General features: G+C 34.4%; 52 protein-coding genes (1 of these 52 only partly in view). 17 read left to right on the top strand and 35 right to left on the bottom strand.

The features are described from left to right. The 7 genes from CD041_RS12310 to CD041_RS08355 form a co-directional block, all read right to left on the bottom strand. On the bottom strand, window positions 1-141 hold a 141-nt coding region (locus CD041_RS12310; RefSeq protein ID WP_308446737.1), incomplete at its 3' end, for a DUF443 family protein. A 54-nt stretch (window positions 142-195) separates the two neighbouring features. After that, a complete protein-coding gene (locus CD041_RS08330) occupies window positions 196-822 on the bottom strand; it encodes a DUF443 family protein (RefSeq protein WP_070873930.1) in 627 nt (208 codons plus the stop codon). A gap of 76 nt (window positions 823-898) precedes the next feature. Beyond that, a complete protein-coding gene (locus CD041_RS08335) occupies window positions 899-1,447 on the bottom strand; it encodes a DUF443 family protein (protein WP_002492549.1) in 549 nt (182 codons plus the stop codon). A 507-nt stretch (window positions 1,448-1,954) separates the two neighbouring features. After that, window positions 1,955-2,635 (bottom strand): ABC transporter permease, encoded by a 681-nt coding sequence (locus tag CD041_RS08340; RefSeq protein ID WP_002460346.1) that lies wholly within the window; start codon window positions 2,633-2,635, stop codon window positions 1,955-1,957. Further along, window positions 2,635-3,576, bottom strand: a complete 942-nt coding sequence (locus tag CD041_RS08345) for an osmoprotectant ABC transporter substrate-binding protein (RefSeq protein WP_070648234.1) — start codon at window positions 3,574-3,576, stop codon at window positions 2,635-2,637. The genes CD041_RS08340 and CD041_RS08345 overlap by 1 nt, the downstream gene beginning before the upstream one ends. Window positions 3,577-3,598: 22 nt before the next feature. Then, window positions 3,599-4,234 (bottom strand): ABC transporter permease, encoded by a 636-nt coding sequence (locus CD041_RS08350; RefSeq protein WP_002460349.1) that lies wholly within the window; start codon window positions 4,232-4,234, stop codon window positions 3,599-3,601. Next, window positions 4,234-5,484 (bottom strand): betaine/proline/choline family ABC transporter ATP-binding protein, encoded by a 1,251-nt coding sequence (locus CD041_RS08355; protein WP_070648233.1) that lies wholly within the window; start codon window positions 5,482-5,484, stop codon window positions 4,234-4,236. The genes CD041_RS08350 and CD041_RS08355 overlap by 1 nt, the downstream gene beginning before the upstream one ends. Before the next feature lie 386 nt (window positions 5,485-5,870). Here CD041_RS08355 and CD041_RS08360 point away from each other — a divergent pair, with 386 nt between their 5' ends. Further along, the gene (locus CD041_RS08360; RefSeq protein ID WP_002492437.1) at window positions 5,871-6,923 is read left to right on the top strand and encodes a 2,3-butanediol dehydrogenase; all 1,053 of its coding nucleotides are present in this window, start codon (window positions 5,871-5,873) and stop codon (window positions 6,921-6,923) included. Window positions 6,924-7,086: 163 nt separating this feature from the next. Here CD041_RS08360 and CD041_RS08365 read toward each other — a convergent pair whose 3' ends face one another. After that, window positions 7,087-7,683, bottom strand: a complete 597-nt coding sequence (locus tag CD041_RS08365; protein ID WP_070648231.1) for a YdeI/OmpD-associated family protein — start codon at window positions 7,681-7,683, stop codon at window positions 7,087-7,089. Window positions 7,684-7,803: 120 nt separating this feature from the next. Here CD041_RS08365 and CD041_RS08370 point away from each other — a divergent pair, with 120 nt between their 5' ends. Continuing rightward, entirely contained in the window at window positions 7,804-9,153 is a 1,350-nt protein-coding gene (locus CD041_RS08370) for a carboxylesterase family protein (protein ID WP_070648230.1), read from the top strand. A 156-nt stretch (window positions 9,154-9,309) separates the two neighbouring features. On the opposite strand, the gene CD041_RS08375 is transcribed toward CD041_RS08370, so the two are convergent. Next, complete coding sequence (locus CD041_RS08375; protein WP_002492478.1) at window positions 9,310-10,485, bottom strand: MFS transporter; 1,176 nt, start codon at window positions 10,483-10,485, stop codon at window positions 9,310-9,312. 126 nt (window positions 10,486-10,611) lie between these two features. Continuing rightward, window positions 10,612-10,839: a hypothetical protein gene (locus tag CD041_RS08380; RefSeq protein WP_002460355.1), complete on the bottom strand. Its 228-nt coding sequence runs from the start codon at window positions 10,837-10,839 to the stop codon at window positions 10,612-10,614. Between the two features lie 157 nt (window positions 10,840-10,996). On the opposite strand from CD041_RS08380, the gene CD041_RS08385 reads away from it, so the two are divergent. Together CD041_RS08385 and CD041_RS08390 are read left to right on the top strand one after the other, a co-directional pair. Next, window positions 10,997-11,674: a response regulator transcription factor gene (locus CD041_RS08385; RefSeq protein WP_002478666.1), complete on the top strand. Its 678-nt coding sequence runs from the start codon at window positions 10,997-10,999 to the stop codon at window positions 11,672-11,674. Beyond that, window positions 11,667-13,130 (top strand): HAMP domain-containing histidine kinase, encoded by a 1,464-nt coding sequence (locus CD041_RS08390; RefSeq protein WP_070648229.1) that lies wholly within the window; start codon window positions 11,667-11,669, stop codon window positions 13,128-13,130. The genes CD041_RS08385 and CD041_RS08390 overlap by 8 nt, the downstream gene beginning before the upstream one ends. Window positions 13,131-13,619: 489 nt before the next feature. Here CD041_RS08390 and CD041_RS08395 read toward each other — a convergent pair whose 3' ends face one another. The 4 genes from CD041_RS08395 to CD041_RS08410 form a co-directional block, all read right to left on the bottom strand. After that, complete coding sequence (locus tag CD041_RS08395; protein ID WP_070648228.1) at window positions 13,620-14,396, bottom strand: ABC transporter permease; 777 nt, start codon at window positions 14,394-14,396, stop codon at window positions 13,620-13,622. Then, a complete protein-coding gene (locus tag CD041_RS08400; protein ID WP_002460359.1) occupies window positions 14,389-15,051 on the bottom strand; it encodes an ABC transporter ATP-binding protein in 663 nt (220 codons plus the stop codon). The genes CD041_RS08395 and CD041_RS08400 overlap by 8 nt, the downstream gene beginning before the upstream one ends. 126 nt (window positions 15,052-15,177) lie before the next feature. After that, complete coding sequence (locus CD041_RS08405; protein ID WP_002460360.1) at window positions 15,178-15,957, bottom strand: CPBP family intramembrane glutamic endopeptidase; 780 nt, start codon at window positions 15,955-15,957, stop codon at window positions 15,178-15,180. Window positions 15,958-15,979: 22 nt separating this feature from the next. Further along, on the bottom strand, window positions 15,980-16,744 hold the full coding sequence (locus CD041_RS08410; protein ID WP_002478662.1) for a CPBP family intramembrane glutamic endopeptidase: 765 nt from the start codon (window positions 16,742-16,744) through the stop codon (window positions 15,980-15,982). Between the two features lie 315 nt (window positions 16,745-17,059). Here CD041_RS08410 and CD041_RS08415 point away from each other — a divergent pair, with 315 nt between their 5' ends. Continuing rightward, complete coding sequence (locus tag CD041_RS08415) at window positions 17,060-18,637, top strand: FMN-binding glutamate synthase family protein (RefSeq protein WP_002460363.1); 1,578 nt, start codon at window positions 17,060-17,062, stop codon at window positions 18,635-18,637. Between the two features lie 251 nt (window positions 18,638-18,888). On the opposite strand, the gene CD041_RS08420 is transcribed toward CD041_RS08415, so the two are convergent. Beyond that, complete coding sequence (locus CD041_RS08420) at window positions 18,889-20,427, bottom strand: bifunctional metallophosphatase/5'-nucleotidase (RefSeq protein WP_070648227.1); 1,539 nt, start codon at window positions 20,425-20,427, stop codon at window positions 18,889-18,891. 16 nt (window positions 20,428-20,443) lie between these two features. Further along, a complete protein-coding gene (locus CD041_RS08425; RefSeq protein ID WP_070648226.1) occupies window positions 20,444-21,967 on the bottom strand; it encodes a DNA-binding protein in 1,524 nt (507 codons plus the stop codon). A 246-nt stretch (window positions 21,968-22,213) separates the two neighbouring features. On the opposite strand from CD041_RS08425, the gene CD041_RS08430 reads away from it, so the two are divergent. The 5 genes from CD041_RS08430 (at window position 22,214) to CD041_RS08450 (ending at window position 27,517) form a co-directional block, all read left to right on the top strand. Then, window positions 22,214-23,167 carry a phosphate/phosphite/phosphonate ABC transporter substrate-binding protein gene (locus CD041_RS08430; RefSeq protein ID WP_002460367.1) on the top strand — a complete coding sequence of 318 codons (954 nt, stop codon included), beginning with the start codon at window positions 22,214-22,216 and terminating at the stop codon, window positions 23,165-23,167. Between the two features lie 125 nt (window positions 23,168-23,292). Then, on the top strand, window positions 23,293-24,066 hold the full coding sequence (gene phnC / locus CD041_RS08435; RefSeq protein ID WP_002460368.1) for a phosphonate ABC transporter ATP-binding protein: 774 nt from the start codon (window positions 23,293-23,295) through the stop codon (window positions 24,064-24,066). Window position 24,067: 1 nt separating this feature from the next. After that, window positions 24,068-24,874: a phosphonate ABC transporter, permease protein PhnE gene (gene phnE / locus CD041_RS08440; protein WP_002460370.1), complete on the top strand. Its 807-nt coding sequence runs from the start codon at window positions 24,068-24,070 to the stop codon at window positions 24,872-24,874. After that, window positions 24,871-25,701, top strand: a complete 831-nt coding sequence (phnE, locus tag CD041_RS08445; RefSeq protein ID WP_002478658.1) for a phosphonate ABC transporter, permease protein PhnE — start codon at window positions 24,871-24,873, stop codon at window positions 25,699-25,701. The genes phnE (CD041_RS08440) and phnE (CD041_RS08445) overlap by 4 nt, the downstream gene beginning before the upstream one ends. 535 nt (window positions 25,702-26,236) lie before the next feature. Continuing rightward, the gene (locus CD041_RS08450; RefSeq protein WP_002492429.1) at window positions 26,237-27,517 is read left to right on the top strand and encodes an O-acetylhomoserine aminocarboxypropyltransferase/cysteine synthase family protein; all 1,281 of its coding nucleotides are present in this window, start codon (window positions 26,237-26,239) and stop codon (window positions 27,515-27,517) included. Window positions 27,518-27,886: 369 nt separating this feature from the next. Here the strand turns inward: CD041_RS08450 and CD041_RS08455 are convergent, their stop codons facing one another. Continuing rightward, window positions 27,887-28,342 (bottom strand): DUF1307 domain-containing protein, encoded by a 456-nt coding sequence (locus CD041_RS08455; RefSeq protein ID WP_002478656.1) that lies wholly within the window; start codon window positions 28,340-28,342, stop codon window positions 27,887-27,889. A 165-nt stretch (window positions 28,343-28,507) separates the two neighbouring features. On the opposite strand from CD041_RS08455, the gene CD041_RS08460 reads away from it, so the two are divergent. From CD041_RS08460 to CD041_RS08475, 4 genes are all read left to right on the top strand, one after another. Further along, on the top strand, window positions 28,508-29,584 hold the full coding sequence (locus CD041_RS08460) for a M42 family metallopeptidase (protein WP_002478655.1): 1,077 nt from the start codon (window positions 28,508-28,510) through the stop codon (window positions 29,582-29,584). 235 nt (window positions 29,585-29,819) lie between these two features. After that, window positions 29,820-31,367: an AbgT family transporter gene (locus CD041_RS08465; protein WP_062078080.1), complete on the top strand. Its 1,548-nt coding sequence runs from the start codon at window positions 29,820-29,822 to the stop codon at window positions 31,365-31,367. A gap of 309 nt (window positions 31,368-31,676) precedes the next feature. Then, complete coding sequence (gene ppx / locus CD041_RS08470; protein ID WP_002460378.1) at window positions 31,677-33,215, top strand: exopolyphosphatase; 1,539 nt, start codon at window positions 31,677-31,679, stop codon at window positions 33,213-33,215. A gap of 92 nt (window positions 33,216-33,307) precedes the next feature. Continuing rightward, entirely contained in the window at window positions 33,308-35,473 is a 2,166-nt protein-coding gene (locus CD041_RS08475; RefSeq protein ID WP_002478653.1) for an RNA degradosome polyphosphate kinase, read from the top strand. 325 nt (window positions 35,474-35,798) lie between these two features. Here CD041_RS08475 and CD041_RS08480 read toward each other — a convergent pair whose 3' ends face one another. Next, window positions 35,799-37,043, bottom strand: coding sequence for an acetylornithine deacetylase (locus CD041_RS08480; protein WP_371092321.1), 1,245 nt, complete (start codon window positions 37,041-37,043; stop codon window positions 35,799-35,801). Between the two features lie 188 nt (window positions 37,044-37,231). Further along, window positions 37,232-37,927 carry an SDR family oxidoreductase gene (locus CD041_RS08485; RefSeq protein ID WP_002460381.1) on the bottom strand — a complete coding sequence of 232 codons (696 nt, stop codon included), beginning with the start codon at window positions 37,925-37,927 and terminating at the stop codon, window positions 37,232-37,234. Window positions 37,928-38,081: 154 nt separating this feature from the next. On the opposite strand from CD041_RS08485, the gene CD041_RS08490 reads away from it, so the two are divergent. After that, window positions 38,082-38,348: a DUF1413 domain-containing protein gene (locus CD041_RS08490; protein ID WP_002478650.1), complete on the top strand. Its 267-nt coding sequence runs from the start codon at window positions 38,082-38,084 to the stop codon at window positions 38,346-38,348. 154 nt (window positions 38,349-38,502) lie between these two features. On the opposite strand, the gene CD041_RS08495 is transcribed toward CD041_RS08490, so the two are convergent. The 6 genes from CD041_RS08495 to CD041_RS08520 all read right to left on the bottom strand — a co-directional run bounded on the left by CD041_RS08495 (window position 38,503) and on the right by CD041_RS08520 (window position 45,528). Then, entirely contained in the window at window positions 38,503-38,694 is a 192-nt protein-coding gene (locus CD041_RS08495) for a hypothetical protein (RefSeq protein ID WP_002460385.1), read from the bottom strand. Between the two features lie 183 nt (window positions 38,695-38,877). After that, window positions 38,878-40,230 (bottom strand): dihydrolipoyl dehydrogenase, encoded by a 1,353-nt coding sequence (gene lpdA / locus CD041_RS08500; RefSeq protein WP_170121704.1) that lies wholly within the window; start codon window positions 40,228-40,230, stop codon window positions 38,878-38,880. A 105-nt stretch (window positions 40,231-40,335) separates the two neighbouring features. Then, the gene (locus CD041_RS08505) at window positions 40,336-41,034 is read right to left on the bottom strand and encodes a hypothetical protein (RefSeq protein ID WP_070648222.1); all 699 of its coding nucleotides are present in this window, start codon (window positions 41,032-41,034) and stop codon (window positions 40,336-40,338) included. Between the two features lie 107 nt (window positions 41,035-41,141). Next, window positions 41,142-42,380, bottom strand: a complete 1,239-nt coding sequence (dcm, locus tag CD041_RS08510) for a DNA (cytosine-5-)-methyltransferase (protein WP_037545295.1) — start codon at window positions 42,378-42,380, stop codon at window positions 41,142-41,144. Window positions 42,381-42,455: 75 nt separating this feature from the next. Then, window positions 42,456-43,925 (bottom strand): Sau3AI family type II restriction endonuclease, encoded by a 1,470-nt coding sequence (locus CD041_RS08515; protein WP_070648221.1) that lies wholly within the window; start codon window positions 43,923-43,925, stop codon window positions 42,456-42,458. 109 nt (window positions 43,926-44,034) lie between these two features. Continuing rightward, window positions 44,035-45,528, bottom strand: a complete 1,494-nt coding sequence (locus CD041_RS08520) for a glycosyltransferase (RefSeq protein ID WP_062078087.1) — start codon at window positions 45,526-45,528, stop codon at window positions 44,035-44,037. A gap of 240 nt (window positions 45,529-45,768) precedes the next feature. Here CD041_RS08520 and CD041_RS08525 point away from each other — a divergent pair, with 240 nt between their 5' ends. Together CD041_RS08525 and CD041_RS12205 are read left to right on the top strand one after the other, a co-directional pair. Further along, window positions 45,769-47,409 (top strand): phospho-sugar mutase, encoded by a 1,641-nt coding sequence (locus CD041_RS08525; protein WP_070648220.1) that lies wholly within the window; start codon window positions 45,769-45,771, stop codon window positions 47,407-47,409. Between the two features lie 168 nt (window positions 47,410-47,577). After that, window positions 47,578-47,778, top strand: coding sequence for a DUF6007 family protein (locus tag CD041_RS12205; RefSeq protein ID WP_002478646.1), 201 nt, complete (start codon window positions 47,578-47,580; stop codon window positions 47,776-47,778). Between the two features lie 69 nt (window positions 47,779-47,847). Here the strand turns inward: CD041_RS12205 and CD041_RS08535 are convergent, their stop codons facing one another. The 10 genes from CD041_RS08535 to CD041_RS08580 all read right to left on the bottom strand — a co-directional run. After that, entirely contained in the window at window positions 47,848-48,156 is a 309-nt protein-coding gene (locus CD041_RS08535) for a DUF1433 domain-containing protein (protein ID WP_080606510.1), read from the bottom strand. A gap of 410 nt (window positions 48,157-48,566) precedes the next feature. Continuing rightward, window positions 48,567-49,433, bottom strand: coding sequence for a UTP--glucose-1-phosphate uridylyltransferase GalU (gene galU, locus CD041_RS08540; RefSeq protein ID WP_080606509.1), 867 nt, complete (start codon window positions 49,431-49,433; stop codon window positions 48,567-48,569). Window positions 49,434-49,550: 117 nt separating this feature from the next. Beyond that, on the bottom strand, window positions 49,551-50,909 hold the full coding sequence (locus tag CD041_RS08545) for a gluconate:H+ symporter (RefSeq protein WP_070648219.1): 1,359 nt from the start codon (window positions 50,907-50,909) through the stop codon (window positions 49,551-49,553). Between the two features lie 26 nt (window positions 50,910-50,935). Next, complete coding sequence (gene gntK, locus CD041_RS08550) at window positions 50,936-52,474, bottom strand: gluconokinase (protein ID WP_070648218.1); 1,539 nt, start codon at window positions 52,472-52,474, stop codon at window positions 50,936-50,938. 24 nt (window positions 52,475-52,498) lie between these two features. Beyond that, window positions 52,499-53,179 carry a GntR family transcriptional regulator gene (locus tag CD041_RS08555; RefSeq protein ID WP_070648217.1) on the bottom strand — a complete coding sequence of 227 codons (681 nt, stop codon included), beginning with the start codon at window positions 53,177-53,179 and terminating at the stop codon, window positions 52,499-52,501. 210 nt (window positions 53,180-53,389) lie between these two features. Then, complete coding sequence (locus tag CD041_RS08560; protein WP_002460401.1) at window positions 53,390-54,100, bottom strand: MerR family transcriptional regulator; 711 nt, start codon at window positions 54,098-54,100, stop codon at window positions 53,390-53,392. Between the two features lie 104 nt (window positions 54,101-54,204). Next, window positions 54,205-55,077 (bottom strand): alpha/beta fold hydrolase, encoded by an 873-nt coding sequence (locus tag CD041_RS08565; RefSeq protein ID WP_002460402.1) that lies wholly within the window; start codon window positions 55,075-55,077, stop codon window positions 54,205-54,207. 113 nt (window positions 55,078-55,190) lie between these two features. Next, on the bottom strand, window positions 55,191-55,886 hold the full coding sequence (locus CD041_RS08570; RefSeq protein ID WP_002460404.1) for a GTP pyrophosphokinase: 696 nt from the start codon (window positions 55,884-55,886) through the stop codon (window positions 55,191-55,193). Window positions 55,887-56,144: 258 nt separating this feature from the next. After that, entirely contained in the window at window positions 56,145-56,561 is a 417-nt protein-coding gene (locus tag CD041_RS08575; RefSeq protein WP_002478641.1) for a DUF2188 domain-containing protein, read from the bottom strand. Between the two features lie 66 nt (window positions 56,562-56,627). Next, window positions 56,628-57,671: the 3' portion of an FUSC family protein gene (locus CD041_RS08580; protein WP_080606508.1), read on the bottom strand. 897 nt of this gene lie beyond the right edge of the window; only the last 1,044 of its 1,941 coding nucleotides appear in the window; its start codon lies beyond the right edge, outside the window; it ends in the stop codon at window positions 56,628-56,630.

Here is a 57,671-nt window from a genome sequence, read left to right on the forward strand (position 1 = left end):
ACAATTAATCATTGGAAATAGAAATGTAATCCAGTGACTGATGGTATCAACCATGAGATAGTCATCATTGTATTTTATAATTCGATATTTTGGATTCATATTTATAATTTTTGATTCACATAGCACGTTTACCACTTCCATTTCATTGGAATGATACTATCTCTCAGAAACTATTAACTATTTTGATGTGACTTTCTATACTTTATTTTTTAAAATGATATGTACTTTTTTATCCATAATCGCAAACATATTGAAAAAAAAGAAACCCGATATCATGCCTATCCATACAATAAAAATAAATATATTATATAAGTTTTCTATTACTAGACCATAGAAAGTCATCCATGAAAACCCACCGAATAAAATATAAAAAAATATTGTGAACCCAAAATTTTTAAATGTTGGTATGAGTATAATTTTTGAATGAGTTTTATTTCTCTTATATATATCTAGCGTTACTTTTTTATTGATGTATAAGAAAAAGATAAATACACCTAAAAATCCAATAACACAACTCAATACAGCAACACTTTTTTGTATTTGAATATTAAAAATATTGACGTAATTACGCAAAAGTGCACTAATCAAAATTGCTAGTCCAGCACCTATACTTGCCCCACTATTTTTAACAGGTTTCACGATATCTAAATTGTTATATTCTTCTTCACTCAATTTGGCGTATCTTTTTGGGATAAACCAATTAATCATTGGAAATAAAAACGTGATCCAATGACTAATCGTATCAACCATGAAATAGTCATTATTGTATTTTATAATTCGATATTTAGGATTCATCCTTATAATTTTTGATTCACATAGCATAATTACCACTTCCATTTCATTGGAATGATACTATCTCTCAGAAACTATTAACTATTTAGATGTGACATTCTATACTTTATCTTTTTAATATGATATGTACTTTTTTATCTATAATCGCAAACATATTGAAAAAAAAGAACGCTGCAATCCATATCACCCATAAAATAAATATAAATACATTATATAAGTTTTCTACGGCTAACCCGTAAAAAATCACAAATGCAAAACCACCATATAAAATATAGGAAGCTAATGTATAACCAATACTTTTTAATGTGGGTATGAGTATAATTTTTGAATGAGTTTTATTTCTCTTATATATATCTAGCGTTACTTTTTTATTGATATATAAGAAAAAGATAAATACACCTAAAAATGCAATGACGCAACTTATAACAGCTATACTTTGTTGCACCTGAACATCAAATATAAAGACATACTTCCTTAATAGGACACTGATTAAAATTGCTAGTCCAACGCCTATACTTGCCCCGCTATTTTTAACTGGTTTCACGATATTTAAATTGTTATATTCTTCTTCACTCAATTTGGCATATCTTTTTGGGATAAACCAATTAATCATTGGAAATAGAAATGTAAACCAGTGACTAACTATATCAACCATGAGATAATCATCTTTGTATTTTATAATTCGATATTTGGGATTTTTATTTATAATTTTTGATTCACATAGCACGTTAATCACTTCCATTTTATTGAAACAATAGTGTCTAATAACCGACATCTTTATTTTTATCTTTTGGTTAAAAATAGCTAATGAAAATTAATATGTTTTACTCATATCGCTTTTAATTTCACTCATTAATATTCCACCTTTCAACAATTAAAGTTATATTAATCATTGCTATGTCTTATTCTTAAAAGTTTCACTCTATTTGAATAAAAGTTCGTAAGATGACTAAACAATTGTTAAATTAGAATTATTATAGAATAATAATAGATTATTTACATATGTTTATTCTATCTAAATATTGTGAAAATGTATATATCAATATTTGTTTTTAAACCTTATTTTCCTTTTTTTAATTTTTGACTCCTTTGTAAAATTTATCAGTCACAGCTATACAAAAAACCAGCCAACAAATTGATATATTTGCTGGCTGGTGTATTTTTAATTAATTGTTTGAGGTTGTGGACCTTTTTTCTTTTGTGTTGGATCAAGCTTGCGTTCTAACATTCTCAGTCCAATATCGATTAAAATGGCAATGAGCGCAATTGGTATCGCTCCGGCAAGAATAAAGGCTGTACCGTCTGTTGAGTTTGTACCACGTATGATAATATCACCCAATGTTGGTGCTCCAATAAACGAACCAATAGCTACGATACCAACCGCAACAACAAGTGCAATCCGTATCCCACCGATAATCACGGATAAGGATAATGGTAGTTCAATCATACGTAATACTTGGTTACTTGTCATTCCCATTCCTTTACCTGCATCTTTAATATTGGCATCAACTTCGACAATTCCCGTATACGTATTTTTTATAATTGGTAATAGCCCATACAAAAATACGGTCACTACAACGGTGGTTGGTCCAAGACCTAATGCTAACATTAAAATGGCTAACATAGCGATAGCTGGAACCGTTTGAATCACGTTGGCAATCGTAATCACAGGCCAAGCTAATTTTTTAAATCTAGCAATAAAAATACCAATAGGGATACCCACAATACTTGCAAATAGCACGCCATACACAGACATTAGTAAATGTTTAAAGAATAATCCCATTAAATAGCCGAAATTGGTCGAATAGTAGTGTGCTAATTGTTGTAATAAATTACCATCCATTATTTACTACCTTCTTTCTTATCATCAAAGAAATGATGTTTTTCTAGAAATTCTTTGGCTATGACTGCTGGTTCTTTACCTTGACCATCCGCTTTGTAATTTAATTTCTGCATCTCTTTAGTAGTGACGGTACCTTCTAATTTTTTCAATGCTTTATCTATCTCTGGATGATCTTTAATTAATTTTTCGGTTGCTAATGGACTACCATCATACGGTGGGAAAAATTTGCGATCATCTTTTAAAACTTTTAAGTTATATGCGGCAATACGTCCATCTGTTGAATAACCTACGGCAACATCTAATTTTTTGTTCTTTAAAGCATCATATACTAAACCAATCTGCATTGGTCGTGCACTATCAAATTTGAAGCCGTAGTCTTTTTGGAATGCTGGATAACCATCACCTTGGCGATTCATCCATTGGGTATCCATCCCTAAACGCAGCTCATCTTTGTATTTCTTTAAGTCCGATACTTTCTTTAAATGGTATTTGTCGGCAACTTCTTTGGTCACCATAAATGCATAGGTATTTTCAAAGCCAAATGAATTATAATATTTCTGATTAAATTTCTTTTTAAATAAGCGTTGTGATTCAGACATTGCTTTGTCTGTATCTTTCGTTGGTGGTGCAGCAAGGACACTTGTTAATTCTGTCCCTGTATATCGCACGGCTGACATATTGACATCCCCACGTTGTAAGGCGTTATGTTGAATAATACTTGAACCAAGATTACCAATAATTGTTGGTTTGATTTTACCTTTGGTCTCATGTTCAATCATATATTTTTCAATGTAGCCCATAATTTTTGTTTCACTTGTTTCGGTTGTTGTAATTTTGACATCATCTTTTGAATTGCCATCACCAAGGCCTGGTAAACTACATCCAGATAACACGAGTAGAGATAGGACCATGATGATTAAGCTTGTTTTCACTTTATTCATTATAATGTTCTTCCTCCCTCTATTATCTAGATACTTTTAAGCCTTTTGGGACGACCCATTTTTCAACTAATGATAATAAGAAATCAACAATAAGTGCTATTGCTGTAACAAGTATCGCAGCAGTAATAATCATTGGTGGTTGGTATAAATTTAACCCATTAAATACTAAATCACCTAAACCACCAGCGCCGACATAACTTGCTAATGTTGCCCAACTAATTACATACACGCTTGATAAGCGTATGCCACTAATAATCATTGGCAATGCAAGCGGGAGTTGAACGTCTTTCATAAGTTGAAGTCTAGTCATTCCCATGCTTGTACCGGCTTGAATAACATTTTTATCAATATTTTTCACACCGAGAATGGTATTGTTTAATATAGGTAGTAATACATATACGAATAATGCCACAATGGCAGGCGTTTTACCCACACCAAAAATAGGAATCATTAACGCCAAAATCGCAAGTGTTGGAATGGTTTGAAGCACCCCTGCAATCGTTAATACGATATTTGCTGTTTTTTTAGTTTTAGATAATAAAATTCCAAGCGGAACTGCTATCACAATGGCTAATAGTAATGCAATAATTGATATTTGGAAGTGTTCAATTGTCTTTGATACGAGTTGACTTCCATATTCTTGGAGAAATTCACGCATTAACGATCATCTCCCATTTCGTTTGTTTTATGGTCTAAACCATTCATTACATCTTGTTCTCGAGGTGGTGCATCTTGTTGTGATGTTGACTGTTTATCTTTGTTATCACTGTCCAATGGGGCGGCGTCATCATTTTCGTCTCCCCATAATGAATCATAAACAATGTCTACAAGGTTTGCGCGTGTGATAAGTCCTATTAAAGTATTATCATCATCGACAACTGGCACATTACGTACATTTCGCTTTAAAATGGTACGCACAGAATCTTGTAATTTCGTATTGATATGTACTTTATAAACATCACGCTGCATCATATCAATTAATTCTTCACCTCTACGTAAACCTTGATTAATATCTTCAATATCTAAAAAGCCCAATAGTCGATTTTGATTATTCACAACAAATATGGTATCAACACGACGTTCTCTCATAATATTAACTGCATCATTAAGCGAATCATCTGCGTGCACCGTCACAGGTGTAATCATTGCACCTTCTACAGTTTTCATATTTGGTCTATCTTGGATCAATCTATTTTGACCAATAAAATCAACAACAAAATCATTAGCAGGATGTCTTAAAATATTATCTGGCGTATCAAATTGAACAATCTTTCCTTTTGACATAATACAAATGCGGTCTGCTAATTTAATCGCTTCATCCATATCATGCGTTACAAAAATAAAGGTTTTACCTAATTTTTGTTGTAACGTTTTTACTAAATCTTGCAATGTATCACGTGTAATTGGATCTAGTGCACCAAATGGTTCATCCATTAAGATAACATCTTGATCTGCTGCTAATGCACGTACCACCCCAATACGTTGCTGTTGACCACCTGAGAGTTCTGCTGGATAACGATTTAAATAATCCTCTGGCAAGTCAACCAACTTAATCAATTCTTTCGCTCTAGCATCCTTTTTCTCTTTTGACCATTTTAATAGTTTAGGTACTAATACAATATTTTCTCGAATTGTCATATGTGGCATTAATCCAATTTGTTGGATGACATAACCAATACTTCGTCGCAATTCAACCGGATTCATATCCCCAATATTTTTACCATTAATAGTAATTTGTCCTTCTGTTGGTTCAATCATACGATTAATCATTCTTAACGCTGTCGTCTTACCACTTCCACTGGTACCAATAAATGCAATAAATTCCCCTGACTCTATATCCAAAGATATGCGATCTACTGCCTTTTTGTTACCTGAGTATATCTTTGTTAAATTTTTAATACTTAACATCTATGTACTCCCTTTCTTCAATACATATCAGAAAATGATTAACATTATAAAAACCGTCATTCCCTTGGTTTAACAAATATAGTAATAAGTTAACAAGCGCATGACGGCTTTTACTTTAAATCTCATTTAATTGTGATTGTTAATCCATTTTCTTCGCATATATTTTTATGGTTACTTCATACATATACCCTAATTATTAAAAATAAACATATTAAACTTGCGAAAAATTAAATTTTTATAGAGTTTGCCCACTTTGTGAAAAAAATTTGCTCCAGCTTAGATAAAATATAAATTTATTATTATTCGCCAAAATAGTTTGAATATTTCATAAATTAGTATTACTCTATATGTATACTAAGGATTCAAAATTGAGGAGATGTCTAATTATGAAAGCAGCAGTATGGTATGGTCAAAAAGATGTTCGCGTGGAAGATCGTGAACCAAAAGTATTAAAAGATAATGAAGTGAAGGTTAAAGTATCATGGACGGGGATTTGTGGTACGGACTTACACGAGTATTTAGAAGGTCCTGTCTTTATTTCTACAGAACAACCTGACCCTTTATTAGGTCAAACTGCACCAGTGACGTTAGGCCATGAATTTTCAGGCGTAGTTGAAGAAGTAGGTAAAGACGTAACTAAATACAAAAAAGGGGATCGTGTTGTTGTGAACCCTACCGTGTCTCGACATGAAAAAGAAGAAAATATCGATCTTTATGATGGTTATTCATTTATTGGGTTGGGATCTGATGGTGGATTTGCTGAGTTTACAAATGCACCAGAAGAAAATGTTTACGCATTACCTGACAATGTTTCAGCTAGAGAAGGTGCTTTAGTTGAACCAACAGCCGTTGCAGTACAAGCTGTCAAAGAAGGCAACTTATTATTTGGTGATAAAGTAGCTGTCTTTGGTGCTGGTCCAATTGGATTATTAACAGTTGTCGCTGCTAAAGCAGCTGGCGCAAGTAAAATCTATGTCTTTGATTTATCTGAAGAACGCTTAGCTAAAGCTAAAGAAGTAGGTGCAACTCACGTCGTTAATTCTGGTAAAGTTAATCCTGTTGAATACATCAACGAACACACTGACAACGGTGTTGATGTCACTTTTGAAGTTGCTGGCGTCGGCGTTACGTTACAACAATCTGTTGAAGTCACTCGCCCACGTGGGACAGTAGTCATTGTCTCTATCTTTGCGCACCCAGTTGAATTTGATCCAATGTTATTAACAAACTCTGGAGTGAAATTAACTTCAACTATTGCTTATACACCAACGACATTCCAACAAACCGTTGACTTAATCGCTAACGGTAGCTTGGATGTTAAATCAGTCGTAACGGATGAAATCGAATTACAAGACATTGTTGAATCAGGTTTCGAACAACTTGTAAATGATAAATCACAAGCTAAAATATTAGTAAAATTAAATGGCGACCAAAAATAATACTAATGTATTTATTTTATAGGAAAAGACGGTTGAATGGCATATTCAACCGTCTTTTCCTATAAGCTTTTTTCAAATTAAGCTTGTTTACTGCCCTCATAATTTGTTGTTCAACCAATTAGAAATCTCAACTTCACTGTCTATCTTCTTTCTAATATATTTACTAATCCATCATGCCTTTACCATCTAATATATGATTCACATATTTTTCCACTCTATTATGACGAGTTTGACTACGTTTTGCTTGACCAATATAGTACATATATTGGCGTTGACGACCTGGTGTTAAACTTTCAAATGCCGTCTTTAATTCGGGCATCTCATCAAATTTAGAGGCTAATTCTTCAGGCATCTCATAGTCTGCAGTCTCTTTCAACGTCACTGTTTTACCTTGCTGTTCAACCTGGATTGCTTGTTTAACATAGTATAGAATCTCATCACGACGTTGTTCTATTTCCTTTAAAGAAGTAAAGCGTAGCTGTCTCGCTGCTTGGACCTTTTCTGTTTGTTGTACCAATGTACCATATTGATCTTCGAGTAAAGCGCCTTTATGAAATAATAATGCTACATAGTGTTTAAACCCGTGAATGAGCACGACATTTTTATTATTTAATGTGTAACATAGGTGCATCCATTTATACTGTTCTTCTAATTCTGTTTCATTAAAAATAAGTGTTCTTAAATATTGATATGCCGATTGCCATTGGCTATCTTTGCGCAAAAACGCTTCAACTTGTGCGTTGGTCTGCTTTTTATCCATCACTTCGCCCCTTTCTTTATTTTTATCAATTTAAGTTCATATTAGCCTGACACCAGAGCAATTGCAACTATAGGATATGTTATAGTAACAGTAAGTATCATATTAGGAGCGTGTATAGTCATGGTCATCGTCAAAACAGCTGGCGGCGCTATTGAAGGTACAACAAGTGATGGGATAGATTGCTTTCTTGGTATTCCTTACGCGCATGCGCCAATCGGATCAATGCGTTTTAAGCATGCACAACTTAAGACATCATGGTCCTCCCCATATCAAGCAATGCGTGTTCAAGCCATCCCACCCCAACCACAAAATAAGCTTGAAACCTTTTTTTCTTCGACACCTAGATCTTTTGTTCAAGATGAAGATTGTTTATATTTAAACATTTGGCGTCAAGCTAATGACAATTACCTTAAGCCAGTAATTATTTACTTTTACGGTGGTGGATTTATCAACGGACATGGCACTGCTGAACTCTATACACCAGAACATATCGTAGCGCAAGAAGATGTCATCGTAGTGACCTTTAATTATCGCTTGGGCGCCTTAGGTTATTTAGATTGGTCCTATTTTAATTCAAATTATGATAAAAATAACGGTTTATCTGATCAACTCGCCGCATTAAAATGGGTGCATACATTTATTGACTCTTTTGGCGGAGACACAAATAATGTGACTTTAATGGGACAATCTGCAGGCAGTATGTCTATTATGGCATTAATGCAAATGCCTCACGCAGTTACCTACTTTAAACAAGTCATCTTATTAAGTGGTACGCTCAAATTAGACAGTGCTGATGTAGGAACGACGAAAGCAAGACATTTTGAACAATTAATGGAACAGCGCTATGGTCATCATGATATTACGTTATTACATTCTTCCCAGCTATTACAGCTTATGGATGACGATGAACAAGCGCGTGGTAAATCGAAAGGATTAGAACTAATTTACGCACCAATAGCTACAAGTGACATGTCTCTACCTCTCCAAAATAATCGTAAACCTATGCTCGTATGCATCACACATGATGAAGGAGATATTTATATTACTGGCGAAGAACATAAGCTCACGCCTAGACGCTTTACAGAAGTGATGGCCTTATATGATATATATGTTAAGCCACATGACGTGCAAAGTGCAGTACAACAGTCACAAATCATTACATATTCTTATTTTTTAGCACCTGCATTGCATTTTTTAAAGCATTTCAGCACAACTAACCAGGCATGGTTAGCACGTTTTGATTGGTGCATACCACTTCATCATGACTACGGAAGTGCGTATCATATTTTAGATGTTATCTTTTGGTTCGGTAAAATGGACATCTTAGCTGCACACCAAGTATCACAATTAACGCATGCCCGACGACTAAGCAGGCAAATGATACGTGATTTAGCGCAATTTGCTCGCACAGGAACATGTCATTGGCAACCTTATTCTGCAACACACCAGCAACCATATGTATATAAGTAAAGGAGCGGGACAGCATTCATTATGAATTCGCTGTCCCGCCCCGGCAAGGTTGACCAAGATTGAAAAAGCTTGGTATACACATATTTTCAATCCAGCCAACTACTACCAATTTAGAGTCCATATCCTAAAACATAATGATGTCTGAGACTTTTACTGCTAATTATTAATATAATGATTGCGTAAAGCTAAAGTAATGATAAGTCCAGCAAGTCCTATCGCAGCACTGACATAGGGTAAAAATGAGACCTCCCATTGGGATACAACTAAGCCGCCAATCATTCCTCCTATACCAATACCTGCGTTCAATGCTGACATATTCCAACTCATAACCTGGCTTGTATCCCCTTCAACTTGCTCAATCAAACCACTTTGAATAGCGGGATTAGTGCTCCATTGCATAATATTCCATACAAAAATACCGATTAATAATAAAGCTGCATAAGGTAATATTATATTCAATAGCACCATCATAACAACAAAGACTGCGATTGATATCGTAAGCCAGCGCTTACTTGTCCATTTATCTGCAAATACTCCACCGAGTGAAGTGCCTATAACACCAGCGACACCGTTCATTAGTAATGCAACAGAGACAAAGCGCAATGTATAATCATGTGATAATATCAAGGGATTAATATAAACAAATGTGGCTGAATTTGCCACAAGTATTAAAAAGGTAATTGTGATAAATTTGACGACTTCTTGCGGTCTAATAATTTTTGAAGGCACATCAGATGCTTCTGTACCATTTGACTGCTCTGTACCAGCCACCTGTTGAAGTTCTCTTTGATGTGGTAAGTAGTACAGCATCAATATACCTGCTAGCACACTAACGACAATAATAAATAGAAAGGTGTAACGCCAACCTACTATATCCCCAATCATGGTTCCAAGTGGCACACCGAAAACATTAGCCGCACTAAATCCAGAGTATACAACGCCAATCATTTTCCCGCGATTTTTAGGAAGGGTTAACATGGCGGTTAAGGCTAACACTTTTACAATAATAAGCGAAGCAGCAGCAGATGATAGGATGCGACCTATAACGAGTATAGTGAAATTAGGCGCCAAAGCAATCATAGCATTACCTATAATGAATATAAGCAACGTCCATAACAGTACCGATCTTGCACTAAAGCGATGAGTTAATTTAACTAATATAGGTCCACAAATAGCAAACGTCAATGCATATAGCGTGACCAATTGCCCGACAACCGCTTCAGACACATGCAAATCAGCACTCATTAGATTCATGATTCCCGCAACCATCATTTCTACCATTCCAACAATAAAAACACTAAGAATAAATGTTGCAACACGCATGACTGACACTTTGTTTCTCTCCTTTCTATCATTCATTTTGTATTGCATAATAAAAAAACAGCTACGTCTAACACTGTTTATGTCGTAACTGTTTCATTATATAATAAATTATTCTTTTTTGTATATAACTCCCATTTATATACGATCAGACTCATCTAAATAGTCCTCCGTGATGGTCATGGTAATCATGGCAATCGCAAAACCGATTAACGCACCATAGATGACATATGAATTGTGTAATAATAAATCAATACCAAAGTTTAAATGAAAGCGTGCTTCAAACCATGCAAAGACAAAGCGTAAAATATTAAATAGAAATAACACCGTAGCAATAAAACCAGAAGTATAAGCTACTATTTTCATTTATATATCCCCTTTTCTAATAAGCTTAATAATAACTTTAGTATAATCAAGATACTTTAACTTCAATTTATTATCAGCTTAATTCTTCCTTAAATATGTAAAAAGCATATAGTTTAATTAGCTAAAGTTTAATATGATAGAGTGTGAGGTGTTATATATGACAATAGATGTCCTAATTGTTGAAGATGATAAAGATATTAATGAACTGATGAAATTGTCCCTTACGACTAAAGGAATTAAACAAATAAAAGTGGCTTATGACATTGACCATGCAAAGACCTTACTGCATGACTTTAACTTTCAAGTTGTATTACTAGATTTAAATTTACACGCTGAGGATGGCTACCAATTGCTCAAATATATTGATTTATCGGTGACTAATGTTATCGTAGTTACAGCCAAAGATACCAATTTGGATGTATATAAAGGCTTTGAAAAAGGAGCCGTAGATTACATTAAAAAACCCTTTGATCCAATGGAGCTGTATTATCGGGTTTCATTACATCTTCATTCAGATGCCTGCACAACTTACCACTATGATTATTTAGATATCGACTTTAACAGCATGGATGTCCAAGTAAATGGACATTCTGTACCATTAACTGCCCGCGAATATGATTTGCTTATTTATTTTATCCGTCATAAAAATCAAGTACTGACAAAACAGCAATTATATGAGCATGTCTGGGGCTATGATACCGGTGTAGATGATAATACTTTAATGGTTCACATTCGGACATTACGTAAAAAGATAGAACGCCAACCTAATCAACCTACCTTTATTCAAACCGTACGCGGTAAAGGTTATATTTATAAGGAAGATGCCTATGAATAAACGTTTTAATTTTAAATTTTCAAAATATATGACATTATTTATGCTTGCGAATATTATTTTAGGTGTCGTATTCGTAGTATATTTGTTAATTGAAACTTATGACCGCATATATAGTGATATCAATACTATTGATCCTGATTATTTAATTGCAAATGATATTGTCAAAGAACCCAATCAACATATAAAGGATTTGGCAGCCGAACACAACGTTTCGCTTTATTTTACGGATACTGCGGGAAATATACTATATCCTCATACAAAAAAAGGACAAAACTTGAAGTCTCGAATTCTTAAAAATTTGCGTTATGCACATGCTGTATCAAATAAGAAAGGCACGTATATGGTCTATTTTTATCCAAATCAATCAACAACTCGTGTTAACAATGCACGTCAAATTAAGACAGATCAACTATTAGAGAGCATTGTTACTCAAGATTATAATAAATGGGACTATAAATTAAATCAGCATCATCTTAGCTTTATTAAGAATCCCAACCCTAAACCTATATTAGATGATGATGAATTGGGCAAAGGATTTGAAAATAGTGGAAAGTTCTATTTAACTGTTTTAATGATTTATGTGTTACTCAGTATTGTATTAATTGTTATTGCTACATTCTTTGTAACAAAGCGTGTAACAAAACCAATGTCTTATTATATTCATTGGATTAACCATCTAGCACATGGTAAATTGTACCAACCTACCACAAAAAGTAAGTTGAAGCGTTTTATTAATACTTATCCAGAATTACATCACAGTTTGTCAGATCTAACACAACAATTATTAAATGATAAATTTTATCATAATCAAATGACTTATTATAAATCTAAATGGATTAGCCAAGTCTCCCATGATTTAAAATCACCTTTAACAACCATTTATGGTTATGCGAAATTAATACATGCCGATAGTGAAACACAACAATATGTAAATTTAATTACACAAAAAGCCTCATTTATGACTGAACTGTTAGAAAGTTTGAATCAAACATTTGATATTGAAACCAACCAGATACAGTATAGTAAAGAGCTTTTCCCCGTTGAATCAACGATGAATAAAGTGATTAATGTGATTGGCTATGACAATATAGACGTATACTTTCACACAGCATCACACAAGACATTTTATGGCAATAAGCTTTATTTTGAACGTCTAATGATTAATTTAATCAATAATAGTCTTGAACATAATAATGAGAATCCACATATTCAAATCCAGTTGAAGGTATACGGTACACAGCTCATTATCGATTATTTAGATGATGGTATTGGACTGCCACATACTGATTTTAAATCATTAGTTCAGGAAACATATACAACTAAGAAAGATCGCGAAAGCCATGGCTTCGGTTTATCCATCATCAATGATGCCGTCAACTATCACCATGGAACAATACAATTACAACCAACAGCGCAAGGCGTTCACTTTCATATTATGTTACAAGACAAAAGCTAACATCATTGAAGTGACTAAATTATTCATCCTAGGATTACAGACCTATAACATCAACGCTAAAATTATAAAATCTGGGAAATCACAACTGAAGCATCATAGCCAGTAAATGTGTTGTCACAAATGCATTTACTGGCTTCTTTTATGCTAATATAACGTTTTATTAACTCGCTTTCTTTGAGAATAGCTTCAGCTCACCTTAATCGACAGTATTTGTAATTTTGCGCTTTTTTCATCTTATACTGCTTTCGCAAGCACCCCACCAAAACACTTCGCTTACATATGTTTAAATATTTTTAAAAAAATAAGGCCCTTTCATTTAATTTAGTATAGACATCTTAACTAAATTAAAGAGGTACCTTTTCTTCAAAAATGATTACATTGTTCAACTTACACTGAAACAAGAATCTTCTGAATACATCCTAACTTATGATTTATTCAGATATGTGAAAACAATCATTAAAATGCTTCTAGTTGCTAAAGACGATGTCATTATGCTTCATTAACAATGTCATTATCACGTGCAACCAATTGGTGGCGCGCATTAAAGAATTGACCATAGCTTAAATAAGTAGCAATTAACGCTGACATCACGGTAGATGTCGTATGAACAAAGACAACAAGCAATTGAAATTTGACCGCTTCTAATGGCGGTGTGCCACCTATAATTAAGCCTGTCATCATCCCAGGAATTGACACTAAACCATATGTTTTAACTGAATCAATGGTTGGAACAATCGCTAATCGAATGCTATCACGTACAGCATCTTTAGACGCAAGTTTTGGCGATGCAGCTAACGTTAACTTAGATTCAATATCATTTACATCTTTAACAAAGGCACGGTCTAAATGCTGATATGCCAAATTAATAGCTATAAGCCCATTGTTTGCCAACATACCACTGATTGGAATGACTTCATTTGGTTTAAAGTCTATCGCACCTGTCAAAATAATAGCCGTCAATGGAATAGCTGTCCCAATGATAATCGCAATGAGTGAAATCCAAAAGACGTGATGCATCACTTTTGAAGCCCTATGTAATGTATTCCATGAAGCGTTAATTATAATGATAAATACTGCAAGTAAGAGTAACCACGTGGCATCTATTTCAAAAATATAATGCAATAGAAACCCTAGGATAAGCAATTGGATGGTCGCACGTAGTGACGCTACAACTAAATCTTTAATAATATGTAAGCCTTCTTTATACGAAATGGCAATCGGTATGATTAACAATAATGCCGTTAAGCAAATGGCTGTATTACTCATTGTGCTTCAACTCCTCTTGCTTAGTAATTTGACCATCAACAATCGTAATTCGTCTGTCGAAATGACGCATGCTCTGATCATCACTATGTGTAATCCACATAACACCTACACCGGTCTTGGCTAAATCGAACACGAGCTGTTCTACAATTCGCTTATTGGCGGTATCCAAGGCACTAGTCGCTTCATCTAATAATAATAGTTCGGGTTGATACATCAACTGTCTAGCTATGGTAATACGTTGTCGCTCACCGCCTGATAAATGTTCGATGCGTGTATTTAAATTATAATGTCCTAAATTAAGATGTTGAAGTAATTGTAGCGCTTTAGTTTCATCAAACTCATCAGAATGGGCCATCGCTGGAAAACGCATATTATCACCAATATTTTGGCCAAAAAGTTCACTTTGTTGCATCAGATAACTTATTTTCGAGCGCAATACTTCTGGTTCATATGCATCGAACGGTTTATCGTTTAATAATAATTCGCCACTTGTCGGACTGATTAAGTTATCTATTTGTTTTAACAAAGTGCTCTTCCCACTTCCTGAAGGTCCTACAATGGCTACAGTTTCCCCTTTTTTCAATTGGAAATTGATATTGTCTAAAATTGTACGACGTGTTGCTTGATAACATAGATGTTTAATTTCTAATAACACGTAACATCGCTCCTTATTATGTCTTACTACTATCGTACCTTATTTTCAGGTATCATCAATGACGAATTAACAACAAAAAACTATGGTTAAGCATGTAATAATGATGTTTCTTAGCCTTTACAATAATTATAAAAATTGTAATAGTGTCAAAATAAATGAAAGTAAGTTATTAAAACTATGTAACGCTATTGTTACTGCTAAATTGCGACCACTCATGTTATATGCCACCACAAAACTGGTTGCCATAATTAAATAAGGTCCGATTTCAAATGGCGATGTTGCGTCAGTGACATGAATACCAGCAAATAGCAGGATTGAAATAATCGACATTACTGGATATGACAATTTCTTACCTAATTCATGAATTAATAAATGACGAAATAGCAGCTCTTCAACTATTGGTGTAATAATTACAATATTTAAAAATAATAACGGCCACACCTTGATATTACTAAATAGTTTTCTAATTTCTTGTTCATTCTGCGTATCATGAAATTGCCAATGTTCTGGTAAAAATTGCATTACGTTCGCATAGACGATATTCGCTACATACATGACCAACAAGACGATAATCATGAGATAAATATATCGTTGTAATTGCTTCACACGAGCGATTGCAGTGTTTAAAAGTGCACGATAATGTAAGGCCCAAAAAATCAAAACTACAGATAATTGTGCCAATAAAGCATAAAGTTGTGAAGTATAAGTTAAACCACTTGGCCGATGCAATAAAGTAAATGATAACCAATTGATTGCGTCAGCTAATATAAATGGCAAATACATATTACCTAATACATATACAAGTATCAGTAAAAAATCACGTTTAACCATCTGGGGTTGTCGCCAAGGATTTTGATGATATGTCATTGATGAAATTCTGTTATTTTTTGTCATTCTATGATTCATAATAAACTCCTTTAATTTATGCTTAAAGATAACTTTGGTAGCTAAGCACTAGAAAGATGATACATTGCGTCATACTATGATATACATATGCTGCTAATAAATTTTGTTGTGACCATCTATATATGATAACAGCACCTATAGGAATAAGGCTGTAAATTCCAATTTCCAGAACAGAATGATAATGATAGGAATGAGCTACAACATCGGCAATGATGCTGAATATCATGGCTACTACCATGGGTATGCACTTCGCTAATTCGTGTATGAATAAATGGCGAAAAATCAGTTCTTCAACCAACGGCCTTAAGACAACCATCGATACCCAGACAAATGGTAATGCGTGAGGATGCGTAAACATACCAGATAAGTACTGCTCAGATTGACTGTGTTGAAACCCCCAAGGTTGGTTAAGATGATGTGCTATACATTGACCGCCATAATAAGCCAATAATGTTAAACAACTTACAATGACGATTGGCCATAGCATAGGTTTGATATCACTACTTAAACGTTGATAAATTGTTCTTAATTTCTGCTGATACAAGAAGAAAAAGCATTTCAACGTCACAATTTCCGCAACAATGAAACTCAATGTTAATACAATGGGATAAATAACTTGTGTTGGTTTATCTTGTGTTAATACCGCCCAGATACCATAGACGCCAAATACTATGATGATAGGCATGAGAACCTTTAAGAAGACATAAACTGGAATTACCCAAAACAATCGTTTCTTTACGTGCGCATCAATGGGTTGTCGTGTATTATATGTATTTAATGTCTGCATAGGTCACCTCATTCATTTGAAGCTATCACATGGCTACCAACATCGTGCTGATACCATGCTCCGCGTATTGTTCACATTTCACTTTACCATGTTCCTTAAATTATGAAAATGTTAATTATTTTGACATTAAAAAATAAGTAAATCAATTTTAAAAAATAGACAGTCACTATATTTCTCATATGTCATATTTAAACGTTGTACTACTTTTATGCTTAATGATCATTAACTTGTATCCTTATATTAGTGGAACATTACATTGTTTTTCCATATAAATAATGTACAATAATCATTACAGAGATAACGGGGGGATAAAGAATGATATTAACAACAATGCAATTTATTGTAAATGTTATTATAGTAAGCTGTCTATTATTCGTTGTTTTATTAGGGCTGTGGTTACTCTTTAAAGACAAACATCAGAAACAACATAGCGTATTAAGGAACTTCCCTTTATTAGGAAGAATTCGTTATTTTTCAGAAAAAATTGGTCCCGAAATGCGTCAATACTTATATGCTAATGATACCGAAGGCAAGCCGTTCTCACGTGTCGACTATAAAAATATTGTTATTGCCGGAAAATATAACTCAAGAATGACCAGTTTTGGTACGTTGAAGCACTATGAACATGGATTTTACATACAAAATGCAATGTTTCCATTACAGTCAACTGAACTAGTTATTGATAACCAACATATGATTTCTACATTTATTTATCAAGTTGATAATGAGCGGTTATTTAAACGAGACGAACATCGCAAACCAGCTGATATTAAACCATTTCAACTTGATGATCAGCATGCTGTCGTCATCGGCAATGATTTAGCACATCCGTTCATCGTTAAACGTTTAGTTGGACAATCTGGCATGAGTTATGGTGCATTAGGTCAACGTGCCATAACAGCACTATCTCAGGGGTTAGCACGTGCTGGCACATGGATGAACACAGGTGAAGGTGGCTTATCTGATTATCATTTGTCCGGTGGTGGGGATATTATTTTTCAAATAGGACCTGGCCTTTTTGGTGTCCGTGATCAAGAGGGAAATTTTAGTAAAGATGAATTTGTAAAATTAGTGAATCAATCGGCAATCAAAGCATTTGAGCTTAAACTTGCACAAGGTGCCAAGACCCGTGGCGGTCATATGGAAGGAAATAAAGTGACTGAAGAGATTGCACAAATACGCAATGTCAAACCGTTTCAAACAATTAATTCACCAAACCGTTTTAACTTTATTTCAAATGCAGCAGAATTAATCACTTTTGTTGATGAACTTAAACAGCTTGGACAAAAACCAGTTGGCTTTAAAATTGTAGTGAGTCATGTTGATGAAATTGAAATATTAGTGAAAGAAATGATACGTTTAGATAAGTATCCTAGTTTTATTACTGTTGATGGTGGCGAAGGTGGTACGGGCGCTACTTTTCAAGAATTACAAGATGGCGTTGGCCTACCATTATTTACAGCACTTCCTATTGTGTCTGGCATGCTTGAACGCTATGGTATACGGAATAAAATTAAGATTTTTGCTTCAGGCAAGCTAATCACACCCGACAAAATCGCCATTGCACTCGGATTAGGCGCTGATTTAGTTAATATTGCTCGAGGCATGATGATTAGTGTCGGCTGCATTATGAGTCAACAATGTCACCTCAACACATGTCCAGTAGGTGTTGCTACGACAGATCCTAAAAAGGAAAAAGCGCTCATTGTAGAAGAAAAAACATTTCGCGTAACCAATTACATCACAAGTCTACATGAAGGCTTATACAACATCGCAGCAGCAGTTGGTGTTAACAATCCAACAAATATCACAGCACAACACATCATACATCAACAACAAAATGGCACGTTACAAAGCATAGACACATACAAACTTAAACTTCTGGAGCCATAAGTTAAGAAGCGTTAAACATTTCTTTTTACAACATGTAATAAGCGTTAGTAAGTCTCACAATAAAATATAAACAAAGCCAAAAATAAAGGAGCAGGACAGAATTCATTATAAATTCGTAGTCCCGCCCCAGCAAGGTTGACTAGGATTGGAAAAGCTTGGTATACGCGTATTTTCAATCCAGTCAACTACTGCCAATATAGAGTTCATAGCCTAAAACATAATGATGTCCCAAGCTCATAGTTATTACTGAATTATATTTCTACTTTAAAATCCACAACTTGTGGCATGTTATTTAAATTGTGGTGCGTTAGATAATCGATTAATAGCTGTGCACCCTCCACTTGTATATCTTTAACCACCTTTGCTTCTGCAAACATGTTATAATCACCGCCACCTACAGCACGATAATTGTTTACACAAACGGTATAGATCTTATCTTCGACTAATGGCTGTCCTTCCACTTTAATATCATGCACGCGATGCCCCATAGGCTCGCTCACTTTAATATTATATGATACGCCTCCAAATATATCATAGTTATAATGTTGCGGTTTAGGATTTAAAAACGTGTCATTAATACCTACATCCCCGCTGTCCGTAAGATCAAAATAGCGTGCTGATTGTTCTAATGCTTCACGAATGCCCTTACCCGTCATCTCTAATACTTTAAACGTATTTGGAAACGGATAGTTATTGATAATATCACGCATTGTAATGGTCTTATCAAAGCCTGTCGCAGAATCAAATAATGCCGTACTTGCTATTTGAGCGCCACTTGTTTGTAATAATGCATGTAGTAACACATTAATAAAAGGGTGCGGTGCAATTCTTGCAGTAAATGGCTCGTCAACAATCATATTCTGCTGAATTTCAGCAATCGGCGTATCTAACCACGTGTCCACATCACTCATTAATTGACTATCTTTATCGGTTAATTTAAAAGCGCTGTCATCGTGCACTGGCAACAGTTCACTTGTACGCTGAACTAATTGTCTTCGATCATTAAATGTTAGCGTAACTTTACCAATTTGTGTCGCACGTGTTCCTGGTTGTAGAATAACTGTATCATGCTTGATAGCAGCAATTTCACGGTGTTGATGCCCCGTAATAAGCACGTCAATGTCCGACCCAAAGCGCTGCAATATCTCAGACGCTTCATTTTCTCCAGTTAATACTTCAGTTGGTTGATACGTGTCAATGTTACGTTCAAAGCCCCCATGATAACTAACAACCACGATATCAGCCTGTTCACGTACTTGAGGTAATATATCCTCTAACGTTTGAACTGCACTATTAAATGTTAAGTGTTGAATATACTCTGGTCGTTCCCAATGTGGAATATATTGTGTCGTTAAACCAATAATACCAATATTGTATCCTTGCTTCTTAATATACATGATTCCTTGTTCTGTTAATGATTTATTATCTTTTAAAATATTGGCACAAAGGATTGGATAATTTAAGCGATTGATACTTTGAGTTAAGTAGTTGAGACCATAGTTAAATTCATGGTTTCCTAATGTACCAAAGTCAAAACCAATACGATTATAGATATCCGTCAATGGCTTGCTAGAATGTATATGTGTAGCAAGGTAATGACAAAAAGGTGAACCTTGTAAAAAATCACCATTATCTATTTTAAAGCTAGCATCATAGCGCTGACGATCTTGTTCAATTATGTGGTTCGCCAATAATAGCCCTATCGGTTTATAACCTTTTGTCTGTTTAAAATCTGTTGGGAAAATATAACCATGTATATCACTTAAAATGTAAAATGCAAGTTGTGTCATCGCATGTTGTCCTCCATTACTTCAATTTTTCAGTTTTAAGGGTTTTATCTCCTTGCTTTAACCGTATATTAGCCCCTTTTAAAGACTCCGTTACCTTTGCTGAAATCGTCACTGAAGCTGTGCCATCTTTATTGATTTTAATGGTTGGAAGTGAACCATAGCCGATATTACTATATGATTTACCATCCGTTGAAAATTGACCGATTTGTTTACCACCATCTTGATAAATTCCTAATTTCAAATTATCTAATGATTGGTTAGCCGGTAATTGTGACAAATTGATCGTGATGTTAAATGGCGTGTTAGCTTGCACATCTTTAGGAATAGCAAAGGCTACATTTTGCACAGCCGGTTGGTCTCCTGGTTGTTTATCACCATCATCTTTAGTAGATTTTGTACTGCCATAACTACCAGGCGCAAACGTTGATCGATCGTACCAATGATAACCTTCAGGTGGTTGTGACCATGGTTCTTTTTGCGGTTCTGTTGAATTTTGTGGCTGTTCAAAATCATGTAACACAGTCGCTTTATCTAATTTTACACCACTTTTAGCTAAATTCGGTGTTGCTTCTTTCTTACTTAACCAAGAAGTTAAGTTATTCAACAATTGTGCGTTATCTTCTTCTTTAAAACCATCATACGTTTTCTTTGTTTTACCCGTGTCTTCACGTAAATATTTTGGAGAACTATCTTCTACCAATGAGGAGTCTCCAATAAAGGCAGCTTTTCCTTTACCTACCTTTGCAATAGCAATATAGGCACCTTCAGCTTTACCTCCACCATTATAAACACCTTGGTCAACTGCATGACTCCATTTCGCATTGTTACCTAAGTGATCAGGTGTGTATACAATTCCTTTTGCTTTTTTAGGATCTGTAATAGCAAGTGTTGAACCAGCATGCATAGACACAGATTTAACGCCTTTAGTAATGCCAAAACTTTCATCGCTTGAGACAAGATTAGATGTATTCAAATCCCCTAAAGCATTATAACGGAAACGCACACCAAAATTTTGGGCTAACCAGTCTGAGCTTGAAACACCTGCCATTGCTTTAGATTGTTTCTCTCCTTGATCCATATCCTTGGTCATATCCGCATAGGCACCACGACGATAGCCATTCATAGCTTCAGAAGAATCAATGCGGTTTAAATTTCTATCTGCATTGTAATGGTCTGAGATAAAAATGATACTTCCACCATGATTTACAAAATTCACAATGGCTTGTTGTTCAGTCGTCTTAAATGGAATATTCGCTTCTGGTATAACTAAAATATCACTATTTTTTAATGACTCTTGACTAATATTTGCTTTCCCATCTAGTGATTTAACAGCAAAACCTTGTTTCTTCATTGAATCCGCATAATCAGAAAAACCACCATCAATAACCCAATCAGCCGCGCCAGCAGTTTGTCCATGAGAATTATCAAATAGAACTGTGCGTGAAGCTGTATTCGTTTCAGCTGCTTGTGTAGATGGAAACATGGATAATGCTAATGCTGAGGCAACTATAGTAGAGCTTACAACTTTTATCATTTTCATACTTGTTTAACTCCTTTTATTAACTTATTTTCACACACCAGCAGTATATTAAAAATCACACACAAACGGGTTACTATTAATGATATTTTATATATCTTTACCGATTTTAAATAATTTTTATTTAATTTTAACAAAAAGTTAACGAAATCTACACATAACATATAGTATAGTGTGCTACTCTATAATTGTCGATATTAAAGACATAGATACATATTGCAAAATAGTGAATGGGGGCAATGTTATTATATGAAACACGTTAAATATCTTCTACTACTCGTGTTATCGGTGGTTATCTTTGCAGCTGCTTGTGGAGGTAACAGTTCTTTAGATAACAATTCCAAAAGTTCCAACTCAGAATCAGGCAAAGGTAACTACAAACCAAAAGAATTAACGGTCCAATTTGTACCATCTCAAAATGCGGATAAATTAGAAGCAAAAGCAAAACCACTTGAAAAGCTACTATCCAAAGAATTAGACATTCCAGTAAAAGTATCCGTATCTACAAACTACAACACGATTGTTGAAGCGATGAAATCGAAAAAAGTCGATGTTGGTTTCTTACCACCAACCGCATACACATTAGCACATGATCAGAAAGCTGCTGACTTGTTATTACAAGCACAACGCTTTGGTGTGAACAAAGATGGATCACCTACGAAAAAGCTTGTTAAGGACTACAAATCAGAAATCTTAGTTAAAAAAGATTCAGGCATTAAAAGCTTAAAAGACTTAAAAGGGAAAAAAATTGCATTACAAGATGTCACATCTACAGCTGGTTATACTTTCCCAATTGCTACATTGAAAGAAAAAGCTGGTATTGACGCAACAAAAGATATGAAAATCGTCAATATGAAAGGTCATGACCAATCGATTATTTCATTATTAAATGGCGATGTGGATGCTGCGGCAGTATTCCAAGATGCACGTAATGTCGTTAAAAAAGACCAACCAAATGTATTCAAAGATACAAAGATTTTAGAATTAACAAAACCAATTCCAAACGATACAATTTCAGTTAGACCAGATATGGATAAAGATTTCCAAAAAAAATTGAAAAAAGCATTTAAAGATATCTCAAAAACTAAAGAAGGTCATAAAATCATCAGTGAAGTATATTCACATGAAGGATATACAGATGCGAAAGATTCTGACTTCGATATTGTTAGAGAATACGAGAAAAAAGTAAAAGATATGCAATAATTGGTTGTTATTTTCTACTGAATCATAGATAAAGAACGTCAATTGAAAAGCTAAGCCAAATTTTGGCATAGCTTTTCTTTATAACTTTATACAAAGTGAACCTTATTAGAGAAAGGTGTTATAACATGAGTCAAATAGAGTTTAAAGATGTGAGCAAAGTCTATCCGAATGGACATGTCGGCTTGAAAGATATTAATTTAAATATCGAAAAAGGAGATTTTGCAGTCATCGTTGGATTATCAGGCGCAGGTAAATCTACACTACTACGTTCTGTCAATCGCCTACATGATGTCACATCAGGGGATATTACAATTGAAGGAAAATCAATTACACAAGCAAAAGGAAAATCACTACTGTTGATGCGTCGTAATATCGGCATGATATTTCAACATTTTAACTTAGTAAAACGCTCTACCGTATTGCGTAACGTCTTAAGTGGCCGAGTTGGTTATCATCCTACCTGGAAAATGATTTTAGGCCTATTTCCTAAAGAAGATAAAATAAAAGCAATGGATGCATTAGAACGCGTCAATATTTTGGATAAATTTGATCAACGCTCGGATGAACTATCAGGTGGTCAACAACAACGTATTTCGATTGCGCGCGCGCTCGCCCAAGAACCTTCTATCATTCTAGCGGATGAACCAGTTGCTTCACTTGACCCACTGACAACAAAGCAAGTAATGGATGATTTAAAGAAAATCAATGAAGAATTAGGTATTACAATTTTAATTAATCTTCACTTTGTCGATTTAGCGCTAGAATATGGTACGAGAATTATAGGGTTGCGCGATGGTGAACTCGTATATGATGGTCCCGCTGAAGAAGCCACTGAAGAAGTATTTAATGAAATCTATGGTCGTCAATTAAAAGCCGACGAAAAGCTAGGAGTGAATTAAAATGACATCTCCTGCTACATCTACAAACAAATATGATAAATATTTAAACAAAAAACTATCATTAAAGACAAGCTTTTCTATACTAATCGTTGCCGTCTTAGTCATTTGGAGTTTCGTGTATACGGGCTTTAGCTTCTCAGATTTAATGGTGGGTGTACCTCAAATCGGAGACTTTTTCAAACAAATGTTTCCACCTGAATGGAGTTATTTAAAAGCAATTTGGCAACCAATGTTAGATACGATTCGCATGGCAATCGTTGGGACATTTTTAGGTGCTATCGTTTCTGTTCCTATCGCATTAATTTGTGCCAGTAATATTATCCGTACAAAATGGATTACCATTCCTGCACGATTTATTTTGAACATTGTTCGAACAATACCTGATTTATTATTAGCTGCTATCTTTGTTGCTGTATTTGGTATTGGCCAAATTCCAGGGGTACTTGCCCTATTCATCTTAACAATTTGTGTTATAGCCAAGTTATTATACGAAGCAATTGAAACCATTGAACCTGGCCCAATGGAAGCCATGACTGCAGTTGGCGCAAATAAAACTAAATGGATTGTTTTTGGCGTCGTGCCACAAATTATTTCTACATATTTTTCATATGTATTATTTGCATTTGAAATTAATATTCGCGCTTCTGCTGTATTAGGACTAGTTGGCGCAGGTGGTATTGGCTTGTTCTATGACTCAACACTCGGCTTATTCCAGTACCCTCGTACAGCTATGATTATTTTATTCACTTTAGTCATTGTTGTTATTATTGACTATGTGAGTTCGAAAGTGAGGGAACAACTCGCATGACACACGAGCCACAAACTTTTCAATCACCTAAATATAATTTAAGCACTAAGAGACAAAAGCAACGTGTGATTAAACGCTGGGTTATCGCCATCGTGGTTGCCCTCATTGTGATATGGGGATTTGCTGGTATGCCAGCCCTTGAATTGAAAAGCAAATCTGTAGAAATCTTAAAAGCAATTTTTTCAGGATTATTCCATCCAGATTTAGGATATATTTATATACCTGAAGGAGAAGATTTATTACGCGGTCTGCTAGAAACCTTTGCCATTGCTGTCATTGGTACTTTTATTGCGGCAATTATTTGTATTCCATTCGCATTTTTAGGAGCCAATAACTTAGTCAAACTACGACCAGTGACAGGCACAACGAAATTTATTTTAAGTGTTATTCGTGTCTTCCCTGAAATTGTCATGGCACTCATCTTTATTAAAGCTGTAGGGCCTGGCTCCTTCTCTGGGGTTCTTGCTTTAGGTATTCACTCAGTTGGAATGCTAGGAAAACTCTTTGTAGAAGACATTGAAAGCTTAGATTTCACTTCTGTGGAGTCATTAAAGGCAAGCGGTGCTAATAAGACAAAGACATTAGTATTTGCTGTTATACCACAAATATTACCGTCATTTTTATCATTAATTCTGTATCGTTTTGAGCTTAATTTGCGTTCAGCATCAATTTTAGGATTAATTGGTGCAGGCGGTATTGGTACACCATTAATCTTTGCTTTACAAACACGATCTTGGGATCGTGTTGGAATCATTTTAATTGGCTTAGTGATAATGGTTGCGATTGTTGATTTAATCTCCGGCGCAATCCGTAAACGAATTGTATAACTTAAAACATTGATCATATCAAGCTGGAACATAATTTCCAAGGTAATAGCACAAAGATGGTTTAAAATTAAAAATCATCTTTGTGCTTTCTTTATATTTAATACTCCTTATTTTTAGGCTCTACGTCAAAATTGTTGGCTCACCTTCTTAGGGGACAGCTTCAGCTTGTCCTGTTCCCACAGGAGTCTCGCCAAAATACGTCATATTTATATGTAATTTTACATCAACATACTTTTAAAAAATAAGGCATTTTCGTATAATTTAATAAATACCACTAAGCGAAATGAACGAAGACCCTGAAGACCCTTATGAATGATTGTAATAGGACGCAACATGTACTATTAATAAAAACTCAATTTGAATACATTCAAATGATATATGTATTTTGATGTTTCTTTTTTGTCCGAAACATTTTTCTATATCTATACATAAGTTTTAAATTCTTACAAAATAAGTTGGAATTAGTATAAGTGTGCGTTATAATAATGATGTTCTTAATTATCTGAATATTCTAATAATAAATGGAGGTCCTTCTATGACAAACCAAAATTGGCATTTTGAAACTCAAACGATACATGCCGGACAAGAGATTGACGATTTTTCAAAATCACGTGCAGTACCTATTTATCAAACATCTAGTTATGTCTTTGATAATACACAACATGCCCAAGATTTATTCGCATTAGCACAACCTGGCAATATTTACACACGTATTATGAACCCAACCCAAAATGTATTCGAAGAACGCGTTGCAGCGCTTGAGGGTGGTATTGGCGCACTGGCTACATCGTCAGGCCAAGCTGCAATTACATTGGCATTATTAAATATTGTCAATGCTGGTGATGAAATCGTTGCTTCATCTAACCTTTACGGTGGTTCATACAACTTATTAAATGTCACTTTTAAAAAGCTTGGCATTACGGTCCATTTTGTTGACCCTGACCACCCTGAAAACTTTGCAGCACAAATTAATGACAACACAAAAGCAATATATGCTGAAACGATGGGTAATCCTAAAATTGATGTATTAGATATTACAGCAGTCGCTGATGTCGCACACCAACATGGCATCCCACTAATTATTGATAATACATTCGCCTCACCATATTTATGCCGACCTTTTGAATTTGGTGCGGACATCGTGATACATTCAGCTACAAAATTTATTGGCGGTCATGGTACGTCTATTGGTGGTATTATTGTAGATAGTGGCAAATTTAATTGGGACAATGGTAAATTCCCTGGTTTAGTTGAACCAGATGAAAGTTATCACGGTGTTTCTTATACAAAAGATGTAGGTGAAGCTGCTTATATTACAAAAGCACGTGTCCAACTTTTACGTGATTTAGGCTCAGCCGTATCACCTTACAATGTGCATGAATTCTTAATTGGTTTAGAGACTTTGCATTTACGCATGGAACGTCACTCCGCAAATGCACTCAAAGTCGCACAATTTTTAGATCAACATCCTAAAGTAACTTGGGTAAATTATCCTGGTTTAGTTAATAACAAATATCATGCTTTGGCAGAAAAATATTTACCTAAAGGTCAAGGCGCCATCTTAACATTTGGTGTTGATGGTAGCGTTGAAGATATTTCACGTTTTGTCGATGCATTAGATCTTTTCTCACTTTTAGCAAATGTGGGAGACTCTAAATCACTAGTTATTCATCCTGCAAGCACAACACATTTACAATTATCTGAGGAAGAACAACGCAAGTCAGGCGTATTACCTGAAATGGTTCGTTTATCAATTGGCACTGAAAATGCTGATGATATTATTAATGATTTAGCACAAGCATTAGAAACCGTTTAAGCATTAAAATATACTAAGGTTATCTATTATAAACGTTTTTGCCATAGATAATCTTAGTTTTTCTATTTATAATCTCTAAAAATATAATGTATAAGTTATATAAAAGACTCTCCAACACGTAAATTGCAAGAAATACACATGTTGGAGAGTCACTTTAAATTTGTTTTAATTTTATTTTAAATTGCCAAACGTCATTTAAGTACTTATCAAAAATAATATCTTTTTGAAATGCTTGATACATTTCTCTTTGTTGGGCCCACCCCAACTTGCGTTGTTCGCGGAAATGCTTGTCGCATTTCTTTTTGTTGGGGCCCCACCCCAACTTGCTTTGCCTGGTGAATTTCTTCTCGAAATTTTCTTTGTTGGCCCCTATTTGGTCATTTTGCTTTTTTCTTCGAAGCCTAGTTTTTTGAGGTATTTGACGCTGTTTTCCATGTTGACTTTGTGGTTGTTTTTGTCGTATGAAAATAAGTCGAAGTTGCGTTTTATTTTTTGGATATCTGCTTTGTTATAATCGATATCTACTTTTTCGTCTATTTTATCCCGCTCACTCGTTAAACGGTAGTCGACGCCTTTAGCATTTTCTAAAGCTTTGTGTTTCTTAAATAATGCTTTTCCTTCTTTTTCTGATAAGCCCATGTCATCATATTTTAAAGTGCTTATTGTTGATTGTGATATCACTTTATTATTTTTATAGGTTAATGAAGTAATGACATGCTTACCATCAATGTCCCCTTCATATGTCTTTGTGCGCTCTTTATCACATGCTGATAAAGTCACTATTGTAATAACAACAATGGCTATCATTGCTATAAACTTCTTCATACCTTCACCTGCTCATTTTTAGTTTATTTTATTATACCACTATATAAAAAATTTAGAACTTGTATGTAATGATTATTATGCATTTTTTGAAAATTCTATATACTTTTATTTTCTAAAACAAAACATGTTACAATGTAGTTATTCCAAGCTTAGGGGGTTATACATATGAAAGCGTCGATAGAATTATTAAAGACATTAACCGATGTTAATGGTATCGCTGGTCAAGAAATGCAAGTTAAAGAAACAATGAGAGATTATCTAAACCCAATTAGTGATAGTATCATTGAAGATCATTTGGGTGGCATTTTTGGTAAAAGAGAAGCTACGTATGGAACTAAGTCGATTATGTTAGCAGGTCATTTAGATGAAATTGGCTTTATTGTTACGAAAATTGATAATGAAGGCTTTATTAAGTTTCAACCCATTGGTGGCTGGTGGAGCCAAGTCATGCTATCGCAAAAAGTGACAATTACAACGGATCAAGGACAAGAAATACGAGGCATTATTGGTTCTAAACCGCCCCATGTCCTTGAAGCTGAAGAGCGTAAAAAGGCTGTTGATATTAAAGACATGTTTATTGATATTGGTGCACGCAGCCGTGAAGATGTTGAGCAGCATGGTATCGAAGTAGGAAATATGATTACGCCATATAGTGAATTTGAAACATTAGCCAACAGTAAATATTTGACGGCCAAAGCATTTGATAATCGTTATGGCTGTGCTGTAGCAGTTGAAGTATTAAAAAACCTTAAAGATGAAAACCTTGGCATTAATCTGTACGCAGGTGCTACAGTCCAAGAAGAAGTAGGCTTACGTGGTGCTAAAGTGGCAGCTCAAACCATTAAACCCGATTTAGCTATCGCAGTTGATGTATGTGTGCCTTATGATATTCCTGGTATGTCGGGTCAAACAAGTGAAACCGCACTAGGTAATGGTCCTGTAGTAATTATGATGGATGCCTCAAGCATAGCTCATCAAGGCTTACGTCAACATATTAAAGAAGTTGCGAAAAAGCATTATATCAGTGTTCAATGGGATACTACACCAGGTGGTGGTACCGATGCCGGTAGTATTCACGTCGCAAATGAAGGCATTCCAACTATCACAATTGGTGTAGCCTTGCGTTACATGCATTCTAATGTCTCTGTTTTACATACAGATGATTATGAAAACTCAGTTCGACTTATTACTGAAATTGTTCGTTCTTTAAATGACGAGACCTATCAACAAATTGTGTGGTAAGTTACTTGGGTCAACACGTTTGACATCCTCATACGCTGTCAGACGTGTTTTTTCTAAAGTCATCTTCTTTTATATTGTTCCAAAGACCAATCATCTTTTAAAAGATTAAAATTAAATCATATTATTATGTGCTATTACACACGATAAGTAAAACAAATTATAAAATATCGGAATATTCGCTTATTTAGTTATTGTATTTGATATACTGGGTGTTATCTTAAAGGAGGATGATGACATGCCCTCAAGTGTGAAACGTAAAGAGAAAGCATCGTTTATCACAAGATTTTTAAATGGCGTGGAATGGGTTGGAAATAAACTTCCTGACCCTGCAGTGTTATTCTTTATGATGTGTGTACTATTAGCCGTAATGACTTGGGTCATTTCTTGGTTCAATGTATCAGTCAAACATCCTGGTAATGGCCATACGATTCATATAAAAAGCATCATCAGTACTGACGGTATTGCTATGATTATGAATGATGCCATTAAGAACTTTTCAGAATTTCCTGCGCTTGGACTCGTATTAGCTGTAATGATTGGTATTGGCGCAGCAGAAAAATCTGGCTACTTTGACAAGCTTTTAATATCAGTCGTTAATCATGCGTCTAAAAAGCTCATCCTGCCAACAATTATATTTATCGGTATTATGGGCAGTATTGCTGGTGATGCAACGACCGTCATTTTACCACCCTTAGCTGCAATGTTATTCATTAAAATTGGCTATCACCCTATTGCTGGTCTAGCCATGGCATATGCTTCTTCATTAGGTGGCTTTGGCGCAAACTTAATTATTGGCATGCAAGATGCATTAGTGTATGCATTTACAAATCCAGCCACTAAAATTGTGACAGATAAAGTGAACACCAATGTTGCTATGAATTGGTACTTTATTGCCGCAAGCGTCTTTATGCTTATACCTACGTTGTATTTTACAACAACAAAATTAGTAATACCGCACTTAGGTAAATACGATGATAGTAAGGCTGAGTTAGACGATACAGATCAACCTTCATCAACGGTTACACCGATTGAACAACGTGCATTACGTTGGGCAAATATCTCATTTATCGTTCTAGTTGTCGCATTAATTATCTGCGCTATTCCTGAAGGCAGCTGGTTGCGTAATCCAAAGACAGGTAGTCTCATCGATAATTCGCCATTGATTAATGGCGTAGGATTAGTGATACTCGTCATTTTCCTGATTCCTGGTGTAATATATGGCGTCCTTAGTAAACAAATCAAATCTACTAAAGATTTAGGAAAGATGATTTCTGATTCGTTAGCTACAATGAGTTCTTTTATTCTGATCGTGTTCTTTGCTGCACAATTGCTTGCTTTCTTAAAATGGAGTAATTTAGGTGTTATTGTGGCAGTTAAAGGCGCAAATTTATTACAAGGTCAACATGGTATCGTATTAATTATCGGTATTTTAATATTAAGCGGCTTGGTCAATATGGTGATTGGCAGTGCCTCTGCAAAATGGGGTATTCTGGCACCTATCTTTGTTCCGATGATGCTGTTAATTGGTTTTCATCCTGCGTTTACCCAGATGATTTATCGCGTTGGCGACTCTATTACCAATCCAATAACGCCAATGATGCCGTATATGCCTTTACTACTAACATATGCGCAAAAATACGATAAAAATATGAAACTCGGCTCCTTATTATCTAGCCTGATGCCATACACAATTGTCCTTTCCATTGTATGGACGCTCTTCCTCATTATTTGGTATTTACTAGGCGTTCCAGTAGGTCCTGGAGGTCCAATAAAAGCAAATTAGCAGTATAATCAGTTTGGACATAAATATAGAAAAAATTCGATAAGCAAGTTGTCTCCTTAGCGAGCCCATAACACAAAGTATGGATGATCAAAAAAGCACAAAGACGATTTTTTATTTCAAATCATCTTTGTGCTTTTATTTGTTGCCCCACCTCATTTTCAATTTGAAAATAATTATTCCGAGAAAGATACAATGAAATTCAACTAAAATTCCCACTAATGTATTATAAAAACAAGGATTTTAATGTAGAATAATAGTAAAGAGGGTAATCATAATTAATAGACTATCCAAAGGCAATAGGAGGATACAATGGAAGAACGCATCGGCTTAATTGACATAGGATCTAACACAATTAGATTAGTCATTTTTAAATTTAGCAAAACAGCTGGCTTGAATGAAATACTAAACATTAAAACACCGGCAAGACTAAGTCAATACTTAACATCTAAAAAGGAAATGAGCAAAGACGGTATTAAAGTGCTCATTGAAGCGCTTAAAAGCTTTAAAAAAGTTGCGCAAGAATTTAACGTTACCGAGTTACATCCGATTGCAACAGCAGCTATCCGTCAATCTAAAAATAAAAACGCCATCATCAAACAGGTCAAAAAAGAATTAAATATTGATATGAAAATCATTCCAGAACTAGATGAAGCCTATTATGGCTTTTATGCCATCACACATACAACAGAAATTGCTAACGGTGTATCCGTTGATATTGGTGGTGGTTCAACCGAAGTAACATTATTTAAAGATAAGGAATTAGTTGAATCACATAGTTTTCCTTTTGGTGTCGTTACACTTACACGTATGTTTTTTGAAAATAAAGCGCACAACAACAAATCAGCTATTAAAGATATGGAAAAATTCATCTCTTCACAATTTGATGAATTATCTTGGCTACAAGATAAAGAAGTAGCCCTTGTCGGTGTGGGTGGTTCTGCACGAAACGTGGCTCGTATTCATCAATCGGAACACTCCTATCCAATTGGTGGCGTACATAATTACACAATGTCTGATAATGATATTGAGGAAGTGCTAGATATCATACGCAAAAGTGACCGCGATGACTTAACTAATCTAGATGGACTGAGTCGTGACCGAGTTGATATTATTTTACCAGCTGTTTGCGTATTTAAAGCATTGTATAAAAAAGTAAACGCAACTCAATTTACATTTTCAAGAAATGGGTTACGTGAAGGCTACATCATTAAACAAATTCGTGACCGTTATACAGATGTTTTTGATAAATATAACGTTCGTAAAGAAGCTATCCATTTTCTTGCGAATGAATATCAAATTGAAGAAAGTAGCTCTGCGAGTCGACTTAAATTAGCTAAATCCCTATTATCACAGATCATGCAATATTCAGAGTTCAATTTAAGCGATAAAGAGCAACGATTGTTTGAAGAAGGCGCGTATATCTATTACTTAGGTAGCTTTATCGATTCAGATTCAAGCTCACCGCATAGCTATTATATTATTGCGAACTCAATGATTAATGGTTATACACATAAAGACCGTGTGAAACTAGCCCTACTTGCCAGCTTTAAAAATAAATCATTGCTAAAATTCTATTGTACTGAGACAAACTGGTTTGGAAATAAAGAGATCGATACCATTCAAATTCTTGGAGGCATTATTAAGTTTGTCAATGCACTCAATATTTCACACACAAGCTTTGTAGAAGATGTCTCATTGAAACCATTGAAAAAAGCTGAAGAAGATTTTGAACTCATCGTTTACCATAAAGGTGAACCTATTGCTGAAAAGTATCAGGCAATGCGCCAAAAAAAACATATAGAAAAAGTCTTAAAGGGTAAAGTTGCCATCACCTTTACAAAATATTAAAACTCTTATGCTATCTTTATGTTAGGTAAAACTGCCATAGCACGTACGTATATAACAAAAATTATGACTAAACGACAAGGTGTGTATAGACAATGCAAAATCAATTGGGAGAAAATAACATCAATTTACCGCAGTATTACAACAATCGAGAACTTAGCTGGTTAGATTTTAACTATCGTGTATTACAAGAAGCTTATGACGATAATAATCCTTTATTAGAAAAGTTAAATTTCATCTCTATCTTTAGCTCTAATTTAGATGAATTTTTTATGGTCCGGGTCGCTGGCTTAAAAGACCAAGTTAAAATGGGATATGATAAGCCTGAAAACAAAGCACAAATGACACCGCAAGAACAAGTTGATGCTATCCAAGAAAAGAATACCACATATGTTGATAAACAATATGAGCGCTATAATGAACTTATCGAAGAACTTCGACAATATGATATCGAAATGTCTCAACCTGAACAATTATCCAACCAACTATTAACTCGTCTTGAACAAGAGTTTAAGACAACCATATTGCCTACGCTTACACCTTTAGGTATTGATGCATATCATCCATTTCCAAAATTAAATAATAAAAGCTTAAATATCTTCGTTGATATTGATACGGAAGATGCGATAAATTCTGCTATTGTTCAAATTCCGTCATTAATACCTAGGTTCATTACACTCAATGAAGGTACAAAACAATATGTATTAATGGTTGAAGATGTGATTACTTATTTCATCAATTATCTATTCACGGGATACGAAGTTTTAAATACGTTTACATTCCGTATTACACGTAACGCCGATTTAACCATTCATGAGGATGGTGCTGAAGATTTACTTATCGAAATTGAACGTTTCTTGAAAGAACGTAAAAGTGGTTCAGCTGTGCGTTTAGAGGTTGACGGTCGCACCGCTAATTCAGACGATATTCCATGGCTCATTGATACGTTAGAAGTTGAGAACAATGACGTGTATTTTGTTAATGGACCACTCGATTTAACATTTTTATTTGGTTTGGTAGACCATTTATCACACAAATTAAAATTCTTAACTTATGAGCAATATACACCACAAGTACCGCGTTCTTTAGGTACTAATAATATTTATGAATTAGCTTTAAAACGCGATATTTTCTTCCATCATCCTTATGAATCATTTCAACCGATTGTCGACTTTATTCGCGAAGCTGCAGATGATCCTGATACAATTGCGATTAAACAAACATTGTACCGCGTAAGTAAAGATTCACCAATTATTAAAAGTTTAAAAGAAGCTGCCGAAAAAGGTAAACAAGTGACTGTACTTGTAGAATTAAAAGCGCGGTTTGATGAAGAAAATAATGTGCATTGGGCACGTATGTTAGAAGATGCTGGTTGTCATGTCATTTATGGTATGACACACTTAAAAACACATAGTAAAATTGCACTTGTAGTAAAACGTACTCATGGAACATTAACTTCATTCGTACATTTAGGTACAGGTAACTATAACGATAAAACAGCTAAACTCTATACAGATATGGGTATTATTACCACAAATAAAGAAATTGCGGAAGACGCGATTAATTTCTTTAATTATTTAAGTGGCTATTCGGTTAAGCCCGTATATAACAAATTAATCGTGGCACCATTTGATATTCGTGATGTCTTTATCGACCGTATCGACAAAGAAATTAAAAGTCACCACGAACATGGCAATGGCCATATTATCATGAAGATGAATTCATTAACTGATAAAGCGATCATCAAGAAATTGTTCGAAGCTTCTCAAGCAGGCGTTAAAATTCAGTTGATTATTCGTGGCATATGTTGTTTAAAACCTGGAATTCCTGGTATAAGTGAGAATATTGAAGTCGTTAGTATTGTAGGACGATTATTAGAACATTCTCGTATTTATTATTTCTATAATAATGGAGACCAACGTATTTATCTTTCTTCCGCTGACGTCATGACTCGGAATATGATTAAACGTGTTGAAATTTTATTCCCAGTTGAAGATAACGACATTGCCAAACGATTACTAGACTATATGAACTTACAATTATCAGACAATCAAAAGGGACGTTATCAAGATCAATATGGTCAATATCACTATATTAAAAACGATATGTCACCTTTAAATTCACAAGCCTATTTAATGCAAAAAGCAATTAAATATGGTAAACAATTAAAAAAGCTCGCGTCCCAGCCTTCAGGAGTTCCCGTCGTTTCTAAGCGAGGCGCTGGTTGGGTTAAGAAACTCCGTGATACCTTTAAACGATAATACAAACAGCATGGCATATAAATCCCAAAATAATAGCACAAAGATGGTTTAACATAAATCATCTTTGTGCTTCTTTATTTACAACAATATTTCGTATTGTTGGCTCGCATTCTTAGAGGACAACTTCGACACCCCAGCTTGCGTTGTACGTAGAAATGCTTTTCGCATTCCTCTTTGCTGGGGCCCCCACCCCAGCTTGCTTTGTTAGTAAAAACTGATTTTGCTAGTTTTTATGTCTGCAAATAAGATTGTAGAAATCATAATGGAAGAAAAGAATCGAACGCTGGAACTCTAATCACTTACATGTATATCCCAACATGTTTTTCTAATTTTTTACTGGATGCTGGTACCATTGTTTTAAATATTGATAGAGTACTTCACTATATGTTTGCAATTCTGTCGCAGTAATTTTTTCATCTACACTATGCGCTTCGGTCAAACTTCCGGGACCATATAAAATTGTTGGTATACCAAAGTGTGCTGTCCAACCACCGTCTGTAACTGTCGTACTCATACCATGTTCTAAAGGTTTATGGTGTACAAGTTCATGTGCCTGTTGCAAAGCTTTAAATCCTGGATGGGTCGTTGGGATTTCAAAACTTGGAAAAATCTCTCCTTTATCTTCAATCATTGATGCACCACCCCATTCAAAGGACAATGGATGATCTTTCAACCAAATATCAGCTGCAGCTACTTGGTTTAAATATGTTTCAATTTCTGCAATAACATCTTCATAGCATTCATTAGGTAAATAGTGTACCGTAATCCATAAACGACATTCATCAGCAATAAAAGCAGGATGTCGGCCTCCTTCAATAACAGCAGGATTGATTGTATTTGCGCCAGGTGGCATTCCTGGACTCGATTTCATCACTGCCCAATGCCGTTCTAATTCATTTAATGCTTGAATGACTTTCATCATTTTTTCAATAGCGCTGGCACCAAATAAGCCACCACCTGCATGTATAGTTTGATGACGTGCGCCATCGTGTATTGTGTGCTTACTTTTAACTGTAATCCAGCCTGTAATCACACCACCTTGACCTAACGCCATATTATCACTCGTATCTAAGACTAATGCTAAGTCGGCTTTAGGTCCGATTTCACAAGCACGCTTTGTCCCTGCTTCACCAACCTCTTCCCCAACTACAGAATGAACAATAATATCACCTTGAGGGAGACGTCCTTCTTGATGTAATCGCTCTAAGACATAAAATAAAGCAGCCATGCCACCTTTCATGTCACTAACACCACGACCATAGAGCCAGTCGTTAACATGCGTTAATTCAAATGGCGGATAGTTCCACTCACGATCATCATCGACAGAAGCCACATCCACATGTCCATTTAAAATTAACTTTGGTGCTGTTGGATCCTCACCTTTTAACGTGGCTACAATAATACTGTCATTAGGATAAAGTACCTCACGTTGAATTGTAAAACCTAAATCCTCAAGCAAGCGTTGAATATCATCTTGCAAAGGATCTGTATTACGTCCAGGAGGGCTTTCTGTATTATATTTCACCAATAATTCTAACAAGTCGAATAATCTTTGTTCCAATGTTGTCATCACCCTTCATTACTTAGAAATTAGGTTATTCTATAATATCAGTGTAACATTCCCCAAGACATGGTTAGCAACTGAATAAATTAAACTTAATTTGATGTCAAAGCTTTAATCATTACCATAAACTGCATCGATTATTTTTAAAATTCCGATAGTTCATTAAAGCCTTGGCATATTTTACGAAAATATTTCTATACTGGTCGTATAGTAATTTGATTTACATTGACATGTGGCGGTTGCGTTATGGCATAACGTATACTTTCAGCTATGTCATAGGTCTCTAGCTTTTTGCGGCCTCCAAAATCACTCTGTTCAGTCATTGGCGTATCAACCATACCTGGTAAAATACTAGTCACTTTAATGCCTGTACGTGCTAAATCTTTTTCTAACCCTCGACTAATCATCTGGACAGCAGCTTTTGTTGCACTATACACAGTACTATCTTTAGTTACCTCTTCAGCACTAATAGATGCTAAATTAATAATATGTCCCTCTTTGTATTGCTGAAAATGTGGTAAAACTGCATTAATAGCATACAAAGTACCCTTTAGATTCGTGTCAATCATTGCATCCCAATCCTCAACTTGATGACTTGTGATTTGTGAACTTAAACTTAAACCTGCACTGTTAACAAGAATATCCACTCGACCAAAGTACTCAATCGCTTTAGCAATTAGTGCTTCTACCTCCTGACGTTGAGTCATATCTATTTCTACTATTAAGCTTTCATATTTACGCATATGCATAGCCACTTGATTTAATCTTTTTCTATTGCGTCCTGCTAATACAACTCTGAATCCCATGCTATGCATCGCTTTAGCAATTTCTTTACCAATACCACTACTTGCCCCAGTTATTACAGCAACACGTCCTACAATATTATCCATTTATAACTACATCCTTTTCTTTTTGGCTTAGTATCTTTATAACCACTGTTGTTAAAACTAAAACAACTTACAAATTCCATTTGTAAAATATAATATTAAGGTATAAAGTGGAAGTATGTCTAATTAAAATGGGTTTATAGAAAGGGAGATAATGATGACTTATCATGATCGTGTCATGAAATTAAGAGCAGAAAAGAAACGCATGGGATTCAGTTTTCGTTTTGAAGACTTATTTAGTGAAGAAGAATTACTGAATATGACGGTAGCACAACGTAAAACAGCCGAAAAAAAGTTTATTCGTGAAATTGATAACATGCATGATGTTCGCATGCCCTTTAGCAGTCAAGATGGCTTCAAAAATAAACTTTATAATTTAGAGTATCAATATAATGAGGTTAAAAAGAATTTTAAAGTTGTTTAATACTAAAAGCCCACAACCAGTACGCATTGGTTTGTGGGCTTTCCAGAGATTATTCAATGTTATTGGGGTATATATGATGCCCTTGATGTTCGCCAGGAAGGGCATACGATACTTGGGTCAAAAAAGTCGAGTTCTTTTTTAGGGGCTGTCTTGATTAACTAGGTACAACTTCCTTGTGTTCAAGACCATATTGATATAATCGTTCTGCATCGATATATGGCATAGAGTCGATAGTGATGTAACCATCTCTAATATCACCAATTAATCCTTGGTTTACGCCTGTATGCACATGAATTTTATAACTGCTTTCATTTGAAAAAATAACTTGTTCAATTACTTTTCGCATCAGTTATCACTCCAATTACTTATTCCTTACATCTACTATAATACGCTCTTTTTTTATTTTTTAAAGTAATATGTGATGTATTTCACAAATTAGTCATTTATCTTAAAATTCACTTTATTTGTATATTTCAACTAATTTGAAGCTGCTTAAATTTGAGGTAAACCGACTGTAATTGTGAACAATTTATTGATGTATTGCCTTATTAAAATACGCATTGGCAGTTTCACCAATTGTTTCTGATAGCGCTGGATGAGGTTGAATCATAGCAGCTAAGTCTTCAAGTTGACCATGTGCAGCTCGCATAGCTGACATTTGCCCGACCACATCCGTAGCATTAGGACCCGCAGCAAAAATACCTAAAATATGGTGCGTGGCTTTATCAATAACCATTTTTATTACACCATTTGTTTCCCCCTTTATTAAAGCTTTCGGCGCTTCTTTAAAGTTTGATTGTGTCACTTTTACGTCATAACCTTGAGCAATTGCTTGTGCTTCAGATAAACCTATTGACGCTGATTCAACTCGCGTATAAATACATCTTGGTATATCCTCTTGTTTCACAGGGTCGGGATTCAGTCCTGCAATTTTCTCAGCCACAACGGCACCATGTGCACTTGCAGTATGCGCCAGTTGATAACCGGCTACAAGATCTCCAATTGCATAGACATGTGGCACCGATGTTTCGTTAAACTCATTCACTTTAATTGTTTTATCTTCCATAGTTAAATTAAGAGATTCAAATGCTTGTAAATTAGGACGTCGCCCAGTTGCAAATAGTAGTGTACCATAGGGTAACTGTGAACCATTTTCTAAATAAACAGCATCAGTATCTACTTTATTGACACGCGCATGTGTAACAATCTTTACACCCTGATAATCTAATAACTTCCGTATCGACGCTTGAACATCTTTATCCTCAGAGCGCAATATATTGTCACCAGACTCTAAAATCGTTACATGAACACTTAAATCAGCCATGGCAGATGCGAGTTCTGTCGCAATGACACCACCACCGACAATCGTTATTTGTTCTGGTAAAGTGGAATGCTTAAAGAACGAATCCGTCGTTTCATAATCAATCTTATCAACACCCTCAATAGGTGGCACGAATGGTGAACTTCCAGTCGCTAATACAATATCATTGGCATAAAGTACACGGCCATTGACTTCAACAGATAAATCACTATGAACTACCGCTTCTCCTTGTATGTAATTTACATGATTTTCATCAAAAAGATGGTGAACATTGCCAATAATCTCATCCACCACCTCATCCTTACGATGATTCATTTTGTTAATATCCAGCTCAATATGATTAGCAAAAATGCCCCAATCTTTCGCTTGATTCATTTCATAAACACGCTTGCCATGTTCAATCAACAGCTTAGATTGAATACATCCTACATTGAAACATGTGCCCCCCACACGGTCCTTTTCAATGACGGCAACCTTCATCCCTAATTGAGCAGCGCGAATACTCGCAACATAACCCCCGGGTCCAGCACCGACCACAATCAAATCAAACTGTTCAACCATCATCTAAACCCCTTTCACAATGTGTGTATTGTAAATTTATTGTAAACGCTTACTTCAATCCTCATCATTATCATATCGTTAAGGATTGAGACGTGCAAATGAAAATTAATGAATCTTAGATTGTATAATTTTTAAATCATCTTTAGTGACTTCAAACCATCCTTGACATATTTTTTTCAACATATATTTGTTATACAGTATTAAAAACGATTTCTCTTCAACTTTATTAGATATACGCCAGTATGCTCCATTTTTGCCATTAAGATAATCTTTATTTTTTACATCATATTCTTTATTCTCAAGATTTTTCATTTTCTTATAGCAAATATCAAAATAATTATCCTTGTCTATATTATACCTTCGCTTAATATCATTTAATAACGCTTTTTTTCTGACAGAACATATTTCTAACTTTGTTATATTCTCTGCAAATATTTCTTTATCTTGCTCATTCCAACCCCAAATTAATAAATACGTATCCGTTGAATCATATTTATCACCAAATAACCAGCCTTCTTTTAACTTTTTATTTTTATAATAAAAAACTTCTAATGAAAATGTAGGTATATTCTTGTTGAAGTAGGTGGCCGATGCTTTTTCATCAATATCAATTTGTTTGCCGTTTTCAAAATTTAGAGTTAAATCTACTCCTCTATGTTGCTTACTCATGTTATCTACTCTAATAAAGTTTTTAATTTTACAAGTATCAAAGATTTCATTTAATTTAGGATAAAAGTATTTGTCTAAAAATTTTCCTATTTCAATTTCTTTTTTTAAATCAAATTCGATATTACTATCACCCATTATTTTCCTCCTTAATAAATGTAATTTACATACTTGTTTATATACTAACTTTCTATATAGTAAGCATCAACAAAAAAGACAATCTCCTTGTAAGAGATTGTCACAAATTAAAATAACTTTAATTGACTATATTCATCACTTGTTGACTGTTCAATTTTTTCTATTTGATTACCAATTCTTGTAATTATTGGTACTACTAAGGCATTACCCATGCAAAAGAATCTCATCCTATCTGGCATAGTATCAGTCCAATTATCTGGAAACCCATTAATCCTCTCAGCTTCTATAGGTGTTAAAGTTCGAAAGATACCATTTACATTAAGAAAATGTGTACTTCTATTAATAGAAGATTCACTTGTTAACATTGTACGTGCAGGTAAATCAAGAGAATCTGTATCTGACATACCACCTTCTGAAAAATAATATTCATGTCCATCTTTACTTGTTCTTTTAATTTTTTTTGGTCCACGTAAATATTTAAATTTAGAAATTTTTTCATCATTTAACTGATACTTATAATCTACGTTTTCTTCTATAATTTCACTCAAAGTAATAGGTTTTTCATAAATTGGTATTGTATCAATTGTTAGTATTTTGCCACTTTTCATTACACCACTATTATAGAATTGAAAACTAAAATTATCAGAAATATCGACTATGTCACTAGATATTTCTACTTTATTTATTCTATTTTTTAGGGGGGTTTTTTCAATTGGAAACCCTTGTGCAAACATTCCATCTTGGTAAATAATATCTTCTAAACTTTTATTTTTCATCAATTTTGCATAATCTAAATCTTGTTTATAGCCAAATATAAATACTCTTCTACGTCGTTGAGCATTGCCATAGTCTGCGGCATTAATAATTCTCCATTCAACATCATAGCCAAGTTCATTTAATGTTGATAGCATAACTGAAAAATCTCTTCCTCTTTGATTTGAAGGAGATTTTAATAATCTATCTACATTTTCTAGCAGAATATATTTAGGATATGTGTTTTGTATAAATCTTATGATTTGCCAAAATAATACTCCCTTTTTCCCCTGTATACCTAATTCTCCATTAAGACTTCTAGCAACAGAATAGTCCTGACAGGGAAAACCACCAACAACCATATCTGCATTAGTATTTGCCATTTCCTCATCACTAATTTTAGATATATCCTTATTAACATGTTCTCCATTAAGAAATTTGGAATTATAACAATCAAATGCATATTGTACTTTTCTTGATGGTTCCCATTGATTTGCCCACGTAACATTAAAAATTTTATTTTTAGTATTTTCTAGACCTAGACGAAAACCGCCAACTCCTGCAAATAATTCTGCGACCTTGATACTATTCATTAGGCGACCTCCTAAAATTAATTGGTTTATATTGTACCACATAACCGAACGATCGTTCTAGTTTTTTGTATTTTACTATAAAAATTCTTCTGCCTGTTTTTTTATGTAGTCATTGTTAATCCAAAAACACTGTTTAGTCATCCATTGATTAGAATATTTTTCCACATCTTTTGGTCTATTAATCCATTTTATTGGTGATGGTAATAAATCTGCAAATTTTCCATTTACTCTATAATCTGAAAAAGTCTCATGTGGTCTCACATGACAAATCAAATTATCAGATTTATTAATAAAATTATTTTCTATTCTCCATAGTAATCCATCATTTTTATATTTAGCAGTGAGCTCTACACCACTTCTAATTTTATTTACCGTATCTTCCCAAACTTTTTTTACAGGGCCATTTATTTCATCTTCTGTCATACTGAAGAATTTAACACCTTTAAATATTTCTTCATTGTTTTCTTCTTTCACTATAAATAATAAAAATCTTGCCTCTAATAAGAACTTATGCCATTCTGCTTGAGGATTCCCTTCTTCATCTTCCCATTTTTCATTATCTAATTCCTTAAATGAAAAAGCAGGAAACGACATACTCTCTTTGTTAACATTATTTTTATTAAATTTTACTGTTTTTACGATAATTGACGCTTTTTCAAATTCTTCAACGCGTGGAAATGACTCATTTTGACTAATTTTTCCTTTTAAATTTAATATTGCCGAAGCAATCATATTATGATAATTTTTTGCTTTCTTATTTATATTATATTTTGCTGCTAATTTATCTATTTTTTCTCCAAAATATGGCTTAAAAGTTGCAAAGACAATTTCTTCGATAGTTTTTTCTTTTACTTCAAACGGATTTTTAACTATTGATTCAATCTCTTCATTACCAAATACATATTTTCTTAATAACGATGTCATATATCCAGCTTTGAGAGAGAACGCTCTCTGCTTTGCTTGAATATTTGAATACGGTTGTTTTCTCATACTATTGGCATTTTTACCTTTAGTACAAGGAGCTAAATATGTTGTTAGACTTTCACTTAACTCATGTGCTCTACCATCAATGATATACTTATGAATTATTTCCCAATCTTTTTTAATAATTTGATAATCAACTGGATTTTTCTTCATTTCATACAAAACTGCTTCCTCAATTTTCCAGTCTTTTCTATTTTTATCTTTCACATATTCATAAAAAGCTAATTCAATAGTATTATTTTTATAAAGAAATGAACTTTCTTCAAATGTTTCTAAAGCAACTTTTTCATAGTTAATAATATTTAATACTAATCTTTCTTTAGCACTAAACTTTCCGCTTTTCAGTTTTTTATACGGAGTTGCTTTTAATTCAACCCCAGCCTCTTCCATATCTGGTCTACTTTCACTATCTTTTGTTTTACCAAACCATGCTTCAAAAGCATCACCAACAGAATTTTTACTTGGTTTAACAGGTGCTCCATTATTAATTTCATATATTGTTTTACCTACCGCTTCTTTGGCCCTATTATGTACTTCTTGCTTTGTCTTATAATTTGTCATATAAATCCCTCAATCATTTATATTATTAGTCTTAATATATCATATTATTTTCAAACCTATAAAAAACTGACAAGCCTATTTTGGTTTATCAGTTTCTTATGATTCAACTTTAATATTTTAATGTTTGGAATAGCTGTTTATAGTTAGCGATGGCTTGAGTTTCCCTTAGTTGGTTTTTGGTCTGAACTTGTGAAAGAGGTTCTTTAACAATATCTGCCATTCTTTGGGCGAAGGCATCAATGTTGTTTGGTTCTACAAGATAACCGTTTGCGCCATCGTCGATAATTTCTGCTGGACCATATCGGACATCATATGAAATCACTGGGCAGCCTACTTCAATACTCTCCATAACGGTAAGTCCAAATCCCTCATATGCACTTGTGAGTAATGACGCTTTTGATTTTCTAAATTCGTCTAATGGATTTGATGTAAAATCATGAATTGTCACTTTATCTTGTATACCAAAATCATTAATTAAATCAAGCATCAGTTGCTTTTGTTTGTCTTCATCTGCACCAAACACGTCAAGTCTCGTGCCATAACCATAACTTAAGAAACGGTGATAAGCCTTAATCAGATGGTCAACTTGCTTTTGTAAACTTAATCTACCTATAAAGATAAAACGATCTTGTTGCTGGATACTATCATGTTGAGGATAAGGTTGAATAAAATGCGGTAAAACTGTAATTTGTTGTTCACTAATGTCAAACGTACTTTGGATATCGCGCTTTTGCATCTCTGTTAACAAGACATACTGCGCAACATTTTCTGAATGCTCTAATGCAAACCGATATGACCGATTTATTTGCTGTCCTTCTAAATGACTATTATGAAATACTAAAACATTTTTCGTCTTATGTGTTTGTTTGAGTAATGGCATATCTAACAATCTTGCATCATTAAAGACAATATCACCGTCTTGGAAGCGCTGTTGAAAGTAATATTGGAATAATTCTTTTTCTGACTTAAAAGCACGATAAAATAAATTATTTTTATAAATTTGAATAAAATCAATGCGTTTTGCAACTGTAGAATCAAAAAATTTACGGCAATACACGTTACCTGTTTGATCGATATATTCTTCCATTATTTTACGAAATGTTTGTCGTGAATAAAATGTTTTCCGATGCATCTGTCCATATTGATTAAACTCTCTGCGTTCAATTTTCTTTTTAGAAATTGGAGACATGACATCTTCAAATTGCACAATATCTGTGTTTTCATAATATTTTCGATATAAAACATACGTTTTTTCATTGTAATAACGCACCACATTGCCATCGTCAGATACTTTATAAGTTAGCCCTTCAATATCACGATTTGTTTCATGATATATGGTCTTTTTTCTAAATTTTGTTGTAGGTATATTTAATAATTTAAAGCCAGATAACCAATCATACATATTTTCAAAAGTTGTAGACGGCGTTACTGTACCTTCTTCTCTAAATTGATGATATACCTCTAAATAATTAGCATTATAATTGGTTGTATAAATTTTATTTTGAATTCCTAGGTGTTGATCTAATAGGCGTATTCGACTCAATAATGCCTTAGTTCTTCCACCGTGTACGGGTGGTAATATACTTGTTACCGTGTTAATCATATATACATCTTCACCTTTAACATCCCTTTATATTTAGTCAATATTAATCCATTATATACTTTTTGTTCTTCTAAATATACAGCAAACAATAAAATCGCCTCCATAAATAATGACTTAGAATATTTCAAAATTCTATTTTTCTGTTTATAATTAATGTGATTGAGTTTACATTTCAAATGAGGATGTATGTTTTTTAAATAGAAGAATGAACGTATAAATATAGAAAAGGATGTCGTCGAAATGAACAAAGACCAATGGATTGCTAAAGCCAAAGAAAGTTTAACGCATACTTTCTACGAACAGCAATCAGCTGAAGAACAAGATGAAGGATTTGATACTACGCTTGCCTTTGGTACTGCTGGTATTAGAGGGAAATTCGGTCTAGGGGAAGGCCGTTTGAATAAATTTACAGTAAATAAAGTGGCTATCGGACTATCACGTTTTCTGCTAAAACAGCACAAAACACCGTCTGCGGTCATACATTATGATACAAGACATTTATCACCAGAATTTGCTCAAATCATAGCAAATGTTCTCGCAAGTCATGATATCACTGTTTACTTATCAGACACCTATCGCACTACACCAGATTTATCATATGCTGTCAGATATTTAGAAGCAGTTGCTGGCGTCATGATTACAGCAAGCCATAACCCTAAAGACTATAACGGTATTAAAGTTTATGGTGCTGATGGTGGGCAATTATCTACCGAACCTTCTAATAAACTTAGTGACATCATAGCGCAACTGGGTGATCCACTCTCACTCAATACTTATGAAGACATTGGAAATAAAACAGAGAATATTTATGCTGTACCAACTGAGGTGCGTAACCATTACTTTAATGATGTTCAACGACTCGTAGGTAATATTCCATCATCAGATTTAAAGGTCGTCTTTACAAGTTTACACGGTACGAGTGTCCCTGTTGTCCCAAATATTTTGGATGAACTTCACTTTACGAATTACAAGTTAGTAGAAGCACAATGCCAACCAGATGCGGAGTTCAGCTCAGTGACAAGTGCAAACCCAGAGGATCATAAGGCCTTTGACCAAGCAGTGTCATTAGCTCAAGAAACGAACGCAGATTTACTGATTTGTACAGATCCAGATGCTGATCGCTTAGGAATTGCTGAACGTGACGCAGCTGGTCATATACATTATTATAATGGCAATCAAATTGGTGCTTTACTGTTAAATTATCGTATCAAGCAAACAGCAAAGATGACAAATCGTCTAATGATACAATCGATTGTCAGCAGCGAACTCAATGTGCGCCTAGCGCAGCATAACCATATCAACACTCGTCAAGTACTCACAGGCTTTAAATATATTGCCCAGGAAATCAGGCAGCTACCAGCTGATGAACACTTTATATTTGGATATGAAGAAAGTTATGGTTACCTAGCTGGTGACTTTGTACGCGATAAAGATGCAGTACAAATCGTCCCTTTGATTATTAAATATGCATCCCAATTGAAAAACGAAGGTAAAATGTTAAAAGATGTATTAAACCAAATTTATGAAACGGTTGGATATCACCATGATAAGTTGTTTTCTCATACCTTTGAAGGCACTGCTGGCAAACAAAAAATTCATGCACTTATGACAACCTTTAGACAACATACACCTCATCATATAGCAGGTCTAAAAGTTACAGCCATTGAAGATTTTGAAAAAGGAGAAAAAATCAATCTCGTATCACAAACCACATCGCCTATAACATTACCGACAGCTAACGTCATTAAAATTTATTTTAATGACGGCTTTATCGCATTACGCCCATCCGGCACAGAACCTAAAATCAAACTCTATGTATCTTTAAGTGTCGACCACTTTGAACAAACTGCACAAGCAATCAATCAAGCCGTTTTTAAATAATTTACTACAATCTCGCCTATGTAAAAGGTTGAATAACAACACCTACGTCTATATATTGGAACCAAGACGTAGGTGCTGTTATAATTCTTGTTTAAATTGTCATTCTATAACTTTAAATGACTAGAACAATGTGTTTACTAACTTTTTAATTATATGAGGTGCATAAGAATGAACAATTTTAGAGAGACATTAAAAGCAATAGGTTGGTGGGATTTAATCTTCCTTATACCAATGTTTCTCCTATTGAGCTACTTACCAATTTATAATGTTTTTAGCATAATATTAAACGTTATTATTGTATTCTTCTTTGCCATGGGACTGATTTTAACTACACATATCTTATGGGACTACTTTAAATCCAGACGTTAGTTCAAAACGTTTTAAATATATGACAAATGTAACCTATGGTCATCTCATTAAATATTATTTTAAGTCACTTTATATCCCCCAAATAAATGGTGGTTGTGCTTCATATTTTTCCTTGTCTAAATGTTCTTTTTTAATGATTTCATCTGCTCCTATTTTGTTTTTAGCCTCTTCCTCTTTAAATAATTTTCCAAGTGTTTTGGGGTTATACCCTACTTCTTTAATGAATTGAAATTCATTAACTGAAGAAATCAGTATTTTAAAGTAATATTTTTGGTTATTATTAACATATCCATTTACAAAGTAACTACCCATTGGACTTTTTGTAAAACTCGTGACTTTCATTGAATGATATTCTTTAAGATTATGTTTAAAATACAAATCAATCCGCTTCTACTGTACTTCTATGTAATGATCTTTTTGACGTTTATGTAGTAAAAAGATTGAAAAGCTGATAACTAGCAATATAAAAAGCAAAACCAAAGCCATTCTTTTTCTTGAATTCATTATGCCCCACCTTTCCAGTATTTCAGCTTATTTTAAATAGTATTTTATTAGTAGAATTTATCAATGCTTTAAATTATTTATTTAATTTCATTTTAATATTTCATTCACTTTAAATTCCATTATATTACTGTATATAATGCTAATATAATTAAAACTATGACCCAGGTGAACAACTATGACAATCAATTTAATACATAATAATAAAGAACACTTTACTTTTTTGTTAAGTTAAACAATAAGTGAAGTGTTCGTTTAGTGTTATCAATATTTTTGAATTATCGAGTTTATAAATTTAAATCTTTAATAAACTGTGTTAATTCTTCTTTCATTTCTTGATCTTTGAGAGCATATTCTATCGTTGTTTTAACAAACCCAAGTTTTTCTCCAACATCGTAGCGATCACCTTCAAAATCGTATGCATATACTTGATCATCTTTGTTTAGGCGTTCGATAGCATCTGTCAATTGTATTTCATTTCCAGCGCCTCTTTTTTGTGTTTTTAGATAATCAAATATATTGGCAGTTAAGACGTATCGTCCCATAATAGCTAAATTTGACGGTGCAGTACCTTGTGCTGGTTTTTCAACGAATTGTTTAACTTCATAACGACGACCATATTTCTCTAAAGGATCTATGATGCCATAACGGTGTGTGTCTGATTCTGCTACTTCTTGCACACCAATAACGGACTTACCAGTCTCATCATACGCATCCATTAGTTGTTTGATTGCTGGTGTATCTGATTCTACTATGTCATCACCTAATAATACCGCAAATGGCTCATCACCTATAAATTGTCGCGCTGAATAAATCGCATGTCCTAAACCTTTTTGTTCTTTTTGTCTCACATAAAAAATATTAGCTAAATCCGTAGAATATTGGACTTTTTTTAGTAATTCTGTTTTCCCTTTTTCTTCTAATACCATTTCCAATTCTTTTTGATTGTCAAAATGGTCTTCGATGGCACGTTTATGTTTCCCAGTCACGATAATAATATCTTCAATTCCCGCACGTGACGCTTCTTCAACGATATATTGAATCGTTGGTTTATCTAAAATGGGTAACATCTCTTTAGGCATCGCTTTAGTTGCTGGCAAGAAACGTGTCCCTAATCCAGCAGCAGGTATGATGGCTTTTTTTATTTGTTTCATATCGTTTAGTAACCCCTTTCAATTTCAGTTTAAATTTTATCATTATTTGTAGTGTATTGATAGGGATTTTAACTGATATTTCATACTACACTATATTATTGCTATGATGATATATGTTTAGACAAACAGACTTATGAACAAGATGAAAATAATTCCTGACACAGAGATTATCGTTTCTAACATTGACCATGTTAAGAAGGTTTCTTTAACAGTTAAACCAAAGTATTCTTTAAACATCCAAAAGCCAGCGTCATTTACATGTGATAAGATGACACTTCCTGCACCAATCGCTAGCACAACAAGTGCTACATTTGCGTCTGAATGTTGCAGTAAGGGTAGCACAATACCCGTTGTGGATATTGCTGCAACGGTTGCTGAACCCAATGATATTCTTAATACTGCAGCTACAATCCATGCGAGTAAAATAGGTGACATCGTTGAACCTTCAAACATTTTAGAGATGGTATCACCGACACCGCCATCAATAAGTACTTGTTTAAATGTACCTCCACCGCCAATGATTAAAATCATCATGCCAATAGGATAAATTGCATTCGTTACAGATTCCATTATGTCATTTATTTTTCTGCCACGATGTAAGCCCATTGAGAAAATAGCAAAGATAACTGCAATCAACATTGCTGTTCCTGCTGTACCTATAAAGTAAACAACAGATTCAAAACCATTAGTCGCTTTACTGTGACCTGTAATCAATTGTACGATTGTAGAAAACAACATTAACAACACAGGTAATATTGCCGTAAATATACTCAAACCAAAACTTGGCATTTCTGCTTCTGTAAATTTTTTTTGTGTACCTAATGATGAAATATCGCCAACCTTAGTATATGCAGACGGCACCATTTTTTGTGCAAGCTTATTAAAGACAGGTCCTGCAATAATCGTTACTGGAATCGCAATAATAATACCAAATAATAAGACTTGACCAATATCTGCTTTCAATTCTTTAGCGATAACCACAGGCCCTGGATGCGGTGGTAAAAATCCGTGTGTCACTGATAAAGCAGTGACCATTGGCAATCCTAATTTAAGCGCAGATACGTTTGCGCGTTTAGCAATCGTGAATACTAGCGGGATTAATAAGACTAATCCTACTTCAAAGAACAGTGCAATACCGACAATAAATGCAGCTATTAACATTGCCCATTGTACGTACTTTTGACCGAATTTGTTAATCAAAGTATCGGCAATACGGTTTGCACCGCCACCATCTGCAAGTAATTTTCCAAGCATAGCTCCGAGCCCAAATATTAACGCAATATGTCCAAGCGTACTACCCATTCCGGCTTCGATTGTCGTCATAATTTTGCTTAATGGCATCCCTAATAACATCGCAGTTATTACTGATGTAATAATTAATGCAATAAATGTATTGAGTTTCAAACCTATAATTAATCCTAGTAGAATGATAATGCCTAGGACAACACTGATTAATGGCCAAATTTCTCCAAACATGGCAATCCCCTCTTCTTTAATCATTTTTAATTTATATTCTTACGTTGAAATGCAGCTATTTCTGTATAGTGATCTTCAAGTGAACGGCTTAAGTTGATAAAGATAGATACTAATTGTTGATAAATCTGTACCGTATCCGGATTTGGCTCATGATGATGTGTTGTTCCTACCATATCTTCGATTACAGAAAAATCTTCAATCTCACCTAATGCTAATAAGCCTAAGACACATGCACCTAGACACGAACTTTCATAACTTTCTGGCACAATTAACTTAGTATCAAAAATATCCGCCATCATTTGACGCCATACTTCACTTTTCGCAAAACCACCTGTCGCTTTAATCTTATTTGGCGTTTCATTCATGACTTCTATCAAAGCTAAATACACCGTATATAAGTTGAATAATACACCTTCTAATGCTGCACGTATCATATGTTCCTTTTGATGTGATAGCGTTAAACCAAAGAAGGAGCCACGTGCATCAGCATTCCACAGCGGTGCACGCTCTCCCGCTAAATACGGATGAAAAATCAATCCCTCCGCTCCTGGTGTTACTCTGCTAGCAATTTTCGTTAACACATCATAAGGATCGACGCCTAAACGCTTTGCAGTCTCTACTTCACTGGCTAAAAGTTCATCACGTAACCAGCGCAAGATGACACCACCATTATTTACTGGACCACCAATCACATAATGATTTTCTGTCAACACATAACAGAAAATACGTCCTTTGTAATCCGTGCGTGGTTTATCAATAACCGTCCGTATTGCACCTGAAGTCCCTATTGTTACTGCAACTTCACCTTTCCGATAGCTATTCACACCTAAATTAGAAAGTACACCATCACTTGCGCCAACAATCACAGGGGTATTTTCATCTATGCCCATCAATGTTGCATAACGCTTTTTCATGCCTTTTAAAATATGCGTTGTCGATACAAGCTGAGGTAATTGATCTCTTGAAATACCTAGTAAATCAAGCACCTCATCATCCCAATCTAGCTTTTCTAAATTAAATAAGCCTGTAGCTGATGCCATCGAATGGTCGATGACAAACGTATCAAAAAGTTGGTGTAATATGTAAGATTTGATATCTAAAAAGTACGCTGTATGCTGAAATATTTCTGGTTGTTCATGTTTCATCCAAAATATTTTTGCTAGCGGCGACATCGGATGAATAGGTGTACCCGTACGTTGATAAATATTCAAACCGTGATGTTGTTTATTTAATCGTTCTGCGTAGTGACTGGCTCTATTATCCGCCCAAGTGATACTTTCAGTTAAGCGTTGGTACGCTGCATTGACGGCTACGAGACTATGCATCTGTGCGCTAAAGGATATTAATTTAATATCTTCTTTAGCAATATCTGCCTCACGCACGACATATTTAACTGTCATTAGTACTGCATCGAATAATTCATCAGGATTTTCTTCTGAAATATCAACGTTTGGTGTATGCAGTGGATAACCAATATGATGTTTCATAATAAATTGTCCATGTTCATCGTAAAGTACTGATTTTGTGCTTGTCGTTCCAATATCGACACCAATCATATATTTCATAACGAACCCCTCTTTCTTTGTTATTTAACGTAACCAAAGGCTATCAATGTCTTTACCAACATCATCAAAGTTTAAATGAAATGCTTCACGTAACTTTGCTGTATCATAAGACGCAATAGCATCTATAAAAACGCTATGATTATGATGAATGCGTTCAAAATCCTCTATATCTTGCTGCATACGTTGTCGCATAGAAAGTAGAATTAGTGCTTCCATTACCGGTTTTAAATGATGCCAAAACGTTTTTAAATATTGATGATTAGTAGCAAAAATAACTGTTTCATGAAATTTAAAATCATGTTCTGTAAATGCTTCGGCATCCTCAAATTGCACTGCAACTTTCATCATTTCAAGATGTTTGCGCATATTTTTCGCAATACTTTGAAGGTCTTTATCTTTAATTTTGGCAAAAGCAAATGATTCAAGCATAAGCCGCAAGTCATACATTTCCTTTTTCTCTAGTTCACCAAATGCTAATACTTTCGCGCCCATACGTTCTAATTGAATCAGTTGATCGGTTTGTAATAACTTAAAGGCATCACGCACTGGGGAACGACTTACGTTATACTGCTTTGCCACTTGATTTTCGGTTAACAATGTATCTGTTTGTATTGTACCTTTAACAATTTGTAAACGAATTTCGGCTGCCAGTGCTTCACCTTTCGTCATGCCTTCTTGCCAAGCAACTGGATAATGGTCAGTCATCTCATCACCTCACTTATTTTTATTACAATCTAACTTGTATACAAGTATATTAATATATCACCCTTGCTTTTGCAAGCGCTTTCTTTTTGATTGCACAGCTGTATTGAACTAATCAATGATACATTTTAAGGTCATATTTTTACTTTTTAAGCATAAAAAAATCCCCCAACACTTTTTAATAAAAGTTTGGAGGATTGTATAACTGATGGACTATTTAACTTCAGCACAATAATGTGTTTCGTGACAATGTGGGCAAGAGAGCTTACGTGTATGCATCGTATGTCGCGCTTTAATAAATGACCACATTCCTGGTTTAAAGCGTGTGTGACAATTTGGGCATAAATAATAAATATAGTGTCGATAAAAATATACAATACCTATCCCATAAATCACCAACAATGGTAGAACTTTGACAAATGGTAGCGCGCTGCGGTGTATAATACTAATAACAATACTTGTGTATTGAATAACCCCTATCACACCCGCACTTAACCATAGACGTCGATAAAAAGATTTAAGTTGTTTTGATTTTGTCATCATTAGATGAATGTCTGTAAATTCTTCTATTGGAGAAGTAGAATGTTGTGCAATCATCCTTTGTAATTGATTAATTGTATCGACAGTGCGTTTTGCATCATGCATGTCTTGTTCTAAGTTCTCTTTCTTCAATTGTAATATCAGTTTCAAAGATTTTAGTTGTTGATCGTCATTTAATAATTTCTTAATGTCATCAAGCGACAGTTCTAACTCTTTCAACAATAAGATTAATTTCAAACGTTTTAAACTTTGTTCATTGTACATACGTCGTTGTCCATCCGTTGTACTTGCAGGTAGCAATAAACCTTTTTTGTGATAATACTGTAATGTACGCACTGTAATATTAAACTGCTGTGCTACTTCTCCGATACTATATTGAGACATTCAAGTCACCTCCTACCGTTAACGTACGCTATGACCTTACGTCACGTGCAAGCTTTTTTTAAAAATTTTTAAAATTTTAGACATACGGCAGTCTTAAAACCCACTTATGAAGCTACCCATGCTTTTATTTGATCGACAATACCTTTCGTATCATCTTCTTGAGATTCTAGGACCGTAGGAAAATCTAAATGACCGATACCAGGGTAAACAACTTCAACTGCAGTACCACCAAACTTTTGATATTTTAGTAGCGTTTCATGCGAATCAGTATAAGGAATAATTTCGTCATCTTCTCCAGATATAAATAGCAGTTTAGGAAATTGCTCAATCTCTTCAATGTCTGGTAAATAGTCCGCTTTAATTGAATATTCAATATCGGTTAATATCGTTTTTACTGGTGCTAAAAAGGAAAATATATCTTTAGCACTTTCAGTTTTGGCATAAACTGTTTTATCTAATATATACTGTGGCAAGTTTTTTATTGCTGCCATTTCATCCTTTAAATGTTCACGCTTACTATCACCTGAAAATAATCGCGACAGCATACTGGTATTCGGGGTTATCCGAGCTGCACTATTTAAATAGACAAGATGTGTAATTGGTAATGTATTAAATTTAAGTAGTCGTGTCGCTATCATGCCACCCATTGAATAGCCTAGCAACATCATCTTTTTAATTCCATGCTGCTCAACCACTTGACTCAATACATCATATATCCTCTCAGAATAATCATCTAAAGTGTCTTTCGTTGTTGTTAATTCGGAACTTTCTCCTCTGCCTGGACAATTGACAAAAATCATTTGATATTCTCTGAAGTACGGCTCGAACATTGCCATAATACGGTAAGTCATCATCGCACCATGAATAAAGACAATGATGTCTGATGATGATCTATCTCCAGCAAATACGACTTCGCTTTGCTCATGATCATAATGTTTCAATGTATATTGTTCTGTCGAAAAATTCTGTTTGTTCATTCTTATAACACCTTAATTATTTTTATATTAATAGTCACTATTATAGTGAACTTCTATATAGTTAAGCATACACCAGAACATGAAATGCTTGGCGTCTTCTTTTCCATGGTCGTTTATCGTTTTGATATTTCGGAATGCATTTGTTGCATTTTTGCTTCGACGTTTGTAATTTCATTGGCACATTCTGTTAGGCGGTCTTTGTAGTCTTCCGTATTTGCGTTATTTTTATAGCGTATTTTATGTTCTAAGCTTGCCCACATATCCATGCCAATGGTTCTAATTTGAATCTCAACTGGTGTGATTTGGACACTATCTGATAAAAATACTGGAATTGTTACAACAAGATGTAAACTACGGTAACCATTTTCTTTAGGATGTTCAACATAATCTTTACGTTTTAATAATTCAACATCTTCTTGTTGTACAAGCATACGCTCAATCTCATAAATATCTTCTAAATAATTACAGACCACACGAATGCCGGCGATATCCATGATATGTTCTTTCGCATTTTGTGCATTGACAGGCAATCCTTTGCGCTTAAGCTTTTTCACTAAACTACTCATTTCCTTTATACGACGTTCCATATGGTGAATTGGATTATGCTTATAAACATAATTAAAGTTATCATCTAAAATATCTAGCTTAGTACAAATTTCTTTTAGTGCAGATGAATAAATATGATCTAATTCAACAAAGCCAATTAATGTATTAAAGGCTTCATCGCTATTTTTAAAATTGTTAATATTGCTATTAAATTCATGTCTTAAGTCTTCTATGTAAAGTGATGGCTTTCTTTCTACGTACATATTACTTCCTCCCGTCTTCGTTACATGTCTATTATAACGAATTTTGACTTAAACATAAGGAATTAACACTGTTATCACTCACATCATTATATAATTAAGGGAGCGGGACAGCATTCATTATGAATTCTTAGTCCCGCCCCGGCAAGATTGACTAGGATTGAAAAAAGCTTGGTATTAGCGTATTTTCAATCCAGTCAACTAATGCCAATATAGAACTCAGAGCCTGAAATATAATTATATCCCAGACTCTTAGTAATATTATTGACTATTTTTCTTATGCGTGATTACGTGGGTATGTCGATTTTCTGCAATCTTTTGTGCACGTTCTACTGCTTGCTTTTTAGTATTATAAGTTGCTGTTGCCTGCTTTGCTCCTGATGTTTTAACTTTCCATTTTTCATCCTCAAAATATACATGAACGTTGTGATCATTTAGTTGTGGTTGCGCACTATTATCTTTCTCGTGTTGTGTAATATGTTTATGCTTTAGTTGCTCTAATTCTGATTCGGTTGCATCTTGATACCATTTTTCTGCTTGCTGTGTAGCAATTGGAATCACATCATGCTCATCATAACCATCCTTGAGCATTGCATTTCCAATGTCAATCGCTTTTTTACGTTCAAGTTGCGCTAAATTCTTCCAAGAAGGCGGATAATCGCTCATTGTCCAAGGCATGATAACACTCCTTCAATAACACGTATTTAATTAATAACATACCCTATACGCCATGATATAAACCCATCAGCCTTGTTGCGTAGCACTGCCATCTTCGGCATCCGAAATGTCTTTACGCTCAGCCAAACAATTGTTTTGTAGTTTCATCAAAGCCGATTTAATGTAGTTATATTGTGGTAAATCTGAAAGTGTATTTAAGGTTAACTGACTTTGAATATCGAAATGTTTCGCGATATTTTCAAATGTTACTAAATATTCTCCTAACTGTGTATCTGAAATGGTATAGCGCTGGTGATCAGCCATTGCGCGCATTAGCATAAAGTTGATTTCTTCTAACGCATAAATACTAGGATAGTAATAATTAATTACTTCTCTATTGCTAAAAATTTCACCACTTGCTGATTGATATACTTGAATCATATTCGACATTTTAACCGATAAATCCACACTTTCTGTACGTGTATACGCATCGTTGTCATAATAGTTTGCTGAAAATAAATAATGAAATACGCTAGCTTCTTTACGTACAACTTCTGCAATTGTATGAGGCAACATAGATGATGCCGTTTTACGATTTAATATTAAAATTCCTACTATAGCAATAGTAATTCCGATAATAACATCCAATATGCGTGTATAGGCAATCTCCATCGATAAATTTCCTGAAGCTAAACCATTGAGTAAAATGACCTGCGTGGTAATAAAAATAACGGCAAAAGCATAATTTGCACCTACAAAAGCTTCGGTCATAGCTGCAGCTGCCCCCATTAAAATAACGGCAATCATCGTATGAGGATGGAAATAAAGAATACCGGATAATAACAAAGCCCCAAGAATTGTTCCAATGCCACGAGCGAATGCACGGTCAAACATTCGAACAGTTGTCATACCAAGCATGACTGTATGAGCTGAAATTACAATCCAATATGACTTTTGAATATTAAATGCTAATGCCACGAAGATAGCAACTGCCATAACAAGCGCATAAATACAAGTGTTTTTAAAAACAAATGAATCAAGTGTTAAATTCTGAATAATACGTTTACTGTATAGTGGTTGACGGACCTTGGCCTCATGTTCAAGTTGCGTGTCTTGAGCATGAACTAACGC

Source organism: Staphylococcus lugdunensis, from assembly GCF_002901705.1.
In the GTDB taxonomy this organism is placed as follows: Bacteria; Bacillota; Bacilli; order Staphylococcales; family Staphylococcaceae; genus Staphylococcus; species Staphylococcus lugdunensis.

Coding starts and splice junctions, on each gene's coding strand:
- CD041_RS08330 (WP_070873930.1), bottom strand. CDS start 822: ATGCTATGTGAATCAAAAATTATAAGGATGAATCCTAAATATCGAATT.
- CD041_RS08335 (WP_002492549.1), bottom strand. CDS start 1,447: ATGGTTGATATAGTTAGTCACTGGTTTACATTTCTATTTCCAATGATT.
- CD041_RS08340 (WP_002460346.1), bottom strand. CDS start 2,635: ATGGATGGTAATTTATTACAACAATTAGCACACTACTATTCGACCAAT.
- CD041_RS08345 (WP_070648234.1), bottom strand. CDS start 3,576: ATGAATAAAGTGAAAACAAGCTTAATCATCATGGTCCTATCTCTACTC.
- CD041_RS08350 (WP_002460349.1), bottom strand. CDS start 4,234: ATGCGTGAATTTCTCCAAGAATATGGAAGTCAACTCGTATCAAAGACA.
- CD041_RS08355 (WP_070648233.1), bottom strand. CDS start 5,484: ATGTTAAGTATTAAAAATTTAACAAAGATATACTCAGGTAACAAAAAG.
- CD041_RS08360 (WP_002492437.1), top strand. CDS start 5,871: ATGAAAGCAGCAGTATGGTATGGTCAAAAAGATGTTCGCGTGGAAGAT.
- CD041_RS08365 (WP_070648231.1), bottom strand. CDS start 7,683: ATGGATAAAAAGCAGACCAACGCACAAGTTGAAGCGTTTTTGCGCAAA.
- CD041_RS08370 (WP_070648230.1), top strand. CDS start 7,804: ATGGTCATCGTCAAAACAGCTGGCGGCGCTATTGAAGGTACAACAAGT.
- CD041_RS08380 (WP_002460355.1), bottom strand. CDS start 10,839: ATGAAAATAGTAGCTTATACTTCTGGTTTTATTGCTACGGTGTTATTT.
- CD041_RS08385 (WP_002478666.1), top strand. CDS start 10,997: ATGACAATAGATGTCCTAATTGTTGAAGATGATAAAGATATTAATGAA.
- CD041_RS08390 (WP_070648229.1), top strand. CDS start 11,667: ATGAATAAACGTTTTAATTTTAAATTTTCAAAATATATGACATTATTT.
- CD041_RS08395 (WP_070648228.1), bottom strand. CDS start 14,396: ATGAGTAATACAGCCATTTGCTTAACGGCATTATTGTTAATCATACCG.
- CD041_RS08405 (WP_002460360.1), bottom strand. CDS start 15,957: ATGAATCATAGAATGACAAAAAATAACAGAATTTCATCAATGACATAT.
- CD041_RS08410 (WP_002478662.1), bottom strand. CDS start 16,744: ATGCAGACATTAAATACATATAATACACGACAACCCATTGATGCGCAC.
- CD041_RS08415 (WP_002460363.1), top strand. CDS start 17,060: ATGATATTAACAACAATGCAATTTATTGTAAATGTTATTATAGTAAGC.
- CD041_RS08420 (WP_070648227.1), bottom strand. CDS start 20,427: ATGACACAACTTGCATTTTACATTTTAAGTGATATACATGGTTATATT.
- CD041_RS08425 (WP_070648226.1), bottom strand. CDS start 21,967: ATGAAAATGATAAAAGTTGTAAGCTCTACTATAGTTGCCTCAGCATTA.
- CD041_RS08430 (WP_002460367.1), top strand. CDS start 22,214: ATGAAACACGTTAAATATCTTCTACTACTCGTGTTATCGGTGGTTATC.
- phnC (WP_002460368.1), top strand. CDS start 23,293: ATGAGTCAAATAGAGTTTAAAGATGTGAGCAAAGTCTATCCGAATGGA.
- phnE (WP_002460370.1), top strand. CDS start 24,068: ATGACATCTCCTGCTACATCTACAAACAAATATGATAAATATTTAAAC.
- phnE (WP_002478658.1), top strand. CDS start 24,871: ATGACACACGAGCCACAAACTTTTCAATCACCTAAATATAATTTAAGC.
- CD041_RS08450 (WP_002492429.1), top strand. CDS start 26,237: ATGACAAACCAAAATTGGCATTTTGAAACTCAAACGATACATGCCGGA.
- CD041_RS08455 (WP_002478656.1), bottom strand. CDS start 28,342: ATGAAGAAGTTTATAGCAATGATAGCCATTGTTGTTATTACAATAGTG.
- CD041_RS08460 (WP_002478655.1), top strand. CDS start 28,508: ATGAAAGCGTCGATAGAATTATTAAAGACATTAACCGATGTTAATGGT.
- CD041_RS08465 (WP_062078080.1), top strand. CDS start 29,820: ATGCCCTCAAGTGTGAAACGTAAAGAGAAAGCATCGTTTATCACAAGA.
- ppx (WP_002460378.1), top strand. CDS start 31,677: ATGGAAGAACGCATCGGCTTAATTGACATAGGATCTAACACAATTAGA.
- CD041_RS08475 (WP_002478653.1), top strand. CDS start 33,308: ATGCAAAATCAATTGGGAGAAAATAACATCAATTTACCGCAGTATTAC.
- CD041_RS08480 (WP_371092321.1), bottom strand. CDS start 37,043: ATGACAACATTGGAACAAAGATTATTCGACTTGTTAGAATTATTGGTG.
- CD041_RS08485 (WP_002460381.1), bottom strand. CDS start 37,927: ATGGATAATATTGTAGGACGTGTTGCTGTAATAACTGGGGCAAGTAGT.
- CD041_RS08490 (WP_002478650.1), top strand. CDS start 38,082: ATGACTTATCATGATCGTGTCATGAAATTAAGAGCAGAAAAGAAACGC.
- CD041_RS08495 (WP_002460385.1), bottom strand. CDS start 38,694: ATGCGAAAAGTAATTGAACAAGTTATTTTTTCAAATGAAAGCAGTTAT.
- lpdA (WP_170121704.1), bottom strand. CDS start 40,230: ATGGTTGAACAGTTTGATTTGATTGTGGTCGGTGCTGGACCCGGGGGT.
- CD041_RS08505 (WP_070648222.1), bottom strand. CDS start 41,034: ATGGGTGATAGTAATATCGAATTTGATTTAAAAAAAGAAATTGAAATA.
- dcm (WP_037545295.1), bottom strand. CDS start 42,380: ATGAATAGTATCAAGGTCGCAGAATTATTTGCAGGAGTTGGCGGTTTT.
- CD041_RS08515 (WP_070648221.1), bottom strand. CDS start 43,925: ATGACAAATTATAAGACAAAGCAAGAAGTACATAATAGGGCCAAAGAA.
- CD041_RS08520 (WP_062078087.1), bottom strand. CDS start 45,528: ATGATTAACACGGTAACAAGTATATTACCACCCGTACACGGTGGAAGA.
- CD041_RS08525 (WP_070648220.1), top strand. CDS start 45,769: ATGAACAAAGACCAATGGATTGCTAAAGCCAAAGAAAGTTTAACGCAT.
- CD041_RS12205 (WP_002478646.1), top strand. CDS start 47,578: ATGAACAATTTTAGAGAGACATTAAAAGCAATAGGTTGGTGGGATTTA.
- galU (WP_080606509.1), bottom strand. CDS start 49,433: ATGAAACAAATAAAAAAAGCCATCATACCTGCTGCTGGATTAGGGACA.
- CD041_RS08545 (WP_070648219.1), bottom strand. CDS start 50,909: ATGTTTGGAGAAATTTGGCCATTAATCAGTGTTGTCCTAGGCATTATC.
- gntK (WP_070648218.1), bottom strand. CDS start 52,474: ATGAAATATATGATTGGTGTCGATATTGGAACGACAAGCACAAAATCA.
- CD041_RS08555 (WP_070648217.1), bottom strand. CDS start 53,179: ATGACTGACCATTATCCAGTTGCTTGGCAAGAAGGCATGACGAAAGGT.
- CD041_RS08560 (WP_002460401.1), bottom strand. CDS start 54,100: ATGTCTCAATATAGTATCGGAGAAGTAGCACAGCAGTTTAATATTACA.
- CD041_RS08565 (WP_002460402.1), bottom strand. CDS start 55,077: ATGAACAAACAGAATTTTTCGACAGAACAATATACATTGAAACATTAT.
- CD041_RS08570 (WP_002460404.1), bottom strand. CDS start 55,886: ATGTACGTAGAAAGAAAGCCATCACTTTACATAGAAGACTTAAGACAT.
- CD041_RS08575 (WP_002478641.1), bottom strand. CDS start 56,561: ATGCCTTGGACAATGAGCGATTATCCGCCTTCTTGGAAGAATTTAGCG.